This is a genomic window from Daejeonella sp. (assembly GCF_030695525.1).
In the GTDB taxonomy this organism is placed as follows: domain Bacteria; phylum Bacteroidota; class Bacteroidia; order Sphingobacteriales; family Sphingobacteriaceae; genus Daejeonella.
This window is the reverse complement of the sequence record NZ_JAUYSS010000009.1, coordinates 57,672-115,342: the sequence shown is the minus strand read 5'-3', so window position 1 is coordinate 115,342 and position 57,671 is coordinate 57,672. Positions and strand designations below refer to the sequence as shown.

Genomic DNA, 57,671 nt, shown 5'->3' with positions numbered 1-57,671 from the left:
ATCCGGATAATGCCGGCGTAGGGAGGTACAAGTTAATAAGCTGCATAGAACCCCACTATGCAGAATTTTTAACTAATAAATTAATTACATTGAAAAAATTATTAATTATCGCTTTAGCGATTCTGATGCCTGCATTGGCTTCAGCTCAATTTTCTATTACAGGAAAAGTTTCAGAAAAAAATTCAGGTTCGGCGCTCAGTGCTGCCAGTGTTAGTTTAGAAGATCCGGACCTATCAACACGTACAGATCCGAATGGAAATTTCATTTTTAAAAATCTAAAGTCTGGTAATTACCGGGTAAAAGTTACTTTTCTTGGTTTTCAGACACTGGAAAAATCAATCAGCCTGAATGGAAATATCAGTCTGGATCTGGAATTAATCCCCAATAATCTTTTAGCCGATGAAGTACTGGTCAGAGCTACCCGGGCATCTGAAAATTCGGCCAGCACCTACCGGAATATCAGTAAGGAAGAGCTTGAAAAAAACAATCTGGGACAGGATTTGCCCTTTCTCTTAAATCAGACTCCATCGGTTGTAGTCAGTTCAGATGCTGGTAATGGAATCGGCTATACCGGTATCCGCATCCGCGGAAGCGACCCAACCCGTTTGAATGTCACAATAAATGGTATTCCATATAATGACCCTGAAAGCCAGGGTACTTTTTGGGTGAATCTGCCTGATTTTGCCTCTTCGGTTGATAATATTCAAATCCAAAGGGGCGTTGGAACATCGACAAATGGCGCAGGTGCTTTTGGGGGCAGCTTAAACATTCAGACTACCACCAAACAGGATTCGGCTTATGCAGAGATTAACAATACCCTTGGTTCCTATCAGACTGTGAAAAATACAATCAATGCAGGCACCGGCCTGATCAATAATAAATTCAGTTTTGATGGCCGCTTATCCAGAATCAAGTCGGATGGGTATATTGACCGTGGTTCGTCCATGCTCAAATCCTATTTCTTAAGTGGAGCCTATTATGGAAAAAAAGATCTGATTCGTGTCAATGTTTTTTCAGGATCTGAAAAAACCTATCAGGCATGGAACGGGGTACCAGAAAACTTGCTAAAAACTAACCGCACATTTAATGGCTTCAGTTATGATGATCAGACCGATAATTATACCCAGGATCATTATCAGTTTCTATACTCCCATACTTTTTCTGATAAACTTTCAGCAAATTCAGCACTACACTATACTTATGGAAGAGGCTATTACGAAGAATTTAAAGAAGATCAAAGGCTTGGAAATTATGGAATCAGTCCGCAAATAGTGGGTGGAAATACTATTTCCAGAAGTGATCTGATCAGGCGCCGCTGGCTAGACAATGATTTTTATGGCATGACTTACTCCCTGAATTATATTCCTTTTAAAGAGCTTACATTCACTTTAGGAGGAGCCTATAATGAATATGATGGTGACCATTTCGGCGAAGTGATTCGTGGTCAGTTTATACCAATTGCTAATACTATTTCGCCATACTATGAGGGTAATGGTTTTAAGACCGATTTTAATACTTACGCTAAGGCTGATTTTGAGATTGGGAGATTAAAGTTGTTTGCTGATCTTCAATACAGAAGCGTAAGTTATAAAGTTACCGGAACCGATAAGAATAGGATGACATTGGATCAGGAGGATCAGTTGAATTTTTTCAACCCGAAATTCGGTTTGAGTTATGCGCTCAACTCCCGAAATAATGTTTACGCATCAATTGCAGTTGCCAATAAAGAACCAAACCGGGATGATTATATCAATTCTACACCTGTTAACCGGCCTGGTTCAGAAAATTTGCTGGATATTGAGGCCGGATACCGGCTTGGAGGAAGCAGACTTACTGCAGGTATTAATGCTTATGCAATGATGTATAATGATCAGCTGGTTTTGACCGGAAAGGTAAATGATGTAGGTGAATATATCCGTCAAAATGTGGAGGACAGTTATCGTTACGGCATTGAAGCTGACGCCAGAGTACAAATCAATAATAAATTGTCATGGGCATTAACTGCTTCAATCAGTGATAACAAGATCAAAAACTTTACAGAATATGCCGATGATTATGATAATGGGGGACAAATTGTAAACAATTACAAAAATACAGCCCTGGCATTTTCTCCAAATTTTATTGGATCGGGTGAGCTGGGTTTTCAAGCTTTTAAGAACACCGAAATTGCTTTATTAAGCAAATATGTTAGTAAGCAGTTTCTGGATAATACCTCCAATTCGCAAAGAAGTCTGGATGCATTTTTTGTAAATGATCTGCGCTTAAGGTATAATACTTCGTTTAAAGGAGTAAAAAATATCGGACTGACCCTGCTGGTGAATAATGTGTTCTCTGAACTTTATGAAGCAAATGGTTATACCTTCAGTTATATGTACGGTGGAGACTTTACAACTGAAAATTACTATTACCCGCAGGCACCGCGTAATTTTTTACTATCCTTGGGTTTGAAATTTTAAAAGAACGCAGACAGGGTTTTGAACCCTGTCTGCGTTTATCCCGGATCTAATCCGGGACCGGGACTGTCAGCCTTACCCGGTCAGCGTTATATCTAGATTATGAAAAAATACATCTCCAAATTCCATTACCTGACACAGGATCTTCCTCATCGAAGCCATGTTGAGCAAACAGCAATTGCCTGTAAAGCCGGCGCTAACTGGGTCCAGTATCGCTGTCTGACAAAATCTGATTCTGAACTTATTGAAGAATTGCATCAGGTAGCATCAATCTGTGATGATTGGGGGGCCACCCTGATCCTGACCAATCATTATCATCTGCTGGATCAGGTTGATGCTCAGGGAGTCCACCTGGAGGATATGCAGGCAGATTTTAATAAGATCCGCGAAATCATTAGTGATGAGAAGACTCTTGGTGCATCTGCTAATACTTTTCAAGATATTCAGCGCATTTTTTCTTCAGGTGTAGTAGATTATATCGGCTGCGGGCCATTCTCTATCACTAAAACAAAGCCAAACGATTTTCCATTGCTGGGAATAAATGGCTATGCTGACCTGATAGCGAAAATGAAAGATTCCGGCATTGAGATACCGGTTTTAGCTGTCGGTGGAATAAAAATTGATGATACGGAGCATCTTCTCAAAACTGGAATTCATGGAATTGCAGTTTCAGCATCTGTTAATCTGGCTGATGACCCTGCAGAAGCAATCAGGGATTTTTATAAAAAGATCTATTGAAATTGAACAAGGATCAAAGATTAAAGTAAAGTGAGTTCGATATATAAATACTAAAGATTAATATTTAACCACATAGATTGACTTATATGAAGCTTTAAAGGAAACATAGATTGTAAATCATATATATTGAAGCGAAGCTTCAAGGCTATCTGTGTTTAAAATCTATGTTAGAAGCTATAAAATGCTATGTTTCTATGTGGTTTTTAAAATATTAGGTTGAGTTCATGTTAAAGTAATATCCCGAAAACAGACAATTCAACCAAGAACCGCAATCCTGGCTCTTGGCTCAATCTTTGTTCCTTGTTCATTGCTCTTTATTTCTATAAAATATCTAAGTTTGATATATGTCATCCCATCATATTGTTCGCGAAAAGCAGGAACCGGCACTGCTGATTCTGAGTCTTGAAGGTTTTGAATACGAAAACCTCGGACAAATACTGGAATGGTGCCCGACAGTAATCGTACAGCAGGATATTTATGAATTAGCCGATTCCCTGGCCTTTAAAATTGATGCCGTAATAACCCCTGACCCTCATTTCTATGCTCAGGAAAACACAAAATTGATCATAACAGATACCGATCCGGTGGAAGATGCTTTTAAATTTCTGCTTGCTGAACAATATAGTGCCGTCAATGTCATAGCCAATGAATTCGTTTTAAAGGATTATGCACTGTTCGTTGATGATATTGATATCGTAGTTTTTATAGGCAATAAAAAGATATTTCCGGTAAGATCCGGGTTTAGTAAATGGCAGCCTGCAGGTGAACAGATCCAAATTCTCCACGAGGTTCATAATCTTCATATCAGCGGATTAAGAAGACTGGAAGATCATATATTTGAAACAGAAAAGGACGGCTTTTATTCCCTTACTTTTGAGCAACCATTTATTTTTATAGCAGAATCAATTTAAGATGAGAATCAGAAAAGCAACCGAACAGGATATCCCGGTGATTTCTGAGCTTGCAGAAAAAATCTGGTGGCCTTCCTATAGAAATATCATTTCTGATGAGCAGATCAGCTTTATGCTGAAGGATATGTACTCTGAAGAAAGCTTAAAAGAACAAATGAATTCGGGTATTGAGTTTATCCTAGCAGAAAGTGAAAATATGCCTGTGGCATTTGCAGGATTTTCACTTACTGAGCCGGGGATCCATAAACTTCACAAACTCTATGTTCTTCCTTCTGAACAAGGCAGCGGAACAGGTAAAAAACTGATCGGACATATTTCGGACTTAGCCAGGGAGCAGGGTGGAAAGATCCTTGAGCTTAACGTAAACAGGGGTAATCCTGCTTCCGAATTTTACAAAAAGGCTGGATTTGATATCTACCGGACAGTAGATATTTCTTATCATAATTTTGTACTGAACGACTATGTGATGAGGAAAAACCTTTGAAATTTTCCTTTATTGTTTCCCTATTTTAAAGCACAACCTTAGTGGTTTGTGGTCAAGACGGATTAACCGGGAACATCGAATAGTATATGAGATAAACGATAATACAGTCTTTATCCATTCGGTAAAGGGTCATTATTAGTTGTTTTTAAACCTATAATAATAATGAACCTCTTAAAAATTCAATCTATCTAGTGTTTAAGCACAATATTGATAATTACGGTCTCCCGTTTAATTTCAGTATCCTCTTCGGCGTATCTGTTCCGGCCACAATGCTTCTCGCACTCAATGCAATCGCTTTGATTGTCGCATGGATATTTGCCACCTCCAGTGTTTCAAATTCATCTTTTACCGTGTGGTAATATTTATCAGTATCGATCTGGACAGTTGAAATCGTATGTGCCGGCACCCCCAAAGCAGCCAGGGTTGCATTATCACTGCGGTAAAATAGATTCTGTGTTGGATAGGGATCAGGGTGAAACTTGAAATCGGTACCGGCGAGATTTTTCTGAAGAATCTCCCCAAAATCAGACCGTTCATAGCCTGTAATAAAGGCCGCGTTTTTCCCGAATTTCGATTCTTTACCAATCATCTCGATATTGAACATCGCAACAACATCGTCCGGGTTTAAGAGTGAAGAGAAATGACGGGCACCGAAACCCCCAACTTCTTCTGCTGTGAAAGCAACGAATATCAGAGTCCGTTCATTATTGTTCAGTTTCTTGTAGTATTTGGCAAGTGAGATTACAGCAGTAGTTCCTGAAGCATCATCATCTGCACCATTTGCAATGGCATCACCATCAACTTCTTCGACAATACCCAAATGATCGTAATGTGCTGAAACTAAAACCAATTCTTTTACTTTAGATCTGCCCGGCAGCATCCCTGCTACGTTAAAAAGGGGAAGTTCTTCAATCTTATTGCGGAAACTGACTCTATACGAGGCCACATCCGATTCACCAAGGATGAATACCGCAGCTGCTGTTTGGTTTTGCTTTTCAACTATACGCCCCCGACTACTATTATCCTTAAGGCGCTTGAACATCTGAGCATGCTGATTATCAACCAGTACCAGAACCGGTGATTTCATTGCTGTAATCTCCCTGTATTTCTGAATGAACTGATCCCCGGCAGCAATAAGTATCACATTATTCCCGGAGCTTTGATCAAAACCTGATATTGGCAGATCAGAGATAATCAATACATTTTGCTGATCAATTGTTTTTCCATCTATGGTTGCCTGAATAGATTCAGGCTTGATTCTCTTAACCATAAAATCCTGCCTGAAATCATTATCACCATCAAGTGGTTTAAGACCAATTTGCTTAAACTCATTTTCAATAAATTTAGCAGCCCTGTCAATACCTGGCGTAAAAGTACCCCTGCCTTCCATTTCATCAGAGGAAAGGGTTTTTATCAATCTCTCAACATCGACCAGTTTAATAAGCTGCTCCGGTTTCTGAACTGTACATGCTGTCAGAAATAATATGGCAATAATGCCGGACAATTGTCTTTTCATATTGATTTATTCACTCTTTTGACGAATAAGATCATCCTTTGAGTATTTGAAGATAATATTAAACTAAACAAGAAAAGAAGTATTATCCTCATTGTTTATTTAATTACTTGTTGTGATTTATAAAAAATTGTATCGCGTTATAAGTCCTGAATATGTTGTGTTGGATTATTGTGCAAATCGGTTTCAAAACCACTTTCAATTGCTTTCTTTTGTCGGCTTACCCCGGTACTGACTCTGGTCTCATGAACACCCTCGATAAGCGATATGTCCAGATCTTTGGTTTTATCTGAATGATAAATAGCTGTATCATCAATGTTCTGAACAGCCACATCATAAGGGCCTTTATTGCTCATCAGTTTTACAAATACCGGCAAACATTCGAAGAGAATGAACAGGAATGCAATAAAGTATATTGCAAGATAATTATCCATATCCCGGCTTCCATCCTCTTTATAACTGAGCTGTCCGAGTGCTCTGTTTCTGTCGGCAAAACCAGCAACATTCGCAAGACTATCGAGCTGTTGGCCGCTAAACATCCTTTGTTGTGCTAATCCATCAAGTTCCTTTCTCTTATGAAAGAAGGTATCCATCGCGGCAAGCTCTTTGCGAAGAAGCTCCAGCCTTAACTCCTTCTGTACTACAATTGATTCTTTTTGTTTGGCATAGGTACCATAGCCGGTAATTCCTGAGGTCTGATTCGTTTTATCCCCGAAAACTTCCTGATTCAGAATATATCTGGAACGGTTTATATCTTTTTCCAAAGAATCCTTCTCAATTTTAAAATTTGAGGTTTTCTGCAGTTCCTGTGCATACTTCAGGTCAAAAGTACGGTTCAGGGTATCTATTCTGGCACGCTGCAGATTCAGGTAACTTGTTTTTAACTGCTGCCGGATTTCTTTATCAAAGATTTTGAGCTCCAAAGGCCTGGAAATAACGATTCCAATTATTGTTGCCAGAAGTATTCTGGGAGTAGCCTGTAATATCTGATGCCAGGTTGTCACGCTTTTACTGATACTGGAAACTATATAACGGTCCATGTTGAAAATGGCAAGTCCCCATATTATCCCGAAAAGGAAAGCCAAAGGTACTGCAGTTTCAGTTCCGGCAAAAACGAAGTACATGGCATATCCTCCGGAGAGCGAAGCGAACAGAGCCGTAAAAAATATAGTGGCACCTATGCCCACGTATTTATTATGCTCGGTAGGATACTTCAGAAGGGTGTCTTTATGTGCTCCGGAACAGAACCAAAAGAAATCAGTAAGTTTTTTCATTATATAATAAGACGTCCGGAATGCAAATTTGTTACAGAAATCCGGCTATTAAACGACTTAATGGCTAAGATTGTATTATCATTAATATTTAAGAAAATCGTACCTTTACACTTTATATTATTGCGATATGAGAGAAATCACAGTACAGGAGCTAAAGGAAAAAATCGACAAGAAAGAAGATTTTCAACTAATCGATGTCCGCGAGACTTTTGAATATGAGATGTCCAATCTGAATGGGCTGAATATACCACTGGCTGGTGTTATTCTTGAGGCCTCCAAGATCAGTAAGGATAAACCGGTTATTATCCAATGTCGTAGTGGTGCAAGAAGTGCTGCAGCTTTGAATCAGCTCGAACAGCAATTGGGATATACTAACCTTTATAACCTAAAAGGTGGCATTCTGGCCTGGAAAGCCGAGTATGAGCCAGATATGCAGGTATATTAATTCAATATGCTAAAAAAAGTCTTATTAAACATTTTTCTGAATGTTGCCATCATTGTTTTGGTAATGTGCATTGCCTGGGCGGTAAAAAACTCATTCTATCTTTATGTATTTGCCGGAATACCACCGCTTGCCATGCTGATCTATCTTAAATTCAGGCTGGTTAAGAGTGTCAGAAGTTTGACCCGAAAAAATCAGAAATAAGCAGGGAAACTCAGAACTTAATCAATCCCAGTCCCGGGGAATCTGATAATATCCATTTCCCATCTTTAAATTCAGGATCTTTATAGGGATTATTGCTGGTTAAGAAAGGACCGTCGAGATCTGCCCAATCACATAATGGAGCAAGCGCGGCAGCGGCAAGTGTACCACAGCTCGTCTCGCTCATACAACCAATCATAGTTTTCAATCCCAGTTCTTTTGCCTTCATAATCATTCGGTAGCCTTCGTGCATGCCCGCACTTTTCATCAACTTCATATTGATACCATGGTAAACGCCTTTAGCTTTTTCAACATCCGCAAAACGCTGAACAGATTCATCACCTACTATTGCAACCGGGCTTCTTTCGGTGATCCAGGCATTAGAATCCGGATCATCTTTTGCCATAGGCTGTTCAATCAATACCACACCTTGTTCGTGCAGCCATAAAACCATATCCAGACCTTGTTGCCTGTCTGTCCAACCCTGATTGGCGTCTACATACAATGGTTTATCAGTTGCAGAACGTATGGTATTGATCAGTTCCTTATCATTATCCCTTCCCAGTTTTACTTTAATAATGTGACAGTTTTCTCCTTCCCTGATCTTTTGAAGTAAAACTTCAGGGCTGTCAATCCCGAGGGTATAAGACGTTGGAGGCATTTTAGCCGGATCGGTATTAAAGTATTTATAACAGGGCTTTTGCTCAATCTTACCCCGCAGATCCTGTAAAGCAATGTCAATAGCTGCTTTGATATTTGGATTTCCTTGGGCAATACCATCCAGATAGGCAATCAGTTCATCAAAATTGAAAGGGGATTTAAGCCATGAAAGATCAACTTTTGACATGAAGGCATTTGCCGTTTCAATATTCTCGCCCATATAAGGCACCATTGATGCTTCTCCATAACCAGTATAGCCTTCATGACTTATCTCCATTAGAATGATGGGGGTAGAGGTACGTGAAAATTTTGCGATTGTAAAAGGGTGCCTAAGATTGAGTTCGAAAGGCTTATAGCTGATCTTCATTATAGTGATATATGATTTACGAAATAACGAAATATATATTATCTGCTAACAAATTTTTGTTGCATGTGGGTACAATCTATTGATAAACCTGACAAATCGAAGGTAATTGCCTCTATAAATGATTTATATTGCACTATATAAATAGCGAAAGCTCATGAATAAATTAATCAGGCTGATTAAGTATCATATCCTATTATTAGCTGCTTTTTCATCATTAGTTATATCAGCTTTCTATATTTCGGAAGGAGGTAATATAAGTACTCCTTTAGCTGTTGCCCTTTATTATCTGATTTCTGCAGCACTTTTATATATTCCATTGATATTGATTCTGACCTGCTTCAACTTTGTCATAATTGCTATCGGGCTCAGGACTCTTAAAAACTTTAAAAACCAGGTCGCAATATGCTTTTTGCCTGTTCTATTGTTTTCACTTTGGTTTATTTTCTCACAGAGTAGTAGCTTCGAAAGCTATTGGAAGCTCTCTGATTTTCAATTTTATATTATTACGGGGATTTGGATCATCCTACTCTTGACAGGTATGATCATTTACTCCGGACTTAGAAAATATACTCTTGCTGCTCTTCTTCCGGCCATGGTTTTTACCTTATTGTTTTTTCTACAGAAGTATAATATTAGCTCCAGACAATTGTCAATATCAAATTTTAATTTTAGTATAATGCTGGTTATTTGGATAGTTTTAAACTACTGCCTTTTGCACCGTTATCGTAAAATGATTTACTACTTAGAAAGGAAAGTGGCCATTGAACCAGTAGAGGAAGTTTAATTGATAGCTCGTTAAAATGGAAAAATTAAAAATAGCAACTGCCCAATTTGAAAATAAAAGTGCTGATAAGATCTACAATTTATCAGTGATTGAAAAGTTGGCCAAGGAGGCCGCCCAAGCGGGCTCAAAAGTAATCGCCTTTCACGAATGCTCAATTACCGGCTATACATTTGCCAGGAACCTTTCAAGGGAACAAATGCTTGATCTTGCTGAACTCATTCCCGATGGGCCGAGCATAATTCGGTTGACAGATATTGCAGAAAAATATGATATTGCAATTCTGGCCGGCCTTTTTGAGAAGGATAAAGAAGGGAACTTATTCAAAGCCTATGTCTGTGTAGATAAAAGCGGTCTTGTAGCAAAACATAGAAAATTACATCCATTTATCAATCCGCATTTAAGTCCGGGTAATAGCTATACCGTATTTGACCTTCATGGATGGAAATGCGGCATTCTGATTTGTTATGATAATAACGTAATCGAAAATGTGAGGGCTACAGTATTGCTGGGTGCCAATATCATCTTTATGCCACATGTAACCATGTGCACTCCCTCTACCCGGCCCGGTGCAGGTTTTGTGGATCCTAAATTATGGTTCAACCGTGAAAATGATCCAAGCTCCCTTCGCCTTGAATTTGATGGCATGAAAGGCAGGGAATGGCTGATGAAATGGCTGCCTTCCAGAGCTTATGATAATGGAATCTTTGTTGTTTTCTCTAATCCAATTGGATTGGACGACGATCAATTAAAAAACGGATGTTCAATGATTATCGACCCATTTGGGGATATTCTGGCTGAATGCCGGACCTTTGATGATTCATTAGTTAGTACTGTACTGATACCTGAAAAGCTGAAGCAAGCTGGTGGCTTCCGTTATACAAAGGCCAGAAGACCGGATCTTTACCGCAAGATCCTGGGGCAGGAGCACCAGCCCGAACTAAATGTGGTTTGGCTTAATTCGGATAAAGACAAAAATGATTAATTAACAATCCAGTTCTTTGCGGATACTGCAGAATACAAGATCTTCAATATATTCAACTACCAGTTGCTCGTTCTTAGTATCACCAAAATCTGTAAGTGAGGGCAAATTATGCATAAAAAAGACCTGCAAATGTGACATTTCAATAATTGTACTAGCAAGTGAACGCGGATGGGTATATTCAGAATTATATTCCATGATAATTCCGGCAATTAATGAGCATAGATCTTTATAAGGCTTGAATAACCTGTCCTTGTTATCATCAGATACATGCTTCGTCAGGTATGCTTTTGAACCTTCAGCAATAATTATCTGATGCAAAAGTCCCTCATTGACATATATCGTTCTATCGTCATCAGTAACATTAGATGCAAGAAGCTGAATCAACTTCTTCAATTTAACAGTTGGGTCAGTAATATTATTAAGATGATAAGTAACCCGGAACTCAAGCCAACTCCAATACCATGCAGTCAAATAGATCAATAAACGATGTTTATTTTCAAAATATCTGTAAATACCTGCCTCAGTAGAACCAATCTCTTCCGCAAGTTTCTTAAAAGTAAAGGATTCAAAGCCATTTGTGTGAATTAACTGTATACCATACTGAATTATTTTTCTTCCAAGTTCTGTTTGCTCGGGATTACGAACAAACAATTTCTCATTCATCTTAATTTGAAGCTGTAATTCCATTGTTCTGAGCTATTTTTCTTAAATTAATTTGATTTTTCTGATTGGTACCTTACAAAAGTAGGTAAAAGTTTTACAATTAAATGAAATAGTATTACTATTATTTAAAATATTAATACTATCTTCGTATCATCAAACTAAACAAAAGATTTAAAATGGAATCGAAAAACATGTTTAAAGAACTTAAAAACGACCTGCCAGCCAGCATAGTCGTATTTTTTGTTGCAGTTCCACTTTGCCTTGGTATAGCACTGGCATCGGGAGCACCACTTTTTTCAGGAATCATTGCTGGAATTGTTGGTGGAATTATAGTTGGAATTGCAAGTGGATCTCCACTGGGAGTTAGTGGCCCGGCAGCAGGACTGGCAGTAATCGTACTTACTTCCATAGCAGCCTTGGGTTCCTGGCCAGCATTTCTACTTTCAGTGGTCATTGCCGGAATTATTCAGCTTGCAATGGGATTTGCAAAGGCAGGTTTCATTGCTTATTTCTTCCCGACTTCAGTTATCAAAGGGATGCTTACCGGTATTGGTTTGCTGATTATTCTAAAACAGATACCACATGCATTGGGCTATGACAAAAATGCTGAAGGTGATGATGCATTTCTTCAGGCGGATGGGGAGAATACGTTCTCTGCTATCAGCAAAGCTGTTGATTGGGTTACACCTGGTGCTGTCTTGATAGCGGTTATTTCTATAGCAATTCTGATTTTATGGGATGCCGTACTTACCAAAAAACATAAGGTCTTCCAGTTAATTCAGGGACCAATTGTTGTAGTATTTCTGGGTATTTTGATGAATTACATGTTCCAAAATGGAATGTTGAACTTTACATTGTCAAGTGATCAGGTTGTGCAGCTTCCTGTTGCTCAAAACCTTGCAGAATTCTTCACGCAATTTACTCTACCAGATTTCACACAGCTCAGCAATCCGGAGATTTACAAAATCGCTGTAGTACTAGCAATTGTAGCGAGCCTTGAAACCCTGCTTTGTGTTGAAGCTACCGATAAACTGGATCCTGATAAACGGGTAACACCTACAAACAGGGAATTAAAAGCTCAGGGATTAGGGAACATCGTATCCGGAATGATTGGTGGTTTACCTATCACTCAAGTAATAGTCCGGAGTTCTGCTAACATCTCATTTGGAGGAAAAACAAAAATGTCGGCAATTCTCCATGGTGTTTTTCTTCTGATTAGTGCCCTGACCATCGCGGGTTTATTGAATATGATTCCTCTGGCAAGTCTTGCAGCTATACTAATTATGGTAGGATATAAATTGGCGAAACCTGAACTTTTCAAACAAATGTACCGCTTAGGCTGGGAACAATTTGTCCCGTTTATGGCAACAATAATTGCAATATTGTTAACTGATCTTCTGATGGGAATTACCATAGGAATGCTCTTTGGCATATTCTATACCTTAAAACATAGTTACCGGAATTCGCATCATTTAAAAACCAGCATAAACAAAACGAATGGAGTTCAAGTATACCATTTGGAACTGGCAGAGGAGGTTTCATTCTTTAACAAAGCAAGTGTATTGCAAGCATTGGATAAAATTCCTGAAAACTCAAAAGTAATTATCGATTGTACAAGATCTAAATCAATAGCACATGATGTCATAGAACTGATTATAGACTTCCGAACAAATGCGAAAACCAAGAATATAGAAGTAGAAACAGTCAATTTTATTGAACCACAAACAACAAGCTAAAAAAAGATGAAAACACTAACAAAAGAATTACAGGAAGCCATTTCACCGGCACAGGCACTAGAGCTATTGATAGAAGGTAATAAGCGGTTCGTAAATAACCTAAAAGTAAACCGGAATCTACTTCAGCAGGCTAATGAGACTTCGGATGGGCAACACCCTTTTGCAGTAATTCTGAGCTGCATCGATTCAAGGACATCCGCAGAACTGATTTTTGATCAGGGTTTGGGAGACGTATTCAGTGTTCGTATTGCAGGTAATATCCTGAATGAGGATATTTTAGGAAGCATGGAATTTGGATGTAAGGTAGCAGGCTCAAAAATCATAGTAGTGTTAGGCCATACCAAATGTGGTGCAGTTAAAGGTGCCTGTGATCATGTTGAAATGGGAAATCTCACCGCACTTTTAACAAAAATCAGGCCGGCGGTAGATGATGAATCTACTGTTAAATCAGAACGAAACTCATCAAATGCCGAATTTGTTGAGAAGGTTTCTGCAATCAACGTGAAACGTACAGTAAAAGCAATTATGGAAAGAAGTCCGATTCTCAAAGAAATGATCGAAGCCGGACAGATTGGTATTGTTGGTGGTACCCACGATATAAGCACTGGTGTGGTGGATTTTTTCGAGGACACACAGATAATCAAATAAACCTTTATATTTTCAATATTCGGGGTGATTCGGTAATGCTTACCGGTGACGCCCCGAATTTTTTTTGAGTCACATAATAACTGATACTGATTCAGTTTAAAACAATTTTCTGAAATTAGCCGCATGAAAAAACTTGTTTTAGCCGCATTCTTAAGTGTTTATACAATCGTTTCCTTCGCTCAGAATACCAGGATCACCGACGCAAACACCATCGGTTGGATAGCCTATACCGGAACTATCAAATTAAATCAGAAATGGAGCCTCCACACCGAGCTGCAGGTTCGAAGGGATCGTCTGATTACTAAACCTCAGCAAGATCTCTACAGAGCAGGAATCAATTATACTTTAAACAATAAGATTGGTTTAAGAGCTGGCTATGCGCTCGCAGAAACCTATAATTACGGCGATATACCGCTCAACAATTTGGGGAAGCAATTTACTGAACATCGAATCTATCAAATGGCTACATTAAACGATAAATCCGGGATATTTGATTTCAGCCACCGCTTCATGTTAGAACAAAGGTGGATTGGCAGATATTCAAGCGCCTCACTTACAAAAGAGGACGATTTTGTTTTCTGGAACAGGTTGAGGTATATGTTCAGGGCAAATATTCCGCTAAAAGGAAGAACTATTGCCGATAAAACTCCATACCTGGCAGTCTACGATGAAATCCTTATCGGATTCGGCAAAAACGTCAATGAAAATGTATTCGACCAAAACAGGCTGGCTATACTTCTTGGATACCGTTTCTCCCCAAAAGTACGTATTGAAGGTGGCTACTTGAATCAGATAGCACAATTATCGAGAGAAGTTAATGGTAGAAATATATTTCAGGATAATAAAGGAATTCTATTAAGTACCATTCTGAATTTTTAATCTAAGGAATTTCTTTAAATTTTTACTTTGTCGATTCTTAAATCTGTATTAATTAATTTCATGAGGATTTTACTAAAAATGTCGCAATATTCACGTAGATTGGTAGTCAGCCAAGGCTGATTAGTTCTTCATCGGTTTATTAGCAGGCATAATTATGAAAAAGCCTAAATTGATTTTTTGCATTCTAATCATTTTTTGCATCTCCTGCAAAACTCAAAAAAAACCCAGAGCACCAAAAATTGATGTACCAATTGCAATCAATATCCAGGCTGAAAGCAGCACAAATACAAATTTTATAAACCTGAGTTATTACCGATTTCAGTTGCTGAATGGCATTGAACAGTTTCAGAGTGTAAATTTTGTGTTGGTTGAACCCGATGAAAACCCGGAGATTGTCCTAAATATTGATATTGAAAACTTTTCGCTCTGGCCAAAAGATGAAAGGGTTTCAAGAAGGAGGGTAAGCCGCAACATAGTAGTTGGAACTGATTCGAACGGCAAACCTGTATATCAGACTGTTACAGCAAGTGTAGATATTTTTCAGATCCAGCAAAGAACGAATGCACGATTTAAAACATCCTTATCAATTAAAGCAGAAACTCCGGTAAAATTTCAAAAAACATTCATTGCCAACTATAATTATGTGAATACTTATGTTGATAATATACAAGGAGATCCACGAGCTCTGGACCCTTCAATCAGTATGTCGAGAGGAATGGGATTTGAACCTACAGAGGACGACTATATTCTGATTTTGTCTAAACAGGAAATGATTCGCCGCATTGGAGATGAAATTCGAAAATTTTACGATGCGAAAACTAAAGTCCTGAAATAAAATAAGCGGGTTTGCTACCTTTGCCCCCATGGTGCTTCAACTGTACAAACCTTTCGAAAATTTAACTTTCAGCAAGCAATTTTGTTTTCTAAGCGGCAAAAAACTTCAGTCGCCTGAAGAGGAGATCACGGTATTCCCACCCTGGCTGATGCAGGAATACGACCTCCGGGATAAACCATTCAAACTCCTCGACGAAAGTATGTCGACTTACAGCGACATGAAACTACCATGTTCCGGGGAAATTTATGAACTGGCTATAGAGCCTCTGGAAAAAGAAATACAAACTGCCTTTTTATCGGGATATGATGCTGTTAAACAAATTCCCGAATTAAGACTATTTCAATGGATTGCCAAAATGGTTTATGGTATCCTATTCAATGAAATCCGCATTGGGATGATGCAGCAGAAAGCCAGGAATGAAGAGTTTGTCCTCTCACAATCCCTGATCCATAAGTTCAGTAATCTCCACTTAATGCTTCAATCATTGAATCAGCCTGTAATTTTTGAGGGAAATAATCCCTGGAGTATTCGGGTCTTCAAACTAGAGAGCAGCAAGGATTTGTTCAACTACCGCGATGAAATAAACACCCTTACATTTTCTTTAGGAATGAAGGATTTTGGAATCATTGCTTGTCTGCAGGACAACGGTACCAATGCGGTTTACCATAAGGATATTCTTTCAAAATTAAACGGTAAAGCAGTACATCCCGCACAATTGGAGGAAATATTTGCGCGATTTTTTTATTCCAATTACCTGTTTAACCGCTTACCCGAATATACTGTCATGCCAACCGAAGATGCGGTCTATATTGAGGCTATGCCATTACGTGGAATGAGCAATAAGCCCCTTTTTGATTTCTGGCAAAACAAAACCTATGCCCAGGTACTTGAAAATTTCTGGAAGCCCTGGGGAATCCTCTTATTTGAGATTCTGAAAGATCCTGAAAACCCGCTGAGTTATCTCCTCACTAAAAATTTGGAGATTATTTCAGCCAAGTCTGTTGATTTGCCTTCCTAAATCCCGGATTTTTCTTCGCGCCTTTTACCCCCATCTTAACGAAACCATCAGGCTGTTAACTGATTAACAAAATATCCTGCAATATCCGGGTAGTAAATAATTGTCAACAGAATTCCGGTCAGCGCCCCGTAGAAGTGAGCATCGTGGTTAATTGCATCTCTTGAATTACGCGAGGCATATACACAATAGCCCAGAAACAGAAATCCGTATAAAACCGCAGGAATCGGAATTGGAATTGGAAAGATTATCATTTTATTCATTGGATAGAATAAAATATAACTAAATACAACCGCACAAACGGCACCAGAAGCACCCAAACTGTTATACCAGAAGTCCTCCTTATGCTTAAAGATAGAACTGATATCACTCAAAATAATACTTACAATGTATAATAATCCAAACTGAAAATGACCCCAACTGCTCAGAGAAACAAAGGTTTTTTCAAGGGTGAATGCGAAGAAGTAAAAAGACAACATGTTCACAAGAAGATGTGGCCAGTCTTTATGAATAAGTCCGCTGGTAAGCATACTATATAGTCGGCGGCCACGACTTACACTGTAAGGGTGAAGCATAAATTTACCGTACACCTCTGCATTCGAAAAGGCATAAATACTGGTAACAATCGTGAAAATAAAAATAATTGTTGCAACTGGGGTATCATTAATAAAACTCTCCATTTAATTCAATTCAATTTTAGCAGGACTGATTAAACGGCCTACCGGGTATCTCATATGTGTTCTCTCGTAATGTTTTGAATTCCTGTAAACCCAATCCAACTGTGCTGATGGGCTTTGCAGTAATTCGGGATTTATTTTCTTCTCTTCTTCAAGCCTGACCATCAATTCAGGATCCTGCTTTAATAGGCGGGCTGCTTCATCCTCAAAAACATAATCGGAAAAATGTTCCTTCTGCCCAAGCACTGAATCAAAGAAATTCCAGGCAAAGAAAGAATCTACACCCTGTGGTTCAAGGGTTTCGACAATGTATCTGTTCTTCACCTGATCAGTATAAATGATATAATCGCCTTCATAATATTTCACACTTTGCATTTCAGTTCTGAGCTTGACCTGAGAATGAAGATAATGCCCCTCAAACGGTTTGTTCACGGTTTTATAATCTTCAATATAATACATTTCCGAATCGATCTCCATATCTGAGACAAGGCGTTGAATCTGTACATTATTCAGTAACATCAGATCAATTACCTTTTGCCAGGATTGCGGAATAATGTAAGCAAATGGTTTTTTTATCAGATCCAAGGGTATGTAATGATCAAAAATACGGATATCTTTTTCATAAGGCTCATTCCGGTCATAATAGAGTCTTTGTATACCGCTAACTTCACTGGTTTTATATTTGGCCATATAGCCTTTAAACCTGAACAAGGAAAAACTTCTATCATCCAGAGTCCATTGCAGCGGAAATGAAACCTGTGCTCTGACATCAGCATCAGCCTTTTGTTTATTTGTGGCGATCAAATCCGCATCACGCTTTACTATTTCAATTACATGCTCCATAAACTTGTAGGTACCCTCAACCCGCTGAGGATATGATTTAAGCATATGCGTTTCGGGCATAAAACCAATCGTATTATGTAAGGCAGCATAACCAGTTGAATAGCGTGGAGTCTCTAAAAAACCTGTAATTCCTGAATCCGGAGTCTCCTCTATGTTATTTACATAGGGTGTCATCTCGAAATTTGAAGACTTCATTTTTTTGTACAAATCGGGCAGCATACGGCTGCTTAAATATTCTGAAAGTACCGGATTCAACTTATCCTTCTGAGGAGCAATGAGGGTCATTATATACTGATAATCAGCTCCATTGCTCGTGTGATTATCTATAAATACTTCCGGTTGCCAGGTATTGAAGATCATTTGAAAGACCCTTGAATTCCTTGAATCAGCCTTAATAAAATCCCTGTTAAGATCGAGATTCTGATAATTTCCTCTAAAACCATATGACTCAGGCCCATTCTGATTCACTCTGGATTGGCCTCTGTTCAGCATTCCATCAACATTATAGATAGGGATGATGCAAATCACCACATTTTTGGGGATGGAATTCTTTTCCAACAAATCACGCACAAGAATCATGCTGGCATCTATCCCTTCAGGTTCACCCGGATGAATCCCATTATTAATTAATATGATTCTTTTGTTTTGCTTCCTTATCTGTGCCGGATCAAAGATTTTATCCGCGGAAAGAACGATCAGATTTAATGGTTTCCCAATATCGGTTTGCCCATACTCCAAAAGCTGCATCTGTACATATTTAGTGTCCAGAAGCCGATAATAATCCATAAGTTCCTGATAGCTTACAGTTATTGCATTGTCTTTTTCATAAGGGCTTATTTGTGCATTTGCCATAGGAAAATAAGTAATCAGGATCAATAAAATACAAAACCTACTAAACATTCCGTATCGGGACAAATATAAGATCAATGCCCAAGTTTATCGATAAGATCTGCAAGATTCCTGTCCTTTTCTGTAATTATATTACCGGCATCATGCGAGCTTATCATTATAATAACCTTGTTATATGAATTGGACCAATCCGGATGATGACCTGCTTTTTCGGCAAGCAAGGCAACTTTATTCATGAAAGCCCATGCAGAAATAAAATCCTTGAATTTGAATTCCTTTTTAAGGTATGCTTCTCCCTTATCTACATCTTTAACTTCTTTCCAATCCATAATTAAATCTTATAACTGCTTGTTTTTGGGAAGGCTTTTTAATATCAGATCGTAAGAATGATCGATCATTTCCATTAATTGTGTATTGCTTAACCGACCTTTCATAAATACGGTATTCCAGTGGGTTTTATTCATATGGTAGCCCGGCTGCACTTCTTCATATTCCTCCCGAAGTGTTACTGCTCTTTCAGGATCACACTTCACATTAAAACGATCAGGATTGTCAAGTCCGCAAAGCAAAAAGATCTTATCTCCTACTTTGAACACCAGAGTGTCCTCACCAAAAGGAAAAGTTTCAGTAACACCAGGCTTTAAAAGGCAATAATCTCTTAAATTTTCAATATTCATATCAGGGTATTCTTACATCTGACCAGCCCTGAGCGCACTCAGGTACATGAAGTTCAAAATACGGTAGTAATGCTTAATTTCGCATGCCAATTCTAAAATTAAGCAAAAATGACCTTAAGCGAAAATATAAGATATACTGTTACAGATCGATTTTTAAGATATACCGCAATTGATACCCAATCTAACCCGGCTTCTGCAAGCTTTCCTTCTACTGCAAAACAAAAAAATCTTGGTTCGCTATTAGTCAGCGAGTTAATAGAAATGGGTTTGAAAGACGCTCATCTAGACGAGTACGGGTATGTTTATGCAAGCATTCCGGGAAATACCGATAAAAAAGTGCCTGGCATTTGTTTCTGCTCTCATATGGATACTTCTCCGGATTGTAGTGGCGAGAATGTGAAAGCTATTATTCATAAAAATTATCAGGGCCAGGATATTATTCTTCCTGATGATCCTAACCAAATTCTTCGCATGAAGGATCACCCTGACCTGAAAGATCAGATTGGAAATGATATCATCACGGCCAGCGGATTAACCTTATTGGGTGCCGACAATAAAGCTGGAATAGCCGAAATTATGGATGCCGCAAATTTCCTGATCTCCCATCCTGAATATAAGCATGGTGAAATCAAAATTCTCTTCACTCCCGATGAGGAGATTGGGAGGGGCGTTGATAAGGCAAACCTTAAAAAACTTGGAGCTGATTTCGCATATACAATTGATGGTGAAACTGCAGGTTCCATTGAGAATGAAACTTTCTCGGCCGATGGGGTTAAGGTAATCATACAGGGACTGAGTGCACATCCCGGATTTGCGAAAAATAACATGGAAAGTGCCTTAAAGATAGCTTCGGAGGTCGTATCCGCATTGCCAAAAGAATATTTATCACCCGAAAGCACTTCAGGAAGAGAAGGATTCATACACCCTGTTTCTATAAACGGTTCAGTAGAGCAGGCCAGCATTGAATTTATCATCCGTGATTTTAATACCGAACTATTAAAAAGCCATGAATTGGTTCTGGAACAAATTGTTAAGAAAATATTATTGGATTATCCCGGTTCAGGTTATGAATTTAGCGTTGAAGAACAATACCGGAATATGAAATCGGTACTTGATCAATATCCTCAAGTTGTTCAGGCTGGAATAGAAGCTATTGAACGAAGTGGGTTAACAGCAAGATTGCAGAGTATCAGAGGAGGGACAGATGGTTCCAGGCTCTCATTCATGGGCTTACCCTGCCCGAATATATTTGCCGGTGAGCATGCTTTTCACGGAAAACAAGAGTGGGTATCTATCCAGGATATGCAAAAGGCAGTTCAAACCATTATTAATCTGGCATTAATTTGGGAGGAGAAGAGTTGAAGTCTGCTTTAGCTTAACATTCAATATCCTACCACAATTAATTTAAGCGGTTGAGCCTCCTGATTCAGAATATTGCCGGAATCGTATATAATTATAATTGTAATGAAATCATTACGAAGTCCTTTAAACCTTTAACACATACTTAGTCTAAAAACCATATGAAGACAAAAACTAAAAATTTTTTCGTTCTCTCATTATCAATTGTATTAATTAGTTCGCTTCCTGCCTATTCGCAGAAAAAAGCAGAGCTGATAAAATCTCTGTGGGCTGATAAACCAATACTAATTGACGGTCAGCTTAATGACTGGAATGATAGTCTAAGCCTCTATAACGATGCTACAAAACTTTACTATAATCTGGCCAATGACGATGAGAATATCTACCTGGCAATAAAAAATGGCTCACCAGAAAGTTTAACCCGAATTCTCGCCAGAGGAATAAGCTTTTCAGCCAATCTTGAAAATAAGAAAATTCCTGCAATGGTGACCTTTCCGCTTCTCGACCGGACTCCCGGAAAGAAGCGAAATGAAACCGAACAACCTGCACCTGAGGAGATACAAAGAAGAATCCTTGAAAGAATCAAAGAGATTAGAGTTGATGGATTCAAAGAAATTATTGATGGGGGTATTTCACTGTATAATGACTATGGGATAAAAGCTGCGGCAGCTTTTGATTCAAAAAATAATCTGATTCAGGAGATCGCAATACCTATCCGTTTACTGGGCATTGAACCCGGCAGAACTGAACCTATAACTTACAGCATTCGGATCAATGGATTTCAGGGACCCACAGCTGTGCAGCAAAGGGATATGAATGCATTTGATGATATGTATGGTGGGGGATTCGGTGGCAGATACAATGGCAGGTATGGCAGAAATTATGGTGGAATGTATGGTGGGATGCCTTCCAGAAATTATCCTCCTGCCAGAATATCAACATCAACTGAGTTTTTTATCAAAAGTATGCTGGCAGAAAAGCAATAATCAAGGTTTCAGCATATGAATTGCCGGTATTTTAAACCAATTATGAACCAAATAATAATAAACATGAAAAAACTGTTACCCTTCATTATCAGCTTACTTATTAGCTTTAGTGCTGTCGCGCAAACAAGCCGGGATATAAGTGGAGTGGTAAATGATTCTACAGGTACCAGTATCATCGCTGCTACAGTAAAGTACATTGCCGGAAAGGATACCTTGTTTACCAGAACTGATGCTGATGGCAATTTTATTTTCAAAGGGGTGAAATCATCCACTTTCCTTTTAACAGTAACCAGTTTAGGGTACCAGCCTTTAAACAAGCGGTTTTTATACAAAGATGGTGAAACACCGATCAAATTAGACCCAATCAGCCTGAAAGCAGAGAGCAGAGTTCTTTCAGAAGTAGTTATTTCGGGTACACCTTCGGTAACTATAAAAGAAGATACAATCATTTACAGGGCGTCGGATTACCCTTTAAGAGAAAATGCCCTGGCTGAGGATCTTTTGAAGAGATTACCTGGAGTTGAGGTCGATAAAGATGGAAATGTAACCGCTCAGGGCAAGGCGATTACCAGGGTTCGGGTAAATGGTAAAGATTTTTTTGGGGGTGATGTAAAAACAGCTACCCAGCAGCTTCCTGCTGATATTCTTGAGTCTGCTCAAATCATTGATGATTATGGTGACCAGGCCAACCTGACCGGGATCAGAAACGGAGATCCTGAAAAGATCTTGAATTTTACAATCAGAGCAGATAAAAACAAGGGATATTTCGCCAGAGGTACAGTTGGAGGAGGTGATAAAGAACGTTATCAGGCATCACTCACGGCCAATACCTATAACAACACTGAGCAGTTTTCTTTTATTGGGAATCTGAATAACACCAATAGCTCGGTATTCAATTTTGGTGGCGGCGGTGGATTCGGTGGCGGCGGTGGTGGTGCACGCGTCCAGGGTGCAGGTGGTGGAGGTGGTGGAGGTGGTGGAGGTATGCGCTTCCAGGGTGGCGGTGGTATGGGCGGTGGAGGTTTCCAGGGTGGAAATAATAGTGATGGACTCACTTCAGTTGGATCTGTCGGACTTAATTATCGTAAGGACTACGGAAAAAAAGTTAGTTCATACGGAAATTACAGTTTTTCTAACCGGGATAACGATGTAATCAGTGACCAATTACAACAAAACAACTTTCAGAATTCACTAATTTCAACTACTCAGAATTCACTAAAAAATGTGATTAATAATAATCACCGGTTTGGCTGGAATATTGAGTATCGTCCCGATACTGTAAACTACATTAAATTTAACCCTACCTTCAGCTACGGTTCATCAATCGATAATGGAAATTCAAGTTATTTACAATATGATGATGGCCGTCTTAGCTCCGATGGTACTTCACTCAATAATACAGATTCCAAAAACCCCAATTTCGGGGCGACGCTTTTGTTAAATCACCGCCTCAAAAAAAGAGGAAGAAATTTATCCTTATTCACTTCAGCTAATAACGCCAAAACCAAACAGGAAGATGATCAGTTAACTCAATATATCAACTATATTGTTGGGGGTGGAAATTCAAACGTTTATAGAAATCAGGAATTATATGATAATAATAGAAACTCTAATATTAATGCCAATCTATCTTACAATGAGCCACTTAGTCCAAAATCAAATCTGGAATTCAACTATAACCACAGCACCACAAACTATAAAAATGTAAGAGAAACCTATGATATTAGCCCGGCTGGATCGTCAAGCTATAATATAAACCTGAGTAACGATTTCAATTATTCCTTTAGTACCAACAGATTTGGATTTAATTACAGATTTAATGAGAAAAAATATAATTATTCCTTCGGACTGAGTGCCCAGCCAAATGTTCTTGAGGGCAGATCAATAGTTAATGGAGTAACTACACCAAACCGGAATACGGGATTTAATATTATCCCTTCTGCACGATATTCCTATAACTTCTCTAGAACAAGAGCAGTAAATGCATTTTACTTTGGCCGGGCAAATGAACCAACCTATATTCAATTACAACCCACTCCTGATATTTCAAATCCGCAATATCCTGTATATGGAAATCCAAATTTAGGTGCTGAATTTACACATATCATGACCTTCAGATATAATAATTTTAATTTCAACTCCGGAGATGTATTGTTTTTTAACTTATCTGGTAACTATACAGAAAACAAGATTGTGTCTAACATAGTACGTTCTATGGATCCGGTAGTTGGTTTGGTTCAGGAAACCCGATATTTGAATACTGATGGGTATTATACAGCAAATGCGTTCTATAATTTCTCCAAACCCTTTCAGGAAAAGAAATATGTGTTTTCATTCAACGGTTCAGCAAATTACATCAATAACATTTCATACACTGATGATGTAAAGAATACCGGTAAAAATTGGATCTTTTCACAAGGCTTGAATATGCAGATAAACCCAAACAGGAATCTTGAATTCAACCCCGGATTGAGATACAGTTTAAATACTAATACCAATGATGCAATTACCAATAACAATACAAAGGTTTCAACCTACTCACTGAATTTTAATAGCAGAGTATTCTTTCTTAAAACCTGGCTGATAGGTTCTGACCTTAGTAAAGCATTTAATAATGGCTATAGCAGTTCATTAGCCGTTAATCCTTTTATTATCAATACCTATCTTGAAAAGCAATTCTTTAAAGACAAACGAGCTTCCTTAAGATTTCAGGGATTTGATCTGCTCAATGAAAATACCAGTGTATCCCGTTCTGTAACCGGAAATGTGATCACAGATAGCCAAAACAATCGTTTGTCAAGATATTACATGCTTAGTTTTACCATGAGACTGCAAAAATTCAGCGGAAAACAACCTGAGCAACAACAGGAAAGAGGCCCTGGGATGAGACCTGGAGGCGGTGGCCCCTGGATGAGACCCGGAAGCGGTGGTCCGGGAAACTTTTGAAATTTTAAATAAACACTATACAAAGCTGTTCCTCAAAGGGCAGCTTTTTTATTAATAGGCATTTTATAAACTAAGGAATTTCTATATTAGAAATAGAAAATATTCTAATATGGAAAGAAGAAAATTTATTTCAAAGGGTTTGGCAGCAAGTGCAATCATACCTGCAACTTATGCCACTCTGTTGGGCTCAGAAGCAAAAGCGGCTGAAAATATGCCTAAAAATGACGCAGAAGCCAATAAAATGGCAGAAGATGATGGAATTTTTATCGAAAGAAGTGTATCCGGAAGACCCCATGAGGGAAAAGTTCTGGCAGTAATTCAGCCACATGTTGATGATTGCACTTTGTTTGCTGGTGGCGCTATCGCAAAATTAATTAGTGAAGGATACACCGGATATCTTATCAGAACCACCAATGATGATGCAGCAGGAGCGGGAACTGATGGTGACAGGGTTTTGAATAATGAGAGAGACAATGATAAGGTAGCCAAAGTATTGGGTCTGAAAAAAGTATATAATCTTGGATACCGAAACCATCGTATGGATGAATACAATACCCAGGAAATAAAAGGAAGATTAATATTCCTGTTCAGACTTTTGAAAGTTGATACCATTTTCAGTTATGATCCATGGGGGCATTATGAAGAAAATCCGGATCATTATGTAACTGCCCAGGCGGTTGAAGCAGCACGGTGGATGTCGGGAAGTGTCGATTACCCAGAACAACTGGATGCAGTTAAACCTTATGGTGTAAAAGAGCGGTATTACTTCGCCAGGGGTCCGCAACTGGTCAACCGTATTGTTGACATATCGAAACATATCGATAAAAAGGTTGAAAGTAATGTTGTAATTACTACTCAGGGGCCCGGAGGTAATAATGGCTCTAGAATCAGAAAGAGACTGGCAGATCAGGGTAAAAAATTACCAATACTTGGTGATACGGATGAGTCGGCAGATTTCAACTATGTCAAGCATTTTGTGCTCGATAAAGACTCTTTAACTCAAAGGGGTACTCCATCAGACCGGGAAGTAGGTAAAAAGTATGGATTGGAATGGGCTGAAGCCTACCACTACATTGGTAATCCGGTTTCCATTTTACCTGATTATATTGAGAAAAATGCAGTTCCTAAGTAAGAAATGCCTTATTAATCAAATAATCCCTGATGAATTTAATCCTCAGGGATTATTTTATTTTCAAATTTTCAGGGCTTTTTGGCTTTCTTCATCGGATTATCCCCTGTAGATACACCCCTTATACCTGGGTTGCCTTTAAAAAGCTCAAATCTGCTTGGCATAAACTGTCTTGGCCAGGAGTTATTATGTTCATCAATATCAGCAGTTTCACGTAATGGATCAAGCATAATGCTTAGAACCTCCTTATTTTTAGCGAATACTTTAGACACCTCTGTTTCATTTAATCTCCATATTTCGGCAGGAATTCTTTCAATCTCTGAACTTCCATCTGAAAAGTTAAACTGAATGATCAGAGGCATTACCTGACCTCCGATATTCTTAAATTTGAGTTCGTAAAAATTTAGATTGCTGTTCAGCAATTCCTTTTCCTTAGAACTTAATTTCGCAACAAACTCAGAATATGCCTTTTCATCATCGGGAGTAACACTGAATGGATTATAGGAGTTATAGAAATCTCGGGTTGCCGGATCTGACTCCACCACCGTCTTTTGATTATCCTTAAGGTTAATATTTTTACTTACATAAGCCTCTTCCCTTTCAAATATTTTCTTTGCATCAGATTTTTTTTCTGCCGGACTACGATTATCAAGTTTAAACCAACTCACCGATTCAAGTGAAATATCAACCGGTTCTGTTTTGAAGAACCAGCCTCTCCAAAACCAATCAAGGTCAACTGCTGATGCATCTTCCATAGTCCTGAAAAAATCGTCGGGGGTAGGATGTTTGAACATCCAGCGCTTTGCATATTCTTTAAAAGCATAATCAAACAAATCCCTTCCCATAACCGTTTCCCTTAAAATATTAAGTGCTGTTGCTGGCTTTGCATAAGCATTTGGGCCAAATTGAATAATGTTTTCAGAATTGGTCATAATCGGCTCAAGCAGGTGCTTCTCACTTCTCATGTAAGGCACTATTTTATGAGCCGGGCCTCTTCTTGATGGATAGTTTCTATCCCATTCCTGTTCAGCCATAAACTGCATGAAGGTATTTAATCCCTCATCCATCCAGGTCCACTGACGTTCATCAGAATTGACAATCATCGGGAAGAAATTATGCCCGACTTCATGTATAATCACAGAAATCATTCCGTACTTAACCGCATCAGAATAGGTTCCATCAGAATCCGGACGGCCATAATTGAAGCAAATCATTGGGTACTCCATCCCATTAGAAGCTTCCACAGAAATCGCCACCGGATATGGATAATCAAACGTTTTGGATCCGTAAGATTTGATGGTATGGGCAACAACCTTTGTAGAGTATTGCTCCCATAACGGATTACCCTCCTTGCCATAATATGACATGGCCATCACATCCCTGTTCTGTTGTTTTACAGCCATAGCATCCCAAATCAACTTCCGTGAAGAAGTCCAGGCAAAATCCCTTACATTTTCTGCATGATAGATCCAGCTCTTTTTATCTTTTGATCTGCCTTTTTCCAGTTTTTCAGCTTCGGACTGAGTACGAATGATTACAGGTTTATCATAACTTTTCTTTGCATCTTCCCATCGTTTCAACTCATCCGGACTTAAAACGGACTCAGGATTTTGCAGCACTCCTGTAGCGCCGACCATATGATCAGCAGGAACTGTAATTTTAACTTTATAATCACCAAAGGTTAAGGCGAACTCTCCCTTACCCATGAATTGCTTATTTTGCCATCCTTGAAAATCAGAATATACTGCCATTCTCGGGAACCACTCGGCCATAGTATAGAGGTAATTTCCATCTTTCTCGAAATATTCATACCCCGGTCGGCCACCTATAAAACTCATCCTGTCATGAATATTGAAAGTCCAGTCCATTGTGAACTCCATTTTCTCACCTGGTTTAAGGGGCTCAGGCAGATTAAGCCTCATCATTGTTTTATTAATCGTCACCGGAATATCCTTGCCCGACAGATCTTTCACTGAAATTATCTTGTAACCAAGGTCCTGATCGTGCCATAAAATACCCTGAAGCTGGGTCATGGACATATTCTGAGAGATTTTGTTTTCGGCAACTTTGGGTGTATTTGAATCCCTGGCTCTTTCGTTCTGATCAAGCTGGATCCATAAATAGGAGAGCGGATCCGGAGAATAATTATGATAAGTAACTTTCTGCCACCCCTTTATAGATTGATTCGCATCATTGAGTTCAACCTGAATTTCATGATCTGCCTTTTGTTGCCAGTACATATGTCCCGGTGCACCTGATGCCGTTCTGTAAACATTAGGGGATCGGAGGCTGGCATCTAATTGTTCGAATCTTTCAGCATGGTTTTGCTCAGTCTGCTGGGCAATGCCTTGAAGTCCGCAAAGCAAAAAAACTGCTAAAGCAATTGATATTCTTTTCATAATTTAAATAAAGGGCTTAACAATTGGTACTTAAATCAGGGAATCCCGGGATAAAATCCCCGCTAAGATAAACAGTCCTTTAAAATATAAAGAAAATACTCACCAAAACTTCGATTCAATCATCATCATTATTGCCATTCCAAGAATTATCGAAGAAACAACAAGCGTCCATTGCTTTTGATTTACTTTGAAAACCAATAATGGAACAAGCGATAAAAGAAGGAAAAACAGTACAATCAATAATTGACCTGCCTCTAATCCAACATTAAAGGCAAAGAGCGGGTTCAATATGGATACCTCATTGCCCAGCAGAGCCTGAAGGTAACTGGAAAAACCGAGTCCATGTATCAGACCAAAAAAAATTGCAAAAAAATAATTTAGTTGTATTCCTTTAGCTGCTTTTGGATGAATAATATTGCCGGCGGCTGTTATGGCTATTGTTACAGGTATTAAAAATTCTATCAGATTTGAATTGATAAATAGCAGTTTGAAGGTGGCAAGCGCCAAAGTAAGCGAATGTCCGATAGTAAAAGCCGTTACTAAAATGATTATCCTTTTCCAATCTGAAATTGAATATAAACTGCATAGGACAATAACAAATAGAATATGGTCAAATCCGGCAAGATCAAGAATATGATTTGTTCCAAGCCGGAAATAAAGTTCAAACTGTCCCATAAAAATCAGATTGTTAAATAATACCTGAGCTTAATCAGAATATCCATAATTTGCAGCAAATATCAGGTATTATGCTTTACAATTATATACTTTCAATATTTCTGCTCATTCAAAGCTTATTCCATCCATTCTATATAAGTCTAACGGAAATAAAATATAATGCAAGGGAAAGCAGTCTGGAGATCTCACAAAAAATTTTCTGGGATGATCTTGAATTAGAATTAACTGACTTATACGCTAGCAAAATTGATTTTTTAAAACCAAAAGACAAAGCCGATCTGGACAGGAAACTTAAGCAATACATCCTTCAAAACAACGAAATTCTAGTGAATGGAAAAAAAGCAGAATTAAACTATCTGGGTTATGAAATCGAAGAAGATGCCGCCTGGTTTTACTTCGAGGCAAAACAAATTCCCAGACCACAAAAAGTAGAAGTCAGAAACAGTATTCTTCACAAATATTTTGATAGTCAGCAAAATATTATCAATTTTTATCTGGATAAAAGCCCGAAGAGCCTGATTCTTCTTAAGGGAAAGGATAGCGGGAAATTGACATTTTAGGAATATATTTAAGCAACTGAATTCATTAAACTTCATTCAAATGCGGATTAAACTGATCTTATCAGGCTTACTTTTATTTGCAGGCATGTCAATTATTGCTCAGACAAAAAAGCCAAACATCATCCTTATTTACATTGATGATATGGGATATGGAGATATTGGTATAACGGGAGCAAATGCATATCAAACCCCCAATTTCAATCAGTTACAAAAAGAAGGTATCTTCTTTACACAATTCTACTCACCACAGGCAGTATGTACCGCATCACGTGCAGGTTTGCTTACAGGCACCTATCCAAACAGGATTGGTTTTGCAGGAGCATTAGATCATATGGCTAAAACCGGGCTTAATCCGGATGAAGAAACCATTCCGGAATTATTAAAAGCCAGGGCTTATGCAACAGCGGTTTATGGCAAATGGCATCTGGGACATTTACCAGAATTTTTACCACGACAGCATGGTTTTGATGAGTTTTTTGGTATCCCTTACTCCAATGATATGTGGCCAAATCATCCGACAGGGAAAAATTATTACCCTCCGCTGCCATTGATTGAAAATGAAGCCACAATTCAAACTAATCCCGATCAAAGCCAGTTTACAACTCAATTCACCGAAAAAAGCCTGAATTTTATAGAGAAGAATAGGAATAATCCCTTTTTCCTTTACCTGGCGCACCCAATGCCACATGTACCTCTGTTTGTCTCTGATAAATTTAAAGGCAAATCAAAACAAGGCCTCTATGGGGATGTAATCATGGAACTGGACTGGAGTATCGGACAAATCAGAAAGAAAATAAAAGAGCTGAAACTGGAAGAAAACACGCTACTGATTGTTACCTCTGATAACGGTCCCTGGCTTAATTATGGCAATCATGCAGGTAGCAGCGGAGGTTTTAGGGAGGGCAAAGGCACTTCATTTGAAGGAGGACAAAGAGTGCCTTGCCTGATGAGCTGGAAAGGGGTAATACCTGAAGGCATAATCTGCAATAACCTGGCATCATCCATTGATATTCTGCCAACAATTTCCGCAATAACCGGTGCTGCTTTACCTAAAAAAAAGATTGATGGGGTAAATATATTTGAACTGATGAAGGGAGATTTTAGTCAGAACCCAAGAGATCATTTTTTATATTACTACAGAAAAAATAGCCTCGAAGCAATCCGAAAAGGTAACTGGAAGCTGATTTTCCCTCATCCTACAAGAACTTACGAAGGTTTCGTACCCGGAAAGGATGGTCTGCCGGGGCAGGTTAACGAAAACTACTTTTTTGAAGGGGGTTTATTTGATTTGCGCCGCGATCCTGGAGAAAGGTATAATATTCGGGGAGAACATCCGGAAATTGAGGCTGAACTTTTAAAAATTGCTGCGGCCGCAAGAGAAGACCTGGGAGATGATCTGACCAAAAGCCCGGGTAAGAACAGGAGATCGCTTTCGATAAAACCATAAACCTGAATTCAGCAAATAATCTTTTGTCTTATTTCTATGATAAATTCCAGCAAAATAACCAGAATTCATTTAGTTTTTCTGTTTCTATCCCTTATTCAGACCCTTTCTGTTTTGGCTCAGCCCAGACTTCATCCCTTCAACCCCCTACCACAACAATGGGATGAAGCGATCCCTCAGGGAAATGGCATGATCGGTTCATTGATCTGGGAGAAAAACAAAACTATACGCTTTGCATTAGACCGCGCCGACCTTTGGGATAGCCGTCCGATGAAAGGCCTGCATCGCAAAGAGTTTAGCTATCAATGGATAGTAGAACAAAGATTGAATGGTAATTATAAACCGGTTCAGGAATATTTTGATCATCCTTATGACAGGGAGCCGGCTCCAACAAAAATTCCCGGAGCAGCAATTGAGTTTAATTTTACGAAAGGGCTAAGCCTTAAGGATGCTAAATTAAACCTCGATGAAGCTACCTCTGAAATCAGCTGGGAGAATGGTACACGCTTGTTTTCCTATGTTCATGCTGTAGATCCTGTTGGCTGGTTCAGATTTGAAAACCTATCCATAGATTTTGATATTGAATTGATCCCACCATCCTATCAGGCTGCGGTAAATATAAGCGGGGACCCGGTTGGAGGGGATGATCTTGGGCGGCTGGGATACGAACAAGGGATTGTCGAGAGAACAAATAACAGCATTATTTACCATCAAAAAGGCTGGGGTGCTTTTTCATACGATGTAATTGTAAGCTGGAAAAGGCTTGATGCTAAAACTGTTGAGGGTGCCTGGACCATCAGAACTAATCCTGATGTTTTTAAAAGCAATCTGGATCTCTCGAACTTACAGCAAAAACTGAAAGCAGGATATGATCAGAACAGAAAGAGTCATCTAGACTGGTGGTCGAAATTTTGGGCTAAATCTGATCTTCAGGTTCCGGATAAAACGCTGCAGCATCAATGGGAAATGGAGCAATATAAATTTGGATCCACTGCCCGACAGAATGCCCCGCCAATTTCCCTGCAGGCTATCTGGTCGGCAGATAATGGCCGGATCCCACCCTGGAAAGGGGATTTTCATCATGATCTGAATACCCAGCTAAGCTATTGGCCATCCTACAGTGGGAATCACCTTGAACTTGCAATGGGCTACCTGGATCACTTTGAACTCAATAAAGAAAACTATAAACGCTATACAAAGCTATTCTTTGACAAAGAAGGGATAGCAGTACCCGGGGTCACTACTTTAGATGGAACCGAAATGGGTGGATGGATTCAGTATTCACTTTCTCCAACTGTTTCTGCATGGGTATCACAACACTATTATTTGCAATGGCGATATAGCATGGATAAGGATTTCCTGAAAAATAAAGCCTATCCATGGATAAAATCCACTGCTACTTTTCTGGAACAAATTTCAGTGCTCGATCCTGAAACCGGCAAGCGTAAACTCGTAATTAGCTCAAGTCCGGAGATCAATGATAATAAAAGCAGCGCCTGGTTTACTAAAACAACCAATTACGACCTCTCACTCATGCAATTTAATTTTAAAACAGCAGCAGAGCTGGCAAGAGTGTTGAACCTTATGGAAGAAGCAAGGCATTGGGATAAAATATATCAGCAATTACCGGATCTTGCTATTTCCAATAATAATGAACTGATGATATCTCCTGACTATCCATATAGTGAATCTCACCGTCATTTTTCAAATACCATGGCCATTCATCCCCTTGGATTGATAAAATGGGAAGATTCTGATCAGGCAAAAAATATTATCCGCTCAAGTATCAAATTATTGGATGATGTTGGACCGAAATTATGGTGCGGATATTCTTACGCCTGGCTGGGAAACCTTAAAGCGAGAGCAAAAGATGGTGAGGGAGCGGCAAAAGCATTAACAATTTTCTCAACAGCATTTTGCTCAACCAATAGCTTTCACTTAAACGGAGATCAGACAAAATCCGGATACTCCGATTTTGTTTATCGACCATTCACTCTGGAGGGAAACTTTGCATTCGCAGCCGGGATACAGGAAATGCTGATTCAGTCTAATGCAGGTTTTCTCGAAATATTTCCGGCAATCCCTGCCGACTGGAACGATGTATCATTTAAGTCCCTGAGAGCTGAAGGCGCTTTTCTGGTTAGTGCAGAAAAGAAGGATGGAAAAGTAACGATACTCAATATCCAATCAGAAAAGGGTGGAATTCTTAAAGTAAAATCACCTTTTGGAAAATTCGAACAGAAGATCAGCGGGAAGGTAAAGATCGTAGAATCGGAGCCAGGTTTTATCCGGATTGATTTTGAACCAAATAGCAGAATTACATTAAATGCAATTTAATATTGTAAAAAAATGGCTCTGTAAATACAGAGCCATTTTTTACATTGATACAAATTCAAATGTGATTATTTCAACTTCGAGAAGTCCATAGGTTTCATATAAACGGATTCGACCTTTTCTACCAGTTTACCGTTTACTTCAGATGCCGTACTTGCCTTTATCCATTCGGGATCTTTACGGAAATTTTGCCATGCTAACTTACCAGCTGCTTCATCCGGATAAGCCAGGAAATATAGAAGTTTAGCCTGATCAGCAGGATCCTTTTCTATGGTTGTAAAATATGCAACATTCTGCATACCATTGTTCTTAAAGATCTTCATGGTATGATCCCTGAATCTGTTTTCAAGATTCTGGAGCTTTTCAGGCATTGCGGTATAGATACGCATTTCAAAGGTGCGCATTGCTGAGCCCCTGGAAGCTTTAATTTTAGGTGAATAATCTGTACCCTTTAGAAAATAAATATTTGCTCTTGCAATAAGTTTTCCATTTTCTTCTGATTTTTTTGCAGCTTCCAGCCATTGCGGATCTTTTCCAAACTCTTTCCAGGATGCATCCCTAGCTTCTTTACTTGGATAGGCCATCAGATAATAGAATGCATTATCCGGATTATTGGTTGGGACCCAGTATCCAAGTCCGTCAATTCCATGTTTTTTAAACAGGGGTACCGCATGATCCCTGAATCTGTCAATTAAAGCATCCAGTTTACCCGGATTGCAATAGTATACTCTTAATTCAAAATAGCGCTTGTCAGCTTTTTTTGCAAAACTTAGTTGTGAAACCAGAAGAAGGCAGATGATTAATAATTTTTTCATGATAGATAAAGAAACGAAGATTATTCTGATTTTTTTGTGTTTGATTAGAAATTTTAGTCCAATAACGAAAGGTTTCAAAAATTTAAAGCTGATACATCCAAAAAACATTTAGACTTTTATTTTCTTCCTAAGTACTGATTAAAAAACAGCCTAAAAATAATTAAATTAACCTGAGTTCGATATAAGGAAGGTTAAAAGCCAGGCTTATAATTATCCAATCGCGTTCTATATCAAAAACGAATAGCCGGAAGATACCTCCTCCGGCAAGGATTATTTTACCCGGTGCTGTATTTCATCGGGAAGGGCAGCCCGGCAAAAGATCCACTGCCCGTGTAATTAAACCCGGGTGACAGTTCTAGCTTTTTGCCCGGGCGAAACTTTATCTCAAAAAGCAATTTATGGGCAAAAACTAGGGCAGAACACGGGAATAGCAGGACCTAAGAGGCACAGACCCTGCTTTCTAAAATAGATAAAATTATTCAATCAAAACAGCGCGGCAAGATTTTATATGGAAGTCAGGTTAAATTAAAATCTTTTAATTCTAAATTTTATGCTGCCCGATCTCAGATCATTCCACCTTAGTTTTCTGTAGCCAATATCCTGAATAAATCTGCATTACTAACCAGATAACTATTTTCCAAATCAATCTGCTGAATTTTTGCAGAAATCAGACTGTTTTCACGGGAGTTGAGAATAAAAATTGAACTCTCTCCAAACGAAAAAAGGCGTTCCTCTGCTTCCAGCATCTTTTGATAATCCTTTACCAGATTACCTACCAAGCCGGCCTGTTTTTTAAATGATGTTTTCTCAACTAGTTGTGCATCAATCTTATTTTTGATCTGTAGTCTTTCCTGTTGAAGTTCAAATCTCGTTTCCCTCAATTTAAGCTTCGCTAAATTTAGTGACCCTCTTTCCACACGAAGAAATATTGGGAATGAAAAGTTTATCCCCACTTTGTAATCATCATTCCTTAGAGAGTGAAAATCCAAAGGTTCAGAAAAGTAATAATAGCCCAAGTCAATTTTAGGAAGTAAATAATTGGCTTTTAGTTTTCTTTCAACATCAAGCATATTAATTTTAGTCTCCATCATTTTCAGTTTAGGATGGTCTGCAATAATATCCTGAGTATCATATAAGTCTCCTGTACTTAAGATCCCTTCTATGCTGGCTGTGAGGTTTAGTTCAGGTTTAAGATTTTCCGAAGGCTCAACCGGGGTTTCGTTTATCCATAGGTAATTGGCAAGTTCAAGCCTTGCTTTGTTTAATTTGAGTATTGCATTTTCTAAATTCAGTTGGCGATTTTTTACAGCAATACCCGTCTCAACACTGTCAATCGCCGGTTTATCACCCTGCTTTATTAGTTTTAGCACCCCATTATAGCGATCCTGAGAATAATACAGGTATTCCCTATACATTTCAACTTCATTAAAATGTTTTAACCAGGAAAAATAAGCAATTGATGCATTGTACAAAACTTCCAGACTGAACAAACGCCGCTGCGATTCACTTAATTGAATCTGTAATTTGGCTTTTCTAAGATCTGCGATTCGTTGGTTAATGAACAGACCCTGTGCCAGAGGAACACTTACACCAAGTGAAGTTACTCCCTGATTGGGTGCTAAATTTTGAGGATTTAAATATATGCCTTCAGCATCATCAAATGCTGCCTTTACCTCTATACCATACCAGGTTGGTATTTTAAAACTGCTGTTTAAAATAGAGTAGTATTGAGTACCCTGAAATTGCTTATTGTCAAAATCTAACTCAATTTTAGGGTCAAATCCACCCCTTGCCTGCATTAAAGCTGCCTGGGCTTTGTCTAATTCTATGTTTGCACGGCTAACAAGCGGATGATATTTTTTTACATAACCCAAATATTCCCTGAAACTCAGTACTTCCTGATTAAACTCCTGAGCAAAAGCAGGAACATTTATTAAAGCAAAGACAATAAAAAGCCTATAAATTAGTTTCATAGCTTATTTCTTTTCATCCTTATTATTTGATCCTGTTTTACCAGATGCTTGAGATGTATAGTAATTTGGGGGGAAACCATTGAGGTTCCGCCATATCTCATACCAAATGGGTACATTTTCTAACAGAGCTATTGTTTGAGCACCCGCTCCAATACTTAATTCTTTTGGCCATGGCTCCTCATCTTTATCCGGTGAAACCAAAATTCTGTATTTGCCATTCGGACTGATAAAGTTTTCTATTGCGACTACATTACCCCCAAAAGTTCCATATGACATTCCCGGCCATCCGGAGAAGATAATTGTGGGCCATCCGTCAAACCATACCCTAATTCTGGAGTCTTTTTGTATTAAGGGAAGGTCAATAGGATTTACATATGTTTCCACAGCAATATCATATTTGGCAGGCATTATGCTAACAAGTGCCGTTCCTTCTTTAATTGTTTCTCCGATACCGCTAAGCAATGTCTTATTTACAATACCGCTTTGAGGTGCCCTGATGTGATACAGGCCATTACGTATGCTATAATTTACATACTGATTTTCAAGTTTTGTAACCTGCGCTTCGGTATCATAAAGGCTGCTTTTGGCAGTAAATTTATCGCTGTTGGCTTTTGATATTTTCTCGCTATACTCCGCTTTAATTCGATTTATTTCTACCCGTAAATTGATTAATTCATTTTTTGAAGCCAGCAATTTATTCTGCTGGGTAATAATTTTGGCCTGTGACTCCTGAAGTTTAAGTCTTTTTTCCTCTACATCACTTAATGGTTTCAGCCCGTCGCGATTAAGTGTCTCAGCCCTGCTGAATTGGGTTTGGGCAACAGTCAATTGTGTATGCACTGCTACGAGATCCATACTGTCACTTTTCACTTTCAAAAAAGCCTGTTGTATTTTATTCATTCCCTGCTCAAGCTTAAGGCTAAGTTCCATGCTCAAAGATGCCATCTGGCTTTCTAATGCAATAACTTTATCATCATATGATTCAAGCGCCATCTTTTTTGCATTTACCTGCTGCATTGTGTTTCCCACTAGATTTGGATCAAAATATTCTTCTTTTATTTCAGATATGAATGCAATGGTATCTCCCTTCTTCACAAAGTCACCTTCTTTAACAAACCATTTTTCAACTCTTCCTGCGATTGCCGAATGGATCGTTTGTGGGCGCTGGTCGGGCTTCAGTGTTGTCACAGAACCAGTTCCTCTTATATTTTGTGTCCAGGGTAAAAACAGCCCAATTAAATTTATCAGGCAAATAAACCAAATTATCCTATTTAGAATTTTGTAATGTGGTCTGTTGTTAAGTATCCTGATGGTCTCATATCCGGTTCCATCATCCATTTTTACCGGGTTGTTATTTGATATATTAAGCATTACCAATTGTTTTTATATCCCTGACAATTTCTCCAGTATTCATATCAATTTCTCTGTTACATGCCTTTTTCCAGTATTCATCAATTGATGACACAATTATTGTCCAATCATTTTCCGGACTAACAAGAAAGTCAATTATTTGTCTCGCAGATTTAGGATCCATGCTAATTGTTGGTTCTTCAAGAAACAGGACTTTGGGTCGGCAAATTATAGCTCTTGCAATTAGAATTTTCTGAATCACAGATCTTGTTAAGTGCCTGCCATCAGAATTTATTGTCGTATCCAGCCCATTGGGAAGCCTTTTAACTATAACTGTTAACCCCACCGCTTCTAAAGCCCATCTTACATCCTCACTACTAACTTTAGGGTTATTAAATATCAGATTTTCTATTAAAGTACCTTCAAAAAGTGTATCATCCTGCATTACAAGCCCGGTAAAATTTTTATAATAGCCACTTTCTGATTTTTTCATTACACTTTCGTTAACATATATAATACCAGATGTGGGGGATAGATATCCAGAAAGTAATCTAACAAGTGTTGTTTTTCCTGAATTATTTGTTCCTGCAATAAAGACCTTTTCACCAGGAGTAATTTTAAGGTTGATATTTTTAATTGTATCCTTGTCATCATCAGGAAATCTATAGCTCATATCAACAGTTTCTATGGTTAAATGAGTTTCAGGTGAATCAGAGTCAGGCTTTTTAATACTTTCATAAATTTCCAGATCAGTAACCAAGCCAATCTTCTCGACAGCTGTGAGAACATCATACAAAGTTTCCAAGCCAACTATCAGCTTTTCAACAGAATTGATGATTAATAAGATGATAATCTCGGCAGCTACAAACTGACCGATATTCATTTTTTGGTCCAAAACTAAATAACCACCCACTAATAAAAGTCCGGCTGTAATTAATACCTTATAAATTATTAGTTGGGAAAATTGTGTTTGAATTACATTAAAATGTTTTTCACGATAATGCAGATAGTTATTTACCAATAGATCATTCTTATTTAAAGCATAGTCAAAATTATTTTTTTTAATAAAACTGCTTTTATTACGCGCAATTTCCTGCAGCCAGTAAACTACCTTGTATTTATAGCTGGATTCCTTCAAACTGGTATATAAACCTTTATTAAAGGAAAATTTGAAAATGACATAAAGCATAATCAACAACACTATCCCAAATAGTATGAAAAAAGGGTGATAAAGAGAAAGCAAGATGAGTCCTAATCCTACCTGTAAAAGAGCCGTTGTAAAGTCAAGCAATAATTTGGACGTGCCTTTTTGAATTGCAAGTGTGTCGAAAAACCGGTTCGCAATTTCAGGGGGGTATTCATCATATAGTGCATTAAAGGAAATCTTCGGCAAGCGATATGCAAACTCAAAAGATGAACGGATAAATATCTTTTGCTGAAGGTTTTCTGTAATTCGTAATTGCATAAGTGTCAGAATACCAACCAAAGCAACACCCATAGTTACTATTAGAATAAGCACTTTCCATGAAACGCTAATCTGCCCACCCTGGATAAAATTTACAATCGCCTGAATCCCCAATGGCAGTGAAAGGCTGATTAGTCCGGAAAAAGCAGCGTAAATTATAATCTGGTAAACATCTTTTTTATCCAGCTTTAGTAAGTTATAGAAGCGTTTTAAAGGTGTCATGAGGACTTGATTACAATGCTGTTTACCATATTTAAATAAAAATCAGCAGGCGATACCGATTCATTACAGTTAGTAATTGTTTTAAGATGCTGCTTTAAAAAATGCTGATGCATGGAACCTTCTACTATATTACTTGCAAGACTCTCAGGGTAGGCATAAGCCGGGTTTACTTCCTTTATTATAGCGGCAATTCTATAAATTACACGTTTGTATATCTTAAAAAAACCCTCACGGTTTTCATCATCTACTTCCTTGGTCAAAAATGTTTTAGTAAAATCTGATATTATTATCCTTTTTAAAACGGATTCATCAATATAATCACTTGATATATCATCGGCTGTATCCTCTGTTACCAGTAAAACGGCCTTCATAAGCTGGTCATTTGCATCCACTAAATTTGCAGTTTCAAAAACAAGACGACATTCCATCCAACTCCAGTACCACGAGGAAATATAAAGCAGGAATTTATGTTTATTCTCGAAATACCTGTAGACAGAACTTTCGTTGGTTTGAATTCTTTCTCCTAGTTTCTTAAAAGTAAAGGATTCAAAACCAATTTCATCTATCAGTAAAACACCTTCTTTAACAATGCTTTTGCCCAAAGCTGAACTTTCGGGATTCTTCAGAAAGATGCCTTCCTGGATCTCGGGTCTAATATTTTGAAGTAATGTTTTCATTTTTGAATATTTTACATGCAAACATAATAGTAATACTATCATTTTAAAAAATAAGTTTGACGTATTACAGAATAATGACAGAATGGTTGGGTGTGTGAACTTACAAAGACAGTATGCTGTAAAATGTGATGTTCTATTTAGTTGATTTTAAGTTTAGGGAGTACCCTTAGATTAAACTATTCTAAAATCAGACTAAAAGACCGAAAATGGGAGGTGGAGGTCATTTTTTTTAATTAACCTGAGGTCGACGATATAAGGAAGAGCAACAAATACGGTTATAATTGGTCAGATAAGGCTCTTGAACCACAATGATTTGATTTTGGAAATCAATACCTGTGTGTTATGGGCCGGTTCAGCCCTTTCCTCCGGAGTATTTCCGGCAAGAAATCGCGTTCTGTTTCAAATTTCCCTGTGGTCGGTGTTCTCACCGTACCAAGCACGATAATATCATTGGTCGGTGATAACACCGACCACAGGCGAATAGCCGGAAGCTACCTCCTCCGGCAAGGTTTATTTTACCCGGGGCTGTTTTTCATTGGGAAGGGCAGCTCGGCGCTGCTGGTGCGCGCGCAATGTCATTATTTAAGGTTAAGTTCAACTCTGCCGATTGTCCTTTCAATTCGAAATTTTCTCTGTCGACCCAGAAGAAGGCCGAATATTTATAGATAACCTAGAATGGGTCACATGTTTATAGAACAATTTTCAACGAAATCTAAAGGAAGGTGGTCGAATGTGGTAATGGTACACATACGACCACCTACGGGGTCGCTAATCGGTTTGTATGGTCTTTCTATAAACATGCGACTACCTACGGGGTCGGCTAATCTATTATAACATGTGGCCTCTACAGGGCAAATGGGCAAAACGGTACCAAACAGAAAACTTGAATGCTTAAATAATGACATTGCGCTTGCGCTAGCAAGTGCAGAACACGGGAATTCGCGACCGAAGAATCACAGACCTTGCTTTCTAAAACAATAGAAAATCAGTGAATCTAATTAGTCCCACAAGATTTTACATCGAACTCGCTGTAAACTAAAAATTTAGGAAATGGGCGTCAATGGTATTAAATGAAACGCCTTCAAGAAAATTGAATTGCTGAGTTTATTTGTGGTCCCGGCGGGAATCGATTTTCATGCTTATGGCATTTCTTTACATGTCTTTGGGGTTCAATTAAGTGCATTTGAGAGTGCTAGAGGTCATTCACGTTTTACCCATTTTGTGACCCAATCATTATACCTTAATAAATCTATGGTAGTGCCACGCGTGTCCCGTGCTTTAAGATATTTGATATTTCAATAGCCAGAAATATTTATTTGCCGCTCCTGACTTTATCCCACTCAGTGTTTAGTTTTGATATGGTAGCGGTTTTTACAGCCTTAATATGTAACTCCAATTCTTCAGCTTGGCAATTCGTCTTGAGTAACTCAAAACAATAAACTTTGGCATTTATTAGAATCTCTGTAAAGCGCTCGTCCGTAGAGTCGGTCAACATCAATTCTGCTTGTGTAACCAAAAGCTGAAGCTTGGAGTAATCTTCATTGTTTAGACCCTGCTTGGTAACGAAAAATGAAAGAAGGGTAATAATCTCGCTCATGAGTGAGCGAAATTGAGTTATCCATATCTGTCTATTACCTGAAAGTACTGTTTTATTAAAATCACGTTCACTGTTTTTTCGGGATAATTCGATTTGCTGTTTAGTAGTCTCAAGACTGGTACGCCGCAAATTAATACTCGATACAATATTTGCCAAAAATGCTAATACTCCTATTACGAGAACTGCTATCCAAGGCATCTTCCTCTCCCAATCAGCTAAAGTGGTTTTCGTTGTGTCACTAACAATACCATTTTTAACTAGCAGGAAGGTATCAACCCTGCTTATTTCCCTGCGTTGTGATCGAAGGGAATCAATGTGCTGGGCTCTAGAGATATGACATCCAACAATTGAAATTAAAATAATTATGTAGACAGTGAATTCAATGGGCCTCATTACTTTTTCAAAGTTAATTGATGGAAATTTTGTTGAAAATATCATCTAATGAATCAGCCTGCAATTCCCACCTATAAGCTAAATGCACTTCCCATTCATAACCTTCATTCATGTAAGCAAGTGATAACTTCTGATTCTCTTCATAACTACTTCGAATAATCGCACCATCTGGCAAAGTCTTTCGAGCCGTAATAAAGTTGATTTTATACAAGAAATCTTTCAAGCTTTTGGGGTCTACAGGACTCGCTGAAGCGAAGTTGAAAGTATTATTTATCATGATTTGATGCAGTTTACTATGCAGTTCAGTAGTTGTGTACCTGTATCCATCCTCGGTTGTTCTCTCTTTCTTCGTGGGCCTCATACCATACAAGAGCTTTGAGATCGCTGGTAATTCAGAGATGTACTCGCCGATTGTATCCTCCATTATGCTTTTAGAATATGCCGGTAGAATTGCTTCGATATGTTCGGTACTTATTGTTGTTGATTTGGTCCGGTAAGCCTCTTCAGCTGCTTTTGTGCATAATTTTACGAGATCTCTGGGACGATTCCGAATTCTAGCATGAAAATCTGCCATTTAGCCAACTGTTGTTGCAAATATGTACCTAACAGTTGGTTCTCTTTTGTATTACTTTTTGGGCAATTATCTTTTACATTCCAATCTTTGAGAAGAGTGTATTTCCCAGTAGGAAGTCTCGAAGCGTGTGGACCAACTCTTACAGAGTAATAAATTGGGATTAAGTTGTCAGCCTTTTTCTTGTCCTGACGTAGTACTGTTTTGATGCTATATGTAAGTCTCATTTCTTTATATTTTTTACTCGAATTTCCAATCGTCTTTTTGGATTCTAAAATTTTTAAAACAACTATTTTCTATTCCTCACGTTTTCTGTAGCTTTTAGTTTGCGGGTCCCATGACTTCGGCTCATACTTATTTGACAAACTGTCGATGTATCGACGACGCAGGCTGTAAAAGTCAATGTAGATGTGTCTATGTGAGCCCATAGCATTCGGTACCATCTCAGATCTGATCAGTTTCGCTTTCCGGAGTTCTGACAAATAACGTTTGATACTACTAATCGTAACACCCATTTTCTGACCAAGGAAATCATTAGAAGCAAAGCAGTATCCTTTTTTTGGTGAAAGAGAGCTAATTATTTGAAATAAGAGTCTCGCATGGACACTTAGTTCGTTGTCTTCAAGAATCGGTTTCAAAGACATAAAAGTGGCCTTACGTCCTGCGAAGAGCGCATAGTTAGCAAGGAATTTCGGGTCTAAGTTTTGAGGGCCTAGGAAGTCATTTCCAAATTTTCTCATTTTTTTTGTGGCGATGTGACGCTTACTTTTCATAACTCCCATGAAATGGCACTAATAGCCAAAACTCGTATAGTAATTTACAACTGATTGATTATCAGTTAGAAAAAATTTGTTATAATACTTCAAGATGTTAGTAAGGTGAAAGTTTGATGAAGGTATGGCTCACTAACGAGCCTAGGTTGTCAAGCCGAGCCTAGGTTGTCAAGCCGAGATTCGAACTAGGGGGTAGGCTCGATTTCGGCCCCCATAGTTAAAGAGAGTAGAGATAAAAAGAGTAGATTATCTTCTTGTTTAAGAAGCACATTTAGAGGAGGAGCACTTCGTGCTCAAAGTCACTTTTTTTGAAGGAAGAAGCTCCGTTTCCAGAATAAATTTGGAACTCAGCTTGTGAACAAAATAACTGCTTATAGGTACAACCTCAGAAATATTCATATTTATGATTTTACGTTAGCTTCAATTGTCCTGGAAATGTAGATAAGTGATCGAAGGAAGTTAAAAAAGTGGAATTGGTGACGAAAATTACGTACGAGGCACTTATAATTCATTTTCATCCATTGGATATTCAATGGCGCTTTTCAACTGCCATATCATCACAGACTGATCACGGAGCAATTTTAAGCGTTTTCCGGCGACTTTGTCTCTCGACCAATCTTCCGGTCATCCCCGTGGGAGATCGGTGGACTAGAGTCTTACTTGTTCAATAGAATCTTAAGCTAATTTAAACTCGTTCGTCCTTCACCTACTAAGTTTACGGCGTTTATCTATTGACTAGCTTTTATGATTAAAACTATAAAGTGAGCTTACGTTTCTTGAAGGCCCGGAGCATTTATCAGCTTATGATTTATTCAACTTTCAAAACTAACCATAATAATAAGCGCCTATCATATTTCCATCCGGTGCCTTCGCAATATGACATGTTGTATACCATGTCATCCGCATTTTACCTATAGTGCGACCCACATAGCCAAAAACACATCTCTATTAGGTGAAAACTGCGTTTTTTGTGGTCCCGGCGGGAATCGAACCCACATCTAAAGTTTAGGAAACTTCTATTCTATCCGTTGAACTACGGGACCTATTATTTACCTTACCACGCTGCCATTATTCATGCCTGCCGGAGGAGCCACAAAACTAAGATTTCCATCCGGATTTTCAGCCATAAGAATCATTCCCTGTGATAATATTCCCTTGATCTCCCTGGGCTCCAGATTAATCAAAACTGAAACCTGTTTGCCAATGATATTTTCAGGTTCAAAATGCTCTGCAATTCCTGAAACAATGGTACGCTGATCGATCCCGGTATCGATCTGTAGCTTCAATAGCTTTTTGGTTTTAGCTACTTTTTCAGCAGCCAGAATCGTTCCGACGCGGATATCCATCGCCACAAATTGATCAAAACTGATATTTGGCTTTGAATCTTCCATTTTCAATGCTGCCAGTTCATTGGCATTTTTACTATCCATCAGCTTTTTAATTTGTGCTTCAACTGCATCATCCTCAATCTTCTCAAAAAGTAAACTTGCCTCATTCAACTGATGCCCGATTGGCAGCAAATCAGCAGTTCCTGCTTTGTCCCATTCAAGTTTATCCTGATTAAGCATTTGAAATAATTTATCGGAACTGAACGGAAGAAGTGCTTGGGCGAGGATGGCAAGGTTAGTGGTAATCTGCAATCCAATATTCAGGATTGTTTTTACCCGCTCTTCATCTGTTTTAATTAGTTTCCAGGGTTCGGCATCCGCCAGATATTTATTTCCTAAACGGGCCAGATTCATGAATTCGCTCAAAGCTTCCCTGAAACGATATTGCTCAATAGATGATGCAATCTTCGCCGGGTATTCCTTTAATTCTTCCAGTACTCCCAGATCTGCAGATGTAAGATCAGAACCCATCAAAACCTTGCCATCAAAATATTTATGTGACAGTACCAAAACACGGTTCACAAAATTTCCAAAAATGGCAACCAGTTCATTATTATTCCGGGCCTGAAAATCCTTCCAGGTAAAATCATTGTCTTTAGTCTCTGGTGCAGTAGCTGTTAAAACGTATCGAAGGACATCCTGTTTATTTGGAAAATCCTCAAGATACTCATGCAACCAAACCGCCCAGTTTCTGGAGGTGGAGATCTTATCACCTTCAAGATTCAAAAACTCATTGGCAGGAACATTATCAGGAAGATGGTACTCCCCATGTGCCATAAGTATCGAAGGAAAGATGATACAGTGGAACACAATATTATCCTTACCTATAAAATGAACCAGTTTGGTATCCTCAGCATACCAGTATTTCTCCCAGTTGTCTGCAGGTTTAAGTGCTTCATTAAAATAATAATCAGCTTTCTTCTCTGCACTTAATTCGGGATCACATAAGTCTTTAGTACCCGAAATATACCCGATAGGTGCTTCAAACCATACATATAATACTTTTCCATCAGCTCCTTCAACCGGAACTTTGACTCCCCATTCGAGGTCACGGGTCATAGCACGAGGGTGCAGGCCACCGCTTAGCCATGATTTACATTGCCCGTACACATTTGGACGCCATTCTTTATGGGAGTCGATATAGGCTTCTATTTGAGGCTGCATTTTATCCAGAGGAAGAAACCAGTTCCTGGTTTTCTTTAAAATAGGCTGAGCTCCTGATAAGGTGGATCTCGGATTGATCAGTTCAGTCGGACTAAGTGAAGTACCGCACTTTTCGCACTGATCACCATAAGCTTCCTCGTTTCCACAATTTGGACAGGTACCTATAATATATCTGTCGGCCAAAAACTGTCCGGCCTGTTCATCAAAATACTGTTCGGTTTCTTCTTCATTGAAAACACCCTTATCATACAGCGTTCTGAAGAACCCTCCTGCAGTATCATGATGCGTTTCTGAAGAAGTACGATGATAAATATTAAAAGAAACCCCAAAATCCCTGAATGAATCACCAATAATTTTATGGTATTTATCAACAACCTGCTGTGGTTGTATCCCCTCCTTACGAGCCTTTAGAGTGATTGGAACCCCGTGTTCATCAGATCCGCATACAAAAATAACATCCCGCCCTTTTGATCTGAGATACCTGACATAAATATCTGCCGGAATATACACTCCAGCCAAATGCCCGATATGTACCGGACCGTTTGTATATGGAAGTGCTGCGGTAACCGTATATCTTTTGAATTTATTATGTCCCAAAATCAGAATATTTATATGTTTTTTTGATTTGCAAAGATAAAGGCTAATGAGCTAAATTACTAATGACATCGGAGGTCAATTTGATGTGGATGTAATTTGTAAATTTGAGCAGGTAGCACTCAAAATTAAAGGAGATCTTCCTGAAAAAGCATAAACTAAACTGACTGAATAAGAGATCACAAAATTGATAAACGAAAACATTAGTTATAAATCGCCAAACTATCTGCAGACGGGAGATACTGTGGCCATTACTTGTCCGGCCAAAAAGCTTCCCCGTGACATTGAAGATGCTGTTAATCTCTTGAAATCATGGGGCTTAAATGTCATTCTTGGGGAAACTGTTCATGCTTCCTGGAATCAGTTTGCCGGTAGCGATGAACTGCGCACAGCTGATTTCCAGCGCTTCCTTGATGATCAATCGGTTAAAGCCATATTCGCTGCTCGGGGGGGCTATGGAACCATCCGCATCATTGACCGTCTCGACTTCACCGCTTTCATAAACCATCCTAAATGGATTATAGGTTTTAGCGATATCACGGTTCTTCACAGCCATATTCAGTCTTTGTATAAAACTGAAAGCATACACGGACAAATGCCCTTAACTATCAGGGAAGGTTCTGAAATTTCTTTAGAAACTTTAAGGAAAGCTCTATTCAATGAAGAAATTAATTATTCTTACACCAGTCCGGCAAATAACCGAAGCGGTGAAGCCGAAGGAATATTGATTGGGGGTAATCTGAGCCTGCTGGTCATGATGGGCGGATCGGTGTCTGAACAGGATTTCTCAGGCAAAATCCTCTTTCTTGAAGATGTTGGAGAGTACCTTTATTCGATCGACCGAATGATGTGGAACCTGAAGCGTGCTGGAAAATTGAAGGATCTCAAAGGTTTGATCATTGGAGGTTTTACTGAACTGAAAGATAATGACATTCCATTTGGTCAGACTCCCGAGCGGATAATCATGGATCAAGTTAAAGAGTATGACTTTCCGGTATGCTTTAATTTTCCGGCAGGTCATATTCCGGATAACCGGGCCTTAATTTTTGGAAGAATGAGCAGCTTAAAGGTAGATGGACAACAGGTTCATCTGAGTTATTCAGTCATAGACACAAAAATATCTTTGTAAATAACCAGGTTAATTCATAAAAATTCTAGCCTTTGTAACAATTACATAGACATTAATTAACATTTTACTACTATGTATTGCATATTACCAACCAAAGCATATATCTTTGTTATATGATAGTTGAAAACAGCCAAACTCAAATGAGGAAAGGAATACTTGAATATTGTATTCTTTCCATAATCTCCCGAGGGGAAATTTATGCATCAGATATCATTTCCGAACTAACAAATGCCCGCTTAATTGTCGTAGAGGGTACTATATATCCCCTATTAACGCGCTTAAAGAATAACGGACTGTTGGTCTATAACTGGCAGGAGTCGACATCGGGTCCACCCAGAAAATATTACACCTTGTCGCCAGCGGGTCAGGAAGTGTTGAAACGCTTGGATAATACCTGGTCTGAGTTATCTTATGCTGTGGAGGTATCATTAAATAACAGAATTATCGAATCCAATAAAGAAAATTTCTAAAAAATTGCTAACATTAATACCATGAATAAAACTATTATAATCAATATTAATGGGATTGTTTTCCATATTGAGGAAGATGCATATGAAATGCTGAGGACTTATATGACCGGTGTAAAAAGGCATTTTGCTTATTCCGCCGATAGTGAAGAGATTGTCACGGATATTGAAAACCGACTGGCAGAAATGTTTCTTGAAAAGTTGAAGTATGATCATAAACAGGTAATCATTATCGAAGACGTTGAGTTTGTGACTGAAAAAATGGGTAATGTTGATGATTTCGATGTAGATGAAGAGGATCCAAGCATCCGCTTGTCAACCGGCGCATTTAAAACAGAAAAGAAATTATTCAGGGATATTGAGGACAGCATAATCAGTGGTGTATGTTCAGGAATTGGGCATTATTTTGGCGTAGAGCCAAAGTGGATCAGACTGATTGCAATCATAACCTTATTTATGGGCATAGGTATTCCGGTGTATATTATTTTATGGCTTGTTATCCCCAAGGCTAGAACCAGGGTGGATAAAATGGCAATGAAAGGAGAGCCAATCAATATTCAGAATTTTAAAAAGAACTTTGATGAGGAGATTGAAAGTTTAAAAAGCGGACTCAAAACAGCACGAAAAGAAGCAAAACCGGCAATTCACTCTTTGGCGAAGTTTATCGGCAAAGCCGGGATGATTTTCGTAAAATTTATCGGCGCGATTATCATACTAGCGGGAGTCACCGGCTTATTTGTTCTAGGAATTGGTCTGATTACCTTTTTGGGCTATTGGAACGGTAACCAGTTAAACACCTTTCCTTTTAATGTAGTAAATCCGGGATATAAATCTATTATTACATTATCGGCATTTACCCTGTTATTTATTCCGATTGCAGCACTCGTTGTATTTGCAATCAGAGTATTGTTTGCTCATTTTGAAGTTTCAAAAACTGTTTACTTCGGAATGCTGATTATATGGCTTGCAAGTTTAGGGATTGGAGTGTATCATGTTTCAAAGATTGGTTCTGAATTCAATGAAGAAGCTCAATACTCTGTAAAATCAAATTTAAAACCATCAAAAACCTTTTATTTGAAACTAAATCCTGTTCAATATCTTACAAAAGAAGATAGTATTGATTATAATATAGACCCTAATGATTTTAAGGGCCGCATCATTCTGAATTCCAGAAGAGGGCAGTTTAATTTACCTAGAAATGTAAGTTTGAAAATTGTAAAAGCAAATATAAGCACTCCAATAATTATACAGGAATTCAGGGCCAAGGGTCCGGATTTTGAAACAGCATTATACAATGCACAGCGAGCAAAACATAGTTATATCCAAACTGATTCCCTGCTATTAATTGATGGTAATACCCATCTTCAAAAAGGAGAATTATGGCGCGACCAGAATGTTCATCTGATTCTAAGTATTCCCGAAAGTACTACACTTTTCATTGAAGGCACATTAAACAGGTATCTTGAAGATTATAGCCTATGGGAATGTCAGCCACAAGATGCAAAAAGTGATTTCCTTTCAGAATGGATTATGACAACCAATGGTTTAAAATGCAAAAATGACAGCTTGTATGATCAGAGTAGAAATAAGCCAGAGCAGGAAGCACAATTTTAAGAAACCCCGGATCAGGTCCGGGGTTAGGTTCATTTAATGTCCTACCATAAACACGGCATTGCTGAATAACAATTTACCATTTTCCCAAAAACCTCTGAATAAAGGATTATCAGCCATATATACAACTGAACCGTTGCCCATTTCCTGAACGCCGAAGATCAGACCATCAGCTAGTTTTTTCTTTGCCTGTACTCCTACAAAACCAGTAACATAATTATCTTTTTTAATTGTGCCCACATTCCATCCAGCAGTCAGATACTTATAAACTTTATCATCAAGTTTTAAAGTATAATAAAAGTTTGGAAAACCAAATCCCAATGGATGTGTATTGTCTAAATCGATTTTATAAATAGCTCCCGGAATATTTGTACTTACGTTCTCCCTTTCTCTTTGTTCATAAGCTTTGAGATCTTCATAAATGTTCTTTTCTTCCTTTTTGGCCTCATCCTTATTCTTCAGATCAAAACCTCTTTTGCCGGCCAGATCTGAGACAGCATTTTTCATAGCAATAAGCTTTCCACCACCCCGAATCCATTGCAGCATTTTCTCATTCCCCATGTCACTATATTTGCCATCAGGAAAAATGAGAACATCAAACTCATTCCAGTTGATCATATTCAGGTCCTGCGGCCTTACAATCGTTACGGGATATCCAATCTCCTGCTCGAAAAAATGCCATATCTCACCCAGAGAAAGTGAAGAAACCGTTTCCCCGCCAACCACAACGACCCTGGGTTTTTTTATAAATCGAACCTTACTAGACCCAAGATCTGCCCCCTTATCTACATATGCAGTAGGAATCGCAAAAAGGCTAATTCCTGTTTTTTTTGCAATTTCATTCACTGTCTTCTCAAATCCACTACTAATTGTACTGTTTCCGTTTCGGGTAATGATTAGGGAGCCGGAATTAAAGCGCCTTCCGGAAGTTTCAAATGGAATTTCGGAATACCTTACTTTTATCCCATTATTTAGCAATTCAGCCAGAAATTTCACATCGGCGATAGAATTCCAGTTCGCGATATAGGCAACCGGATTTGAGACTGTAGCAGCAGAAACACTGCTTTCCGGGATAAGGCTAGTTTCAGGTTTAATGGATTCTTTCGTTGCATAAGCCTGAAGTCCGTGAGCATAAGGCAATGACCATGCGGTAATATCATAGGTTGCCGAATCTGACACAAATGTATTTGGCTCAAACAAAACTTTCAGAAGTACTGATTTGGGCTGATGGGCGCTAAGCACCATATCCGTTTGTTCGACCCTGAAACTTTCCGTTTTCCCATTGAAATAATTATAACCCTGAGCCCCCTTTGCAATACCAAAACCAAATTCAATTCCATTCCTTTGAAGCAATGTGGCAAGAGATTTTATCTTCTCAGTATTATCGCCCTTGATAATGTAGGATTTATAAACCCCGGGAGGATTTGATTTGCTTGATGTAAAATAATTCTTAAATTCTATAAGCGCTTGTTCAGCATTTTGGGAAGCCGCTTCCAATGTTGAAAGACCTGATGTATGATGGTGATCAATCCGGTCTTTAAGGGTTAAAGTATCACCCTCGGCATTGATTACTGCAAGCCCTGCTCTTCCTGAGCCACCCTGTTCATAAGTCATTCCTATTGAACCGTTATATACCGGGTAAGTATCTCCATAAGAAGGATATAGCAAATCAAAATTCTCTCTGGTAAAATACATCCAACCATTTTGATCGAAGTAGCGTGCATTATTCTTACCAATAATTGTTTGAAATTCCCGCTGCCATTTGCTGATGTCCTGATGGTAGGGTTCGGCCGCCGGAGCAAAATAATATGGATTATTAATTCCCTGTTCATGAAAATCAACATGAACCTGCGGAAGCCATTGATTATAAACCGCTAGCCGCTGTTGGGATTCGACCTGACTTTGCCATACCCAGTCGCGGTTCAAATCAAAATAATAATGATTGGACCTGCCTCCAGGCCATGGTTCCATATGCTCACGGGCAAAAGGAAGGGCATCTGGAATCGAATTTTTAATTGGATTATAAAAATTAACGTAACGCTCCCTTCCATCAGGGTTTAAACAAGGATCAAGAATAAGCAAAGAATTTTTTAACCATTCTTTAGTTCTTGAATTGGAAGGGTCTAGAAGATCAAAAACGGTTTGTAATGAAGCTTCTGTTGATACAGATTCGTTTCCGTGAACATTGTAACTAAACCATACCAATATCGGTTGATCTTTTAATACTTCTCCAGCCACTGTGGTATTTAAGCCATCTTTAATTCCGGTAAGTTTCATATTATTCTTTCTGATCTCTTCAAGACGGGAAATATTTGAATCCGAACCAACAAAAGCAAGAAATAAAGGTCGGCCTTCATTTGTTTTGCCATAATCCTGCAACTTGATATTCTTTGAGACGGAAGCCAGATATTTGTAATATTCAAGCACCCTGTAATGTGGAGTAAATTGATCCCCCAGCCGATAACCGAGAAATTCGGATGGTGATTGAATTTTTTGGGCAAATCCATTCAATTGCAGTCCTGTTAAAAAGAGGAGCAGAATAAAATATTTTTTCATCCGGAATTCTGTGTTTATAATTGGTAATATCCCAGGTCAAAACGGAAGGACATAAAACAGCATAGATTGAACAGCATAAATTGAAGCAATTATACCGGTATGAGTGTCATTCAGCCATTTTAAAGCCTAAAGAAATCTCCCGAATGTACGAGAGAATCGCATAATTACCAAATTCTTCGCCTGAGAGGAACAAAAGTATTATTATTGTACCAAGCTATCCAAAATGAATATTGAACAGTTATATAAGGTATACAGGAAGCATCCGATAATTTGTACTGATACCAGAAAGATCAGTAAATCATGTCTGTTCTTTGCGTTGAAGGGGGATCATTTCGATGGTAATGAGTTTGCCCTTAAGGCCATTGAAAGCGGTGCAGCCTTTGCAATAATCGATGATAAAAAATATGCTGTAAATGAGCACTTTATACTCGTGTCGGATGTTTTGGAAACACTTCAGGACCTTGCCAGATTTCATCGGAAACAGCTCAGCATCCCGGTAATCGGGATTACAGGAAGCAATGGAAAAACCACTACCAAGGAGTTAATAAGATCTGTACTTTCACAACAGTTTAAAACCTTCGCAACAGAAGGAAACCTGAATAACCATATTGGGGTCCCATTAAGTGTTTTATCAATAGATGATTCCTGCGAAATTGCAATCATTGAAATGGGGGCAAACCATCAGAAAGAGATCGGCTTTCTTTGTGAAATTTCTCAGCCTACACAGGGACTGATCACAAATGTTGGTAAAGCACATTTAGAGGGATTCGGTGGAATTGAAGGAGTCAGAATTGGGAAGGGTGAACTTTATGAATTCATAGCGAAAACCGGGGGTACTATATTCATCAATGCTGATGATCAGGTTTTGAAAGAAATGTGTGTTGAACGCAGACTTGAAAACATAGTAAGCTATGGCTCAGGAAAGGATAATTTCACAAGCGCAAGACTAATAGCTTCTTCACCCTTTCTCGAGATAATCTGGGAAAGCAATGGCGAACCTTCTGATAAGAACAGCTTTACAGCAAAATCAAATTTACCCGGAATCTATAATTTTGATAATATAGTTTCTGCTATCTGTGTGGGCAGCTATTTTAATCTTAGTCCCGAACAAATCAATACCGGGATTAGCTCTTACCATCCTCTAAATAACCGCTCCCAGTTATTAAAAACTGAACAGAATACAATAATCTGCGATTATTATAATGCAAATCCAAGCAGTATGATCGTAGCTTTAAATAACCTTGAATCAATGAATACCGATTCTAAAGCAATAATTTTAGGTGATATGTTTGAACTGGGAAATGAAGCAATCAGAGAACATCAATTGATTCTGGATAAGGCATTGACGGTTAATACAGTCCGAAAGATTTTTATTGGAGAAGAGTTCTATAAACTGAAAGGAAGTAATACTGCTGAATTTTTTAGAACGGTTCAGGAGACACAGCAGGCACTGGAGAAAAATCCGATAAAAAATTGTACAGTTCTTGTTAAAGGATCCAGAGGAATGAAGCTTGAAATATTATTGCCAGTACTGTAATTCAGGGCTTCGTTCCAGATTTTTTGATCAGATTTTTTCGGTATTGCTGAAGTATTAAAATAACAGGTGCACAAAGGAATGAAAAAACATAAAGAGGATGCCCTGGCTCAAATATTAATACTGAAAAAAGGCAGAAAGCAATCAGAAATATTGTTAAATAGTTGTAATAAGTGCTGGTCAGAAACTTTTTAAATGCATTCATCTATTTAGCCTTTTCTACCCTGATTCCGGCATCAGTTACATAGTCAAGCGGATTATCCCTCATATTCTGTTCCAGTTCAATAACATAATTCCCAGGTAAAGAAAATTTATGGCCTTCCTTAAATAAGATCTGATAACTGTATAAATTCCCCGATCCGCTGCCCAACCACTCTCCATCGGGAAGAGCCAGTTTAAACTCTCTTCTTTCAGTTGTTTTTTTTCCATCAGGCCCAATAATATGGATCAGCATAAAAATATTTGAATACTTATAATCTGAGGTATGCCGGAGGTTGAGGTAAAAGTTATAGGATATATCTGTTGCCTCAATGCGCAATGGAATTTTGACTTTCTCTGTATAAGACCAGTTATGCTTATCCAGTTCAATATTGGTATCTACAATTGCCGACTGATCCTGACAGGAAGCCAGGAAGGTCGCCAATAAAGCAACAAATAAAAACAATATTTTAACCGGCTTCATTAAATTATTCTGTAGGTTTCCCTCCTGCTGCCTGATCTCCAGCAGGCTTTTCACGGTTGTTGTTATTCCTGAAATTTTTCCTTCGTTTATTATTTCGGTTTGGGCCTTCAGGTCTTTCAACTTGCGGACCTGCTGGTCTTTGTTGCTGATTAGGATTATGAGGCTTTGGTACCCTTTCAGCCGTTTCCTGTCCGGCAGGTGTAGCTGTACCTGCTTGTGGGGCACCGGGTCCTTTGGGTTTATTTCGGTTCTTGTTGCGATTACTTTTCTTGTTCTTTCCACCCTTGTTATCAAGACGGGTCAGGCTATCCTGCCCAACTACATTTTCGTAATCAAACACCTTAGCAACAACAGGTTTATCTTCTTCGGCAAGCTCTACTTTCAAATATTCCGGTTTAATTCCCTCTTTATTTAGTTTCTGAACCTCTTTTACTCTGGCAATATCTACCGGAATCCAGTTATCATCATTTGGATAACTAAACCACATCAGTTTCTTGAATATATCTGTTTTCTGATGTCTTACCGTCCCGGTCATTGTTTCGAGGCGTTCCACATTATCAGGAATATCCCTAAGAGCATCCATATAGGTATCCAACTCATAATTCAAACAGCATTTTAATTTGCCGCACTGCCCGGCAAGTTTAAGTGTATTCAAAGAAAGGTTCTGATATCTTGCCGCAGAAGTCGATACTGTCTTAAAATCTGTTAACCAGGTTGAACAACATAGTTCACGGCCGCAAGAGCCTATGCCCCCCAGCCGGCTGGCTTCCTGACGCATTCCAATTTGCCGCATCTCAATACGGATCCGGAAGGTCTCTGCCATTTTTTTAATGAGCTCCCTGAAATCAACCCGACCCTCGGCGGTATAATAAAATGTAGCTTTAGTCCGGTCACCCTGATAATCCACATCACTCAGTTTCATTGCCAGGCCAAGTTCCTTTGCCAAAACCCTTGCTTTGTGCATAGTTTCAAACTCGAGATCCTTTGAAACCTTCCATTTTTCTACATCTGTTGGAGTAGCTTTTCGATAGATCTTTTTTAATACATCATCTGTACGTACATGCCTCTTTTTAAGCTGCATACGAACCAGCTCTCCGGTTAGGGAAACATGCCCAATATCAAACCCACCGGTAGTGGTTTCAACAGCTACCAGCTCCCCGGCTTCGAGGTATAAATTTTCGGTATTTAGAAAGAACTCCTTTCGCGAGCCCTTGAATTTAATTTCTATGATATTAAAGGGTTTAAAATTAGAAGGCATATCCATATGCGACAACCAATCATAAACATCTAATTTACTGCAACCATTTGTAAGGCATGAACCATTACTCTTGCATCCGGCTGGGGCACAGCCACCCGTTGAACAACTACCACATCCCATATCTAATTCAATATATATTGAGTCCCCGCAGGGAGCGTATTAAACTTTAAAATTTTAACGAACTGTAAAGATACATCTAAAAATAAAATTTTCGGATTTGCATTACGTTCAATGTGATAATGAGCCTTTTCCAGTTCATTTACCAGGGCTTCGCATTTAGCAAGATCCAGTTGTTTGCTGAAATTTTTAACAAAATCCAGCTCTATTGATGGTAAATGTACTAATGATTCTGCACCTGACATCAACATAATGCATTCGCGGATCATCTGAACTCCATAACGCAACATATTTTTCTGGTTCTCCCGACCCAGTTTAGAAAGCTGATCAACAAAATCGATGATCTGAGCTCCTTTATCGGCAAAGGTCAACCGCATCCAGTTCGAAAAATTCCTGAAATCATCATGATCATCTTCTTTCAAAAGATTCAGGGCAGCCTGCATATTGCCATCACTCAAATAGGCTATGCGGGAAGCCTGGGTTTCAGATATGTCCTTATTGTCAATAAGATAACGCACAATATCTTCATTCTTTAAAGCCGGTATCTTAACTAACTGTGTTCTGGAAATAATGGTATTTAAGATCTGATCCTGATTTTGTGCGACCAAAATAATAAGTGTTTTACTAGCCGGTTCCTCCAATGTTTTTAAAAGCCGGTTCCCCTCATTCTTCAGATATTCGGGAAGCCAGATAATCATAGTCTTATACTCCGATTCAAAGGCTTTTAATGAAAGCCGGTGCAGAATATTCAGACATTCGGCTTTGTTAATATTGGGTTGTTTGTTCTGAGCATCCAGCCGAAGACGCCATTCATCGAGGTCAAAATAGGGATTGCCCAATACCAGTTCACGCCACTCGCCGAGGTCGGCCATTGAATCTTCCTTTTCCCCTCCTCTGAAAAATGGATAGGAAAAATGAAGGTCAGGATGTATCAGCTTATTATATTTCCTGCAGGAAGAACAATTGCCGCAACTGTCTGTTGCAGTTCTTTCAGTACATGAAATATATTGGGCATAAGCCAGGGCTAGTGCGAAACTGCCTGAACCTTCAGGACCAAGAAATAATTGCGCATGACTTACCCTATTCTCAATAACTGATTGAATCAGTTGTTCCTTTATCGCATTCTGACCAATAACTTCCTGAAACAGCATGGTGCAAAATAAGAAAAATTACGTTTTAGACACAGGTAATTCGGGAAGGTTGATAGTAAAATGGTCAGAATACTTGGGAGGCTGGAAATTATATGTCATTAACATGGTTCAAAATACATAGTTTTGCCTCAACTAATTATTATTTCTCGTTGAAATCTATTAAAAATCAGGGATTAAGGCTTTCAAAAGAAGCCATGAAAGACTTTGGCTACAAGGTTGTTGATGCTGTTATCGAACATTTTGAAACACAGGATAAAAAACTACCTGTATCCAATGCCAGCCGCATAGAGATGGACAAACTTTTTTCTGAAGAGGCTCCTGAAAATCCGATGCCTGCGACAGAGGTTTTGAACTTTGTTCTTAAAAACGTCATGACACAAAGCAATGTAATGACCCATCCAAAAAGCTATGCATTTGTTCCCGGACCGAGTAATTTCATCAGTGTGATGTCTGATACACTGGCAACAGGTTTTAATATTTTCGCGGGGGGATGGGTAGGTTCTGCAGCTGCTGCCGGGCTTGAGATCAGCACTCTGAACTGGATGCTAAAACTCTTTAATTTCCCGGTAAAAAAGGGAGGGGGTATCTTTACCAGTGGTGGTTCAATGGCAAATTTAACTGCTCTGGCCACCGCCAGAAAAGTGAAATGTGGGGAGGATTTTTCGAAAGCAATTATCTATTTATCAGATCAGGCACATTCCTCAAATATTAAAGCGATCAA

Annotated in this window: 50 protein-coding genes and 1 tRNA gene (1 of these 51 only partly in view); 26 read left to right on the top strand and 25 right to left on the bottom strand. The window is 38.6% G+C overall.

Annotated elements, in window-relative coordinates:
- Positions 1–89: 89 nt before the first annotated feature.
- The 5 genes from Q8S11_RS01685 to Q8S11_RS17785 all read left to right on the top strand — a co-directional run bounded on the left by Q8S11_RS01685 (position 90) and on the right by Q8S11_RS17785 (position 4,725).
- Positions 90–2,456, top strand: a complete 2,367-nt coding sequence (locus tag Q8S11_RS01685; protein WP_371135115.1) for a TonB-dependent receptor — start codon at positions 90–92, stop codon at positions 2,454–2,456.
- A 99-nt stretch (positions 2,457–2,555) separates the two neighbouring features.
- On the top strand, positions 2,556–3,191 hold the full coding sequence (locus Q8S11_RS01680; RefSeq protein WP_305660340.1) for a thiamine phosphate synthase: 636 nt from the start codon (positions 2,556–2,558) through the stop codon (positions 3,189–3,191).
- 344 nt (positions 3,192–3,535) lie between these two features.
- Positions 3,536–4,102: a thiamine pyrophosphokinase gene (locus tag Q8S11_RS01675; protein ID WP_305660339.1), complete on the top strand. Its 567-nt coding sequence runs from the start codon at positions 3,536–3,538 to the stop codon at positions 4,100–4,102.
- Between the two features lies 1 nt (position 4,103).
- On the top strand, positions 4,104–4,586 hold the full coding sequence (locus Q8S11_RS01670) for a GNAT family N-acetyltransferase (protein WP_305660338.1): 483 nt from the start codon (positions 4,104–4,106) through the stop codon (positions 4,584–4,586).
- A 1-nt stretch (position 4,587) separates the two neighbouring features.
- Positions 4,588–4,725, top strand: a complete 138-nt coding sequence (locus Q8S11_RS17785) for a Txe/YoeB family addiction module toxin (protein ID WP_371135116.1) — start codon at positions 4,588–4,590, stop codon at positions 4,723–4,725.
- Between the two features lie 75 nt (positions 4,726–4,800).
- Here the strand turns inward: Q8S11_RS17785 and Q8S11_RS01665 are convergent, their stop codons facing one another.
- Positions 4,801–6,102, bottom strand: coding sequence for a M20/M25/M40 family metallo-hydrolase (locus Q8S11_RS01665; RefSeq protein WP_305660337.1), 1,302 nt, complete (start codon positions 6,100–6,102; stop codon positions 4,801–4,803).
- A 137-nt stretch (positions 6,103–6,239) separates the two neighbouring features.
- Positions 6,240–7,373 carry a DUF4407 domain-containing protein gene (locus tag Q8S11_RS01660; protein ID WP_305660336.1) on the bottom strand — a complete coding sequence of 378 codons (1,134 nt, stop codon included), beginning with the start codon at positions 7,371–7,373 and terminating at the stop codon, positions 6,240–6,242.
- 127 nt (positions 7,374–7,500) lie between these two features.
- Between Q8S11_RS01660 and Q8S11_RS01655 the strand changes: the two genes are divergently transcribed.
- Both Q8S11_RS01655 and Q8S11_RS01650 read left to right on the top strand, forming a co-directional pair.
- Positions 7,501–7,818, top strand: coding sequence for a rhodanese-like domain-containing protein (locus Q8S11_RS01655; RefSeq protein WP_305660335.1), 318 nt, complete (start codon positions 7,501–7,503; stop codon positions 7,816–7,818).
- 6 nt (positions 7,819–7,824) lie between these two features.
- Positions 7,825–8,019 (top strand): DUF6358 family protein, encoded by a 195-nt coding sequence (locus tag Q8S11_RS01650; protein WP_305365015.1) that lies wholly within the window; start codon positions 7,825–7,827, stop codon positions 8,017–8,019.
- Between the two features lie 10 nt (positions 8,020–8,029).
- Here Q8S11_RS01650 and Q8S11_RS01645 read toward each other — a convergent pair whose 3' ends face one another.
- Positions 8,030–9,043 (bottom strand): dipeptide epimerase, encoded by a 1,014-nt coding sequence (locus tag Q8S11_RS01645; protein WP_305660334.1) that lies wholly within the window; start codon positions 9,041–9,043, stop codon positions 8,030–8,032.
- A gap of 154 nt (positions 9,044–9,197) precedes the next feature.
- Here Q8S11_RS01645 and Q8S11_RS01640 point away from each other — a divergent pair, with 154 nt between their 5' ends.
- Together Q8S11_RS01640 and Q8S11_RS01635 are read left to right on the top strand one after the other, a co-directional pair.
- On the top strand, positions 9,198–9,827 hold the full coding sequence (locus tag Q8S11_RS01640; RefSeq protein ID WP_305660333.1) for a hypothetical protein: 630 nt from the start codon (positions 9,198–9,200) through the stop codon (positions 9,825–9,827).
- Positions 9,828–9,843: 16 nt separating this feature from the next.
- Positions 9,844–10,809: a nitrilase family protein gene (locus Q8S11_RS01635; RefSeq protein WP_305660332.1), complete on the top strand. Its 966-nt coding sequence runs from the start codon at positions 9,844–9,846 to the stop codon at positions 10,807–10,809.
- Here Q8S11_RS01635 and Q8S11_RS01630 read toward each other — a convergent pair whose 3' ends face one another.
- The gene (locus tag Q8S11_RS01630) at positions 10,810–11,496 is read right to left on the bottom strand and encodes a TetR/AcrR family transcriptional regulator (protein WP_305660331.1); all 687 of its coding nucleotides are present in this window, start codon (positions 11,494–11,496) and stop codon (positions 10,810–10,812) included.
- Between the two features lie 152 nt (positions 11,497–11,648).
- Between Q8S11_RS01630 and Q8S11_RS01625 the strand changes: the two genes are divergently transcribed.
- From Q8S11_RS01625 to Q8S11_RS01605, 5 genes are all read left to right on the top strand, one after another.
- Positions 11,649–13,208, top strand: a complete 1,560-nt coding sequence (locus Q8S11_RS01625) for a SulP family inorganic anion transporter (protein WP_305660330.1) — start codon at positions 11,649–11,651, stop codon at positions 13,206–13,208.
- Between the two features lie 6 nt (positions 13,209–13,214).
- Entirely contained in the window at positions 13,215–13,856 is a 642-nt protein-coding gene (locus tag Q8S11_RS01620) for a carbonic anhydrase family protein (RefSeq protein ID WP_305660329.1), read from the top strand.
- Positions 13,857–13,979: 123 nt separating this feature from the next.
- Complete coding sequence (locus Q8S11_RS01615; protein WP_305660328.1) at positions 13,980–14,735, top strand: DUF2490 domain-containing protein; 756 nt, start codon at positions 13,980–13,982, stop codon at positions 14,733–14,735.
- Positions 14,736–14,889: 154 nt separating this feature from the next.
- Entirely contained in the window at positions 14,890–15,570 is a 681-nt protein-coding gene (locus Q8S11_RS01610; protein ID WP_305660327.1) for a hypothetical protein, read from the top strand.
- A 28-nt stretch (positions 15,571–15,598) separates the two neighbouring features.
- A complete protein-coding gene (locus Q8S11_RS01605) occupies positions 15,599–16,588 on the top strand; it encodes a hypothetical protein (protein ID WP_305660326.1) in 990 nt (329 codons plus the stop codon).
- Between the two features lie 47 nt (positions 16,589–16,635).
- Here the strand turns inward: Q8S11_RS01605 and Q8S11_RS01600 are convergent, their stop codons facing one another.
- From Q8S11_RS01600 to Q8S11_RS01585, 4 genes are all read right to left on the bottom strand, one after another.
- A complete protein-coding gene (locus Q8S11_RS01600; protein WP_305660325.1) occupies positions 16,636–17,265 on the bottom strand; it encodes a rhomboid family intramembrane serine protease in 630 nt (209 codons plus the stop codon).
- On the bottom strand, positions 17,266–18,957 hold the full coding sequence (locus Q8S11_RS01595) for a M14 family metallopeptidase (RefSeq protein ID WP_305660324.1): 1,692 nt from the start codon (positions 18,955–18,957) through the stop codon (positions 17,266–17,268).
- A gap of 71 nt (positions 18,958–19,028) precedes the next feature.
- A complete protein-coding gene (locus tag Q8S11_RS01590; protein WP_305660323.1) occupies positions 19,029–19,283 on the bottom strand; it encodes a 4a-hydroxytetrahydrobiopterin dehydratase in 255 nt (84 codons plus the stop codon).
- A gap of 9 nt (positions 19,284–19,292) precedes the next feature.
- Positions 19,293–19,631, bottom strand: a complete 339-nt coding sequence (locus Q8S11_RS01585; RefSeq protein WP_305660322.1) for an MmcQ/YjbR family DNA-binding protein — start codon at positions 19,629–19,631, stop codon at positions 19,293–19,295.
- 108 nt (positions 19,632–19,739) lie between these two features.
- Here Q8S11_RS01585 and pepT point away from each other — a divergent pair, with 108 nt between their 5' ends.
- The 4 genes from pepT (at position 19,740) to Q8S11_RS01565 (ending at position 26,054) form a co-directional block, all read left to right on the top strand.
- Complete coding sequence (gene pepT, locus Q8S11_RS01580; protein WP_305660321.1) at positions 19,740–20,993, top strand: peptidase T; 1,254 nt, start codon at positions 19,740–19,742, stop codon at positions 20,991–20,993.
- A 158-nt stretch (positions 20,994–21,151) separates the two neighbouring features.
- A complete protein-coding gene (locus tag Q8S11_RS01575; RefSeq protein ID WP_305660320.1) occupies positions 21,152–21,976 on the top strand; it encodes a hypothetical protein in 825 nt (274 codons plus the stop codon).
- Between the two features lie 63 nt (positions 21,977–22,039).
- Positions 22,040–24,922 carry an outer membrane beta-barrel protein gene (locus Q8S11_RS01570; protein WP_305660319.1) on the top strand — a complete coding sequence of 961 codons (2,883 nt, stop codon included), beginning with the start codon at positions 22,040–22,042 and terminating at the stop codon, positions 24,920–24,922.
- A 109-nt stretch (positions 24,923–25,031) separates the two neighbouring features.
- Entirely contained in the window at positions 25,032–26,054 is a 1,023-nt protein-coding gene (locus tag Q8S11_RS01565; protein ID WP_305660318.1) for a PIG-L deacetylase family protein, read from the top strand.
- Between the two features lie 68 nt (positions 26,055–26,122).
- On the opposite strand, the gene Q8S11_RS01560 is transcribed toward Q8S11_RS01565, so the two are convergent.
- Positions 26,123–28,450: a M1 family metallopeptidase gene (locus tag Q8S11_RS01560; protein ID WP_305660317.1), complete on the bottom strand. Its 2,328-nt coding sequence runs from the start codon at positions 28,448–28,450 to the stop codon at positions 26,123–26,125.
- Positions 28,451–28,549: 99 nt separating this feature from the next.
- Positions 28,550–29,125: a HupE/UreJ family protein gene (locus Q8S11_RS01555; RefSeq protein WP_305660316.1), complete on the bottom strand. Its 576-nt coding sequence runs from the start codon at positions 29,123–29,125 to the stop codon at positions 28,550–28,552.
- Between the two features lie 71 nt (positions 29,126–29,196).
- On the opposite strand from Q8S11_RS01555, the gene Q8S11_RS01550 reads away from it, so the two are divergent.
- The 3 genes from Q8S11_RS01550 to Q8S11_RS01540 are packed head-to-tail and all read left to right on the top strand — an operon-like array spanning position 29,197 to position 33,466.
- Positions 29,197–29,685, top strand: coding sequence for a DUF6702 family protein (locus Q8S11_RS01550; protein ID WP_305660315.1), 489 nt, complete (start codon positions 29,197–29,199; stop codon positions 29,683–29,685).
- Between the two features lie 40 nt (positions 29,686–29,725).
- The gene (locus tag Q8S11_RS01545; protein WP_305660314.1) at positions 29,726–31,132 is read left to right on the top strand and encodes a sulfatase; all 1,407 of its coding nucleotides are present in this window, start codon (positions 29,726–29,728) and stop codon (positions 31,130–31,132) included.
- 36 nt (positions 31,133–31,168) lie between these two features.
- A complete protein-coding gene (locus tag Q8S11_RS01540) occupies positions 31,169–33,466 on the top strand; it encodes a glycoside hydrolase family 95-like protein (RefSeq protein WP_305660313.1) in 2,298 nt (765 codons plus the stop codon).
- A 65-nt stretch (positions 33,467–33,531) separates the two neighbouring features.
- Here Q8S11_RS01540 and Q8S11_RS01535 read toward each other — a convergent pair whose 3' ends face one another.
- The 11 genes from Q8S11_RS01535 to metG all read right to left on the bottom strand — a co-directional run bounded on the left by Q8S11_RS01535 (position 33,532) and on the right by metG (position 46,448).
- Positions 33,532–34,278 carry an NIPSNAP family protein gene (locus tag Q8S11_RS01535; protein WP_305660312.1) on the bottom strand — a complete coding sequence of 249 codons (747 nt, stop codon included), beginning with the start codon at positions 34,276–34,278 and terminating at the stop codon, positions 33,532–33,534.
- Between the two features lie 578 nt (positions 34,279–34,856).
- Positions 34,857–36,251 (bottom strand): TolC family protein, encoded by a 1,395-nt coding sequence (locus Q8S11_RS01530; RefSeq protein ID WP_305660311.1) that lies wholly within the window; start codon positions 36,249–36,251, stop codon positions 34,857–34,859.
- Positions 36,252–36,254: 3 nt separating this feature from the next.
- On the bottom strand, positions 36,255–37,622 hold the full coding sequence (locus Q8S11_RS01525) for an HlyD family secretion protein (protein ID WP_305660310.1): 1,368 nt from the start codon (positions 37,620–37,622) through the stop codon (positions 36,255–36,257).
- Positions 37,615–39,288, bottom strand: a complete 1,674-nt coding sequence (locus tag Q8S11_RS01520; protein WP_305660309.1) for a peptidase domain-containing ABC transporter — start codon at positions 39,286–39,288, stop codon at positions 37,615–37,617. The genes Q8S11_RS01525 and Q8S11_RS01520 overlap by 8 nt, the downstream gene beginning before the upstream one ends.
- Complete coding sequence (locus tag Q8S11_RS01515) at positions 39,285–39,965, bottom strand: TetR/AcrR family transcriptional regulator (protein WP_305660308.1); 681 nt, start codon at positions 39,963–39,965, stop codon at positions 39,285–39,287. Before Q8S11_RS01515 ends, Q8S11_RS01520 begins: the two co-directional genes overlap by 4 nt.
- Positions 39,966–41,277: 1,312 nt before the next feature.
- Positions 41,278–41,955 carry a hypothetical protein gene (locus Q8S11_RS01510; protein ID WP_305660307.1) on the bottom strand — a complete coding sequence of 226 codons (678 nt, stop codon included), beginning with the start codon at positions 41,953–41,955 and terminating at the stop codon, positions 41,278–41,280.
- 13 nt (positions 41,956–41,968) lie between these two features.
- Positions 41,969–42,529, bottom strand: coding sequence for a P-loop ATPase, Sll1717 family (locus tag Q8S11_RS01505; protein WP_305660306.1), 561 nt, complete (start codon positions 42,527–42,529; stop codon positions 41,969–41,971).
- Positions 42,481–42,753, bottom strand: coding sequence for an Arm DNA-binding domain-containing protein (locus Q8S11_RS17780; RefSeq protein WP_371135114.1), 273 nt, complete (start codon positions 42,751–42,753; stop codon positions 42,481–42,483). Before Q8S11_RS17780 ends, Q8S11_RS01505 begins: the two co-directional genes overlap by 49 nt.
- A gap of 69 nt (positions 42,754–42,822) precedes the next feature.
- Positions 42,823–43,170, bottom strand: coding sequence for a helix-turn-helix domain-containing protein (locus Q8S11_RS01500; RefSeq protein WP_305660305.1), 348 nt, complete (start codon positions 43,168–43,170; stop codon positions 42,823–42,825).
- A gap of 1,100 nt (positions 43,171–44,270) precedes the next feature.
- Positions 44,271–44,342, bottom strand: a tRNA-Arg gene (locus Q8S11_RS01495).
- Positions 44,343–44,348: 6 nt separating this feature from the next.
- Positions 44,349–46,448 (bottom strand): methionine--tRNA ligase, encoded by a 2,100-nt coding sequence (gene metG, locus Q8S11_RS01490; protein WP_305660304.1) that lies wholly within the window; start codon positions 46,446–46,448, stop codon positions 44,349–44,351.
- 184 nt (positions 46,449–46,632) lie between these two features.
- Between metG and Q8S11_RS01485 the strand changes: the two genes are divergently transcribed.
- The 3 genes from Q8S11_RS01485 (at position 46,633) to Q8S11_RS01475 (ending at position 49,655) form a co-directional block, all read left to right on the top strand.
- Positions 46,633–47,574: an LD-carboxypeptidase gene (locus Q8S11_RS01485; protein WP_305660303.1), complete on the top strand. Its 942-nt coding sequence runs from the start codon at positions 46,633–46,635 to the stop codon at positions 47,572–47,574.
- Positions 47,575–47,687: 113 nt separating this feature from the next.
- A complete protein-coding gene (locus tag Q8S11_RS01480) occupies positions 47,688–48,044 on the top strand; it encodes a PadR family transcriptional regulator (RefSeq protein ID WP_305660302.1) in 357 nt (118 codons plus the stop codon).
- 21 nt (positions 48,045–48,065) lie between these two features.
- Complete coding sequence (locus Q8S11_RS01475) at positions 48,066–49,655, top strand: PspC domain-containing protein (protein ID WP_305660301.1); 1,590 nt, start codon at positions 48,066–48,068, stop codon at positions 49,653–49,655.
- Positions 49,656–49,688: 33 nt separating this feature from the next.
- Here Q8S11_RS01475 and Q8S11_RS01470 read toward each other — a convergent pair whose 3' ends face one another.
- On the bottom strand, positions 49,689–52,208 hold the full coding sequence (locus Q8S11_RS01470) for a M14 family metallopeptidase (RefSeq protein WP_305660300.1): 2,520 nt from the start codon (positions 52,206–52,208) through the stop codon (positions 49,689–49,691).
- A gap of 223 nt (positions 52,209–52,431) precedes the next feature.
- On the opposite strand from Q8S11_RS01470, the gene murF reads away from it, so the two are divergent.
- The gene (gene murF, locus Q8S11_RS01465; protein ID WP_305660299.1) at positions 52,432–53,745 is read left to right on the top strand and encodes a UDP-N-acetylmuramoyl-tripeptide--D-alanyl-D-alanine ligase; all 1,314 of its coding nucleotides are present in this window, start codon (positions 52,432–52,434) and stop codon (positions 53,743–53,745) included.
- A gap of 202 nt (positions 53,746–53,947) precedes the next feature.
- Here the strand turns inward: murF and Q8S11_RS01460 are convergent, their stop codons facing one another.
- The 3 genes from Q8S11_RS01460 to Q8S11_RS01450 are packed head-to-tail and all read right to left on the bottom strand — an operon-like array spanning position 53,948 to position 56,950.
- Positions 53,948–54,424: a gliding motility lipoprotein GldH gene (locus Q8S11_RS01460; RefSeq protein WP_305660298.1), complete on the bottom strand. Its 477-nt coding sequence runs from the start codon at positions 54,422–54,424 to the stop codon at positions 53,948–53,950.
- Positions 54,425–54,428: 4 nt separating this feature from the next.
- Positions 54,429–55,802 (bottom strand): regulatory iron-sulfur-containing complex subunit RicT, encoded by a 1,374-nt coding sequence (locus Q8S11_RS01455; protein ID WP_305660297.1) that lies wholly within the window; start codon positions 55,800–55,802, stop codon positions 54,429–54,431.
- A 2-nt stretch (positions 55,803–55,804) separates the two neighbouring features.
- Positions 55,805–56,950, bottom strand: coding sequence for a hypothetical protein (locus tag Q8S11_RS01450; protein WP_305660296.1), 1,146 nt, complete (start codon positions 56,948–56,950; stop codon positions 55,805–55,807).
- Positions 56,951–57,099: 149 nt separating this feature from the next.
- On the opposite strand from Q8S11_RS01450, the gene Q8S11_RS01445 reads away from it, so the two are divergent.
- On the top strand, positions 57,100–57,671 hold the 5' portion of the coding sequence (locus Q8S11_RS01445) for an aminotransferase class V-fold PLP-dependent enzyme (protein WP_305660295.1). 856 nt of this gene lie beyond the right edge of the window; 572 of the gene's 1,428 nt are visible here — the first part of the coding sequence; its start codon is at positions 57,100–57,102; its stop codon lies beyond the right edge, outside the window.

What these genes read in the sequence shown, in the direction of transcription:
- Q8S11_RS01460 (WP_305660298.1), bottom strand. Translation starts at nt 54,424, where the DNA reads ATGAAGCCGGTTAAAATATTGTTTTTATTTGTTGCTTTATTGGCGACC.
- Q8S11_RS01655 (WP_305660335.1), top strand. Translation starts at nt 7,501, where the DNA reads ATGAGAGAAATCACAGTACAGGAGCTAAAGGAAAAAATCGACAAGAAA.
- murF (WP_305660299.1), top strand. Translation starts at nt 52,432, where the DNA reads ATGAATATTGAACAGTTATATAAGGTATACAGGAAGCATCCGATAATT.
- Q8S11_RS01540 (WP_305660313.1), top strand. Translation starts at nt 31,169, where the DNA reads ATGATAAATTCCAGCAAAATAACCAGAATTCATTTAGTTTTTCTGTTT.
- Q8S11_RS01585 (WP_305660322.1), bottom strand. Translation starts at nt 19,631, where the DNA reads ATGAATATTGAAAATTTAAGAGATTATTGCCTTTTAAAGCCTGGTGTT.
- Q8S11_RS01545 (WP_305660314.1), top strand. Translation starts at nt 29,726, where the DNA reads ATGCGGATTAAACTGATCTTATCAGGCTTACTTTTATTTGCAGGCATG.
- Q8S11_RS01635 (WP_305660332.1), top strand. Translation starts at nt 9,844, where the DNA reads ATGGAAAAATTAAAAATAGCAACTGCCCAATTTGAAAATAAAAGTGCT.
- Q8S11_RS01675 (WP_305660339.1), top strand. Translation starts at nt 3,536, where the DNA reads ATGTCATCCCATCATATTGTTCGCGAAAAGCAGGAACCGGCACTGCTG.
- Q8S11_RS01575 (WP_305660320.1), top strand. Translation starts at nt 21,152, where the DNA reads ATGAAGACAAAAACTAAAAATTTTTTCGTTCTCTCATTATCAATTGTA.
- Q8S11_RS01640 (WP_305660333.1), top strand. Translation starts at nt 9,198, where the DNA reads ATGAATAAATTAATCAGGCTGATTAAGTATCATATCCTATTATTAGCT.
- Q8S11_RS01470 (WP_305660300.1), bottom strand. Translation starts at nt 52,208, where the DNA reads ATGAAAAAATATTTTATTCTGCTCCTCTTTTTAACAGGACTGCAATTG.
- Q8S11_RS01520 (WP_305660309.1), bottom strand. Translation starts at nt 39,288, where the DNA reads ATGACACCTTTAAAACGCTTCTATAACTTACTAAAGCTGGATAAAAAA.
- Q8S11_RS01670 (WP_305660338.1), top strand. Translation starts at nt 4,104, where the DNA reads ATGAGAATCAGAAAAGCAACCGAACAGGATATCCCGGTGATTTCTGAG.
- Q8S11_RS01530 (WP_305660311.1), bottom strand. Translation starts at nt 36,251, where the DNA reads ATGAAACTAATTTATAGGCTTTTTATTGTCTTTGCTTTAATAAATGTT.
- Q8S11_RS01550 (WP_305660315.1), top strand. Translation starts at nt 29,197, where the DNA reads ATGCTTTACAATTATATACTTTCAATATTTCTGCTCATTCAAAGCTTA.
- Q8S11_RS01475 (WP_305660301.1), top strand. Translation starts at nt 48,066, where the DNA reads ATGAATAAAACTATTATAATCAATATTAATGGGATTGTTTTCCATATT.
- Q8S11_RS01605 (WP_305660326.1), top strand. Translation starts at nt 15,599, where the DNA reads ATGGTGCTTCAACTGTACAAACCTTTCGAAAATTTAACTTTCAGCAAG.
- Q8S11_RS01525 (WP_305660310.1), bottom strand. Translation starts at nt 37,622, where the DNA reads ATGCTTAATATATCAAATAACAACCCGGTAAAAATGGATGATGGAACC.
- Q8S11_RS01570 (WP_305660319.1), top strand. Translation starts at nt 22,040, where the DNA reads ATGAAAAAACTGTTACCCTTCATTATCAGCTTACTTATTAGCTTTAGT.
- Q8S11_RS01610 (WP_305660327.1), top strand. Translation starts at nt 14,890, where the DNA reads ATGAAAAAGCCTAAATTGATTTTTTGCATTCTAATCATTTTTTGCATC.
- Q8S11_RS01650 (WP_305365015.1), top strand. Translation starts at nt 7,825, where the DNA reads ATGCTAAAAAAAGTCTTATTAAACATTTTTCTGAATGTTGCCATCATT.
- Q8S11_RS01450 (WP_305660296.1), bottom strand. Translation starts at nt 56,950, where the DNA reads ATGCTGTTTCAGGAAGTTATTGGTCAGAATGCGATAAAGGAACAACTG.
- Q8S11_RS01500 (WP_305660305.1), bottom strand. Translation starts at nt 43,170, where the DNA reads ATGTCTTTGAAACCGATTCTTGAAGACAACGAACTAAGTGTCCATGCG.
- Q8S11_RS01510 (WP_305660307.1), bottom strand. Translation starts at nt 41,955, where the DNA reads ATGAGGCCCATTGAATTCACTGTCTACATAATTATTTTAATTTCAATT.
- Q8S11_RS01600 (WP_305660325.1), bottom strand. Translation starts at nt 17,265, where the DNA reads ATGGAGAGTTTTATTAATGATACCCCAGTTGCAACAATTATTTTTATT.
- Q8S11_RS01630 (WP_305660331.1), bottom strand. Translation starts at nt 11,496, where the DNA reads ATGGAATTACAGCTTCAAATTAAGATGAATGAGAAATTGTTTGTTCGT.
- Q8S11_RS01620 (WP_305660329.1), top strand. Translation starts at nt 13,215, where the DNA reads ATGAAAACACTAACAAAAGAATTACAGGAAGCCATTTCACCGGCACAG.
- Q8S11_RS01505 (WP_305660306.1), bottom strand. Translation starts at nt 42,529, where the DNA reads ATGGCAGATTTTCATGCTAGAATTCGGAATCGTCCCAGAGATCTCGTA.
- Q8S11_RS01455 (WP_305660297.1), bottom strand. Translation starts at nt 55,802, where the DNA reads ATGGGATGTGGTAGTTGTTCAACGGGTGGCTGTGCCCCAGCCGGATGC.
- Q8S11_RS01560 (WP_305660317.1), bottom strand. Translation starts at nt 28,450, where the DNA reads ATGAAAAGAATATCAATTGCTTTAGCAGTTTTTTTGCTTTGCGGACTT.
- Q8S11_RS01515 (WP_305660308.1), bottom strand. Translation starts at nt 39,965, where the DNA reads ATGAAAACATTACTTCAAAATATTAGACCCGAGATCCAGGAAGGCATC.
- Q8S11_RS01660 (WP_305660336.1), bottom strand. Translation starts at nt 7,373, where the DNA reads ATGAAAAAACTTACTGATTTCTTTTGGTTCTGTTCCGGAGCACATAAA.
- Q8S11_RS17780 (WP_371135114.1), bottom strand. Translation starts at nt 42,753, where the DNA reads ATGAGACTTACATATAGCATCAAAACAGTACTACGTCAGGACAAGAAA.
- Q8S11_RS01555 (WP_305660316.1), bottom strand. Translation starts at nt 29,125, where the DNA reads ATGGGACAGTTTGAACTTTATTTCCGGCTTGGAACAAATCATATTCTT.
- Q8S11_RS01535 (WP_305660312.1), bottom strand. Translation starts at nt 34,278, where the DNA reads ATGAAAAAATTATTAATCATCTGCCTTCTTCTGGTTTCACAACTAAGT.
- Q8S11_RS01665 (WP_305660337.1), bottom strand. Translation starts at nt 6,102, where the DNA reads ATGAAAAGACAATTGTCCGGCATTATTGCCATATTATTTCTGACAGCA.
- pepT (WP_305660321.1), top strand. Translation starts at nt 19,740, where the DNA reads ATGACCTTAAGCGAAAATATAAGATATACTGTTACAGATCGATTTTTA.
- Q8S11_RS01625 (WP_305660330.1), top strand. Translation starts at nt 11,649, where the DNA reads ATGGAATCGAAAAACATGTTTAAAGAACTTAAAAACGACCTGCCAGCC.
- Q8S11_RS01480 (WP_305660302.1), top strand. Translation starts at nt 47,688, where the DNA reads ATGATAGTTGAAAACAGCCAAACTCAAATGAGGAAAGGAATACTTGAA.
- Q8S11_RS01680 (WP_305660340.1), top strand. Translation starts at nt 2,556, where the DNA reads ATGAAAAAATACATCTCCAAATTCCATTACCTGACACAGGATCTTCCT.
- Q8S11_RS01565 (WP_305660318.1), top strand. Translation starts at nt 25,032, where the DNA reads ATGGAAAGAAGAAAATTTATTTCAAAGGGTTTGGCAGCAAGTGCAATC.
- Q8S11_RS01595 (WP_305660324.1), bottom strand. Translation starts at nt 18,957, where the DNA reads ATGGCAAATGCACAAATAAGCCCTTATGAAAAAGACAATGCAATAACT.
- Q8S11_RS01645 (WP_305660334.1), bottom strand. Translation starts at nt 9,043, where the DNA reads ATGAAGATCAGCTATAAGCCTTTCGAACTCAATCTTAGGCACCCTTTT.
- Q8S11_RS01590 (WP_305660323.1), bottom strand. Translation starts at nt 19,283, where the DNA reads ATGGATTGGAAAGAAGTTAAAGATGTAGATAAGGGAGAAGCATACCTT.
- Q8S11_RS01615 (WP_305660328.1), top strand. Translation starts at nt 13,980, where the DNA reads ATGAAAAAACTTGTTTTAGCCGCATTCTTAAGTGTTTATACAATCGTT.